Consider the following 49725-nt stretch of genomic DNA (forward strand, 5'->3'; position numbering starts at 1 on the left):
GAAATTATTGAGTTCGGTCCAGATAAACCAAATGATCCAAGTACTCCAGGTGAACCAGATGTACCAAGCAACCCAGACACACCAAATGATCCAGGTACCCCAGGTGAACCAGATGTACCAAGCAACCCAGACACACCAAATGATCCAAGTACTCCAGGTGAACCAGATGTACCAAGCAACCCAGACACACCAAATGATCCAAGTACTCCAGGTGAACCAGATGTACCAAGCAACCCAGATACACCAAATGATCCAGGTACTCCAGGTGAACCAAATGTACCAAGCAACCCAGACACACCAAATGATCCAGGTACTCCAAGTGAACCAGATGTACCAAGCAACCCAGACACACCAAATAATCCGGGTACTCCAGGTGAATCAGATGTACCAAGTAATCCAGATACACCAAACAACTCAGAAAATCATAAACAATCAGAATTACCTAATACAGGTAATGAATCATCACAAAACAGCACTTTATTTGGTAGTATTTTAGGATTGCTAGGAATAACATTCTTATCTAGAAGAAGAAAAAAAGAAGATAATTAAAATCTAATTTGATTCTATAATTAAAGGGTGGAAAGATATTTGTCTTTCTGCTCTTTTTTTAATCTATGGTTTGTTGTTTAAAGTATTAAATAATTTAATAATCTATTATTAAGTTCAATAATCTCTTAATATTACTATTCTTTTTAAGTTATCTATTATAAAAAGAATTATAATAAACTTAGCAGATTTAAATGGAATTTATTTATATATTTCTAAAATAAATAAGAAAAATCGAGATAATCACAATAAATGTGACTATCTCGATTTGTTTTTTAACTTATTACTTATTAAAAATTGAGTGATATAATTATTGATGTAAAATCATCAAATTGAAATTCCAGTATTAAGATATTTCTACACTCCAACATTTTTAACTTTACTCGTCTTTACTTACACCATCGTCACCGACAGTCATAATGATGTCATCGTCAGTCATTTTTTCTTCGAAGTCGTCTAGTAATTGACGTGCTTCTGCGATCGATTGTGTACTCATTAATTGATGACGTAGTTCACTTGCACTTCTAATGCCGCGTACATAAATTTTAAAGAATCTACGTAAGCTTTTGAATTGTCGTGATTCATCTTTACCATATTTTTCAAACAATGATAAATGTAATCTCAACAATCCTAATAATTCTTTGCTTGAATGTTCACGCGGTTCTTTTTCAAAAGCAAATGGATTATGGAAGATACCTCTACCAATCATCACACCATCAATACCAAATTTCGTTGCGAGTTCCATACCTGTTTGTCTATCAGGGATATCACCATTAATCGTCAATAAAGTGTTCGGTGCCACTTCATCACGCAACTGTTTAATGGCTTCAATCAGTTCCCAATGGGCATCAACTTTACTCATCTCTTTACGTGTACGAAGGTGAATCGATAAATTGGCAATATCTTGTTCGAAGACATGTCGTAACCAATCTTTCCATTCATCGATTTCATAATAACCTAGACGTGTTTTTACACTGACCGGTAGACCTCCCGCTTTAGCTGCTTGAATAATTTCAGCCGCTCTTTCAGGTCGTAAGATTAAACCTGAACCTTTACCTTTCTTAGCTACATTAGCTACAGGGCATCCCATATTTAAATCAATACCTTTAAAGCCCATCTCTGCCAATCCAACGCTCATTTCACGGAAGTGCTCGGGCTTATCTCCCCAAATATGCGCTACCATAGGCTGTTCGTCTTCACTAAAAGTTAAACGTCCACGAACGCTTTGAATGCCATCAGGGTGACAGAAACTTTCGGTATTTGTAAATTCAGTGAAAAAGACATCTGGTCTAGCTGCTTCACTGACAACGTGACGAAAGACGATATCTGTGACATCTTCCATTGGTGCCAAAATAAAAAATGGACGTGGTAATTCACTCCAAAAATTTTCTTTCATAGTATCTTTAAACCTCTTTTTTAGTAGTATCTCGAATTTTTATGCATGATGATATTACCACACAACGCGAACTTATACAAAAGGAAGTTACAGTGAGATTGGGGTTCTCCTCAACAATTCCATTTATAAAATGATTCATTGATTTGTTAGATAGGCATTTTCTAAAGAAATTTTGTTGAAAGATTATTTCTTTGTCATATTCTTTTTCATAGAAAGTATTAAGGGAATAGAACATTACTCATCAATATTTGATATATTTAACTTAACTAATTGTTAGATGATGACGATTACAAAAGGAGATGCCATATGGATGATAGAAAGAAACAAAATTTATCTTTATTAATGATTATTTTAGCCAGTGTATTTTTCATTGCAGGATTACTATCATACATTTTTAATATTACTAGTCCATTTGCTGATTTAACTAAAAATATAGGTATATTATTTTTCGGGTTATACTTCCTCATTAGAAAATGGAAATTCGCATACATCGTCATAGGATTTGCGATTATTGCAATTATTTTAAGTATAGTTAATATCATCATGAAATAGTGATTAGGTTATCCGATTGGTCATTTGAGATAGCTATTGATGTTTTGATGAACACGACAACATTGTAGGAAATCAATTGTAATGATGTTTTGTAAATGTTAGGCATATGAAGATTTACCCAGTTGTTAATATCATTTAAAATATATTAAAAAAATAATAGTATGCTGGTATAATATATTATGAGCAAGTTGGATAGATGGTGGCTAATCTCTTGAAAAAAGGGGTGATGCCTATGATGATAGAAGTTACTCCTGGAAAGGAGCATCATGACTGATTATGAAATGCTGATGGTTGTAATGACAATCATTGGCTTAGTATTGATTAGTCGCAGTAGTCATAAAAAATAACCATCTCTGACTTTGGTAAGATAGATGGTTATTTAATCAAATATCACATAAGCCACCGTCTTTTTAACGGGCTCAGGGGCAACGTGTTGAAGCACGTTGCCTTATTTATTTATATGATAGCATGAGCATAAAGACTTGTCTATGTAATAGAGGATTCTGAAGGTGAAAAGCACATATAACAAAGTTAACTGTAAGCGTATTTTATATTAGATGCGAGTAAGAAGTTTTGACGATATATCAAAAAATAAATTAAAAAAATCATAATATTTTGATATAATATATTATGAGCAAGTTGGATAGATGGTGGCTAATCTCTTAACAAAGGGGTGATGCCTATGATGATAGAAGTTACTCCTGGAAAGGAGAAGCATGTCTGATTACGAAATGTTGATGGTTGTAATGACAATCATTGGCTTAGTACTTATCAGTAAAGAAAATCATAAAAAATAACCATTTCCAACTTTTGACGGAGTAGTGAAATGGTTAAAAACGAAAAGTCACCGTCTTTTTAACGGGCTCGGAGGCAACGTGTTGCTGCACGTTGCCTTATTTATTTATATAATAGCATGAGCATAAAAACTTGTCTATGAACTACATTAGCAAAAACTGTAGTTCATCCTGGAAAGGAGCAGCGTGTCTGATTACGAAATGCTGATGGTTGTAATGACAATCATCGGCTTAGTACTAATTAGTAAAGAAAGTCATAAAAAATAATCATCTCTAACTTTGGTAAGGTAGATGGTTATTTAATCAAATACCACATAAGCCACCGTCTTTTTAACGGGCTCAAGGGCAACGTGTTACTGCACGTTGGCTTATTTATATTTTATTATAAGTAAAATAGCTGCGTATTTCAATAATATAAAAACTATGTCATAAAATAACAGTGTTTTCATATATAGTGTTTGTGGTAATTAATTTTGAATATACAGATAGATATTGAATGTATTTTGAGAAATGGATGAATTTAGTAGCATGATTGTTAGTAACCTAGATCATATATCTGATTAAGATATTAAAAAGGAGTGTATACTATGGATAAGAATAAAGTATATACGATTCCCCGATTCTGTCTTATGATTTTAAGTTTCGTTTTCTTTATGGTTATTTTGTCTTTTTCTTCTACAATAGGATTTAAAAATAACATCTTAATTTCATTACCATTTCTATCTCTAATGCTTATCTATACTATTAATTTCATTAACTATAGGAAAAATAATAAGTAAGCATTGATACTATTTCAATCATAATAGCAATGTACAAGAAGCACAGAACATTAACAATGCTATTCTGTGTTCCTTTAATATGTAGTAGCATAGCCTCATATTCATTGTTATCTTGAATAAAAGTTTGCTCACTTTAGCAATATCAATCTTCCATCATATTTCTGCGTATTAAAAAGACACGTAGCATAACAATATCTACCATTCATGTTTCACAATGACGTAGTATAGCGTAATTTACAATATCGCGAATATCAAAATTGTACATCCTTAAACAATCAACCACCTCCATAACTAAATAGTCATTACTCCATCACTTGCTCAATTGTCTTCTACTTCCTTAAACCGTTCTGTCATCACCTACCAAATATGTTTCCACCACGCTAATTTGCCTTCACCTCGTCGCTCCTTCTAATTCTCCAATTTTTTACACTTTACCTCTCTGCTCCTTCTAATTTGCCGAGCTTTTCCTTTTCTCTAATCATTTCCACTTTTTCTTCACTTCATAAATCCTTTGTTATTCTCAAAATCTTTTCCTAACGTGCCTAATACAAAATTGATTCTCTATTTTCTAGGACTGATAAATAAAAAATAAATAAGTTAAAACGAAAATTAATTTGAAGCCGAGACTCCTGAGGTAGGGACCCAACACAGAAAAACTGGATAACCAGTTTTTTCATGCAATGCAGGTTGGGCATAGCGAGGCTTAAAAAAATAATTATGTATCAGTCCAATTTGAGAGAGAACTACAAAATTCTTTGTCACTAGCAATATTTATTCTGTGTTTATTTCATTATTATTTGATATAATAATTTTAATAAACATTACGCTATTAAATTTATTAAATATTAAATATTTACGCAAAACGATATGGAGTCACGTAGCACAGTAGATAAATAGAAAAAACTTTTCCTTCATGAACTTCACATCGAGCAGTCAATAGGGGGAGAAGATAAAGTTATGATTTATGCTGGTATATTAGCAGGTGGTATTGGTTCTCGAATGGGCAATGTCCCACTACCTAAACAATTTTTGGATCTAGATGGTAAACCCATACTGATACATACCATTGAAAAATTCATGTTAGTGAGTGATTTCGATAAAATTTTCATCGCCACACCACAAAAATGGGTATCCCATACGAAAGATATACTACGCAAACATCACATTCATGATGACAGAATTGAAGTAGTACAAGGAGGCACTGACCGTAATGAAACAATTATGAACATCATTCATGAAATTGAACATAGACAACCAATTACTGACGATGATGTGATTATTACGCATGATGCTGTTAGACCATTTTTAACGCATAGAATCATTAAAGAAAATATCGACAGTGTCTTGAAATATGGTGCAGTGGATACCGTCATCTCTGCGACGGATACTATCGTGACATCAACTGATGGTGAATGTGTACATACGATACCTGTTCGCAATGACATGTACCAAGGGCAAACACCACAGTCATTTAATATTAAGTTATTAAGAAATAGCTATAGCGCATTGTCTGCAGAACAGAAAGACATATTGACTGATGCGTGTAAGATTCTTATAGTGGCTGATCAACAAGTGAGATTAGTACGTGGTGAATTATATAACATTAAAATAACAACACCCTATGACTTAAAGGTGGCTAATTCCATCTTAAAAGGCGGGATGTTAAATGATTAATCAAGTCTATCAACTTGTCGCACCTAGACAATTCGAAGTCACTTACAATAATGAAACGATTAATAGTGACAAAGTTGTTGTTAGACCTCTTTATTTATCCATATGTGCGGCAGATCAACGTTACTATACAGGTCAACGACATGAAGATGTATTACGTCAAAAATTGCCAATGTCTTTAATTCATGAAGCAGTCGGAGAGGTCGTTTACGATAGTAACAATGTCTATAAAACAGGGACTAAAGTGATGATGGTACCTAACACACCAGTTGAGACTGATCCGATTATTGCTGAAAATTACTTGCCTACTAGTCACTTTAGATCTAGCGGGTTTGATGGCTTTATGCAGGATTATGTTTTTATGGCACATGATCGAGTGGTCGAAGTTGACCCTAGTATCACTGATTTAAGTACAATGTCATACACTGAATTGGTGACTGTCAGTTGGCATGCCATTCAACGTTTTGAGCGTAAAGCACATACGAATAGAACGCGTCTTGCGATATGGGGAGATGGCAATTTAGGTTATATTACGGCAGTGTTACTGAAAAAACGTTATCCGGATGCCTCTATTGCTATCTTTGGTAAGACGGATTATAAGTTGAGTCACTTTTCATTCGTTGATGATATTTATCATATCCATGACATACCACAAGGAGTGACGTTTGATCATGCTTTCGAATGTGTAGGGGGTAAAGGTAGTCAGGCAGCACTCAAACAAATCATTGATTTCATCACACCTGAGGGTACAGTGAGTCTACTCGGTGTTAGTGAATATCCAATTGAAGTGAATACTAGATTAGTCTTAGAAAAAGGATTAACGCTATTTGGTAGTAGTAGAAGCGGTGCTCAAGATTTTAAAGAAGTGATGGCTTTTTACGCTAAGTATCCAGATGTTGTGGAAAAGCTAGCTTTATTAAAAGGTAATGAATGTGATATTAGAACAATTAGTGATGCTATCAATGCATTTGAAACAGATTTATCAATGTCATGGGGGAAAACAGTATTAAAATGGACAATGTAGTACTTAACAATGTAAATAATAGTGAAGAAAATGTATTTATAGATAATATTTATTGGGAACGCGTCCAAATGTATATGACTGGGCGTTTAGGATTCAATATGAGTATTCAAGGCACTTTTCAACTTCAAAATGTCAATAATGAAGAAGTGATACCGATCAAACACGTTCGTATGAAAGGTAATGAATTTACATGTCGCTTTAATGTTTCGGCAGTGGATAGTAGCTATTTAGTGTCAGGAACATATCAGCTGTTATATACAACTAAAGAAGGTCAGTATCATGCGAAAGTAAGTCAAAAGTTATTAAAAGTAAATCAACAATTATTAACGTTATTCCAACAAAATGACTTAAATCAATTTAATCCTGATGATAATTACGTATTGCAACTGTTGACTAAAGTATTTAGAAAAAATGGTAATTCAACAAAGCATTGTTATATTGTAACACCACAAATTGACCCATATAACAATGATATGATGCTTAAAGTGACTTATACCAATTACAAATCTAAAGGGCGTTCTAAAAAAAGCAAGTTCTCATTAAACAAAACGCGACGTAGATGGTGGTTGAAAACGCGAGAAGGTATATTTAATGCAATCTTCAATACGTCTAAATTCATCCATACTAAGAAGACACACACGGTATTATTTTCTTCAGAATCACGTGCCAATTTATCGGGGAATTTCAAATTTATCTATGATGAAATGATGAGACAACATATCGATGATAAATATAAAATTCATCAAATTTATAAAGCTAATATTACTGATAGATATAAATTTACTGACAAATTCAAATTACCCTACTTATACGGGAAAGCAGATATCATTTTTGTTGATGATTTCCATCCTACATTAAATAAAGTTAAATTTAGACCGTCACAAGACATTATTCAAGTATGGCATGCTGTAGGTGCATTTAAGACGGTAGGCTATAGTCGTGCTGGTAAACAGGGTGGTCTTTTCTTCGGTTCAAAAGCACATCGAAATTATACGAAAGTGTATGTTTCTTCAAAATCTGTCATACCCATGTATGCTGAAGCATTTGGCATGGATGAAAGCCAAGTGATTGCTACAGGTGTACCACGTACAGATATCTTATTTGATGAATCTTATGCACAACAAATTAGAGATAAGATGTCACAAGAATTACCAATCATCAATGGTAAAAAGGTCGTACTATTTGCCCCAACTTTTAGGGGTAATGGCCATAAGTCAGCACATTATCCATTTGACAATATTGATTTTGATCGTTTAGTAACATATTGTCGCAATCATAATGCTGTCGTGTTGTTTAAAATGCATCCTTTTGTCAAAGAACGTGTACCTATTCCAACTGAATACCAAGCTTACTTCCAAGATATTGCCGATTATAGAGAAGTGAATGATTTATTATTTATTACTGATATTTTAATTACTGACTATTCATCTTTAATATATGAATTTGCTTGTTTTAAACGTCCAATGTTATTTTATGCCTTTGATTTAGAAGACTATATCGCCACGCGTGATTTTTATGAACCTTATGTATCGTTTGTTCCAGGTAAAATTGTACGTCAGTTTGATGATGTTATGCAGTCGTTGGAAGATAACGATTTTGATATAGAAAAAGTTAAGACATTTTTAGATAAAAATTTTGATTATCAAGATGGTCTAGCGAGTCAACGTTTAGTTAATGATGTCTTTAATTCACATACGACATAAATGACTTGTGCCTCATTACAATAAATTCAATAAACTTAAAAATTAAAATAACTGAATTTTCAAATAAATGATCTATTTAATAATATCAATGATTAAAGTATTGTTATGGTGTCGTATTAAACTTCAACTATAACTATTTCAAGATGATTGGAACATACGACATGTTCACTGTGAACAAATTAGAAAGGTAATGGGAAATATGAGGAATAGAAAATTGTGGATATTTAATGCCACGAATGAATTTGCTGGTAATCCTAAATGGTTATTTATTTACATCAATCAATGTCGCAAAGATATCGATGCATATTGGATGTGTAATGATATCAATATCGTTAACAAAGTTAGAAAGCTAGGATTCAAAGCTGAAACGTATCATTCTAACAAAGCTGAAAAGTTAAAAAGCGAAGCGGGTGTATTTGTCGTACATCAAGTTAAAGAACACATACCAGTTAAATTTAAGAATGAAGTGGTTATTCTGAATTTATGGCATGGTGTGGGTATTAAACCAATTGAACGTTTTGTTGACTCTCCAGGTATTAGACAACGTATTTATAAGAAATATATCAAATATAATGAAATTTATCGTAATAATCAATTATGTTTAGTAACATCTCCGTTAATGGAACGTCACTTCTGTAAGATGTTCAATTTGAGCGAGGATCAAGTTGTACGTTCAGGTTATCCAGCCAATATGTTTGATAAACAGATGTTCAGTTCATTCGATCATGACATTCGCAAGCACAAAGGATTGAATGCAGATACTAAAATTGCACTATATGCACCTACATTCAGAGACTATGACATGACTAACTTTTTTGGTCAAGCCATACCGAATATGCCAGAATTACTGACAACATTAAAGAAAAACAACATATTATTAATTATTAAAATGCATTACTTAGTCAAAAAGGATCTTAATTATCTTGCTTATAAAAAATTGTATGGCAACCATCCTAATATTCTATTCTGGGATAATGATAAAGATATTTATGAAATTTTTGATCAAATAGATATTGGAATTGTAGATTATTCCTCTATTTATTACGATTTGTTAGCTTCTGGTGTACAACATTTTATTCGTTATATTTATGATTACGATAAATATACTGCCAATCGAACATTAGTACATGATTATCAAGAAATGACTTCTGGGACCATAGCATCAAATTTTGATGACTTACTAGCAACGTTAAACCATATAGAGTCATTGCCATTGGATGAACAGAAGAATGAGACGATTTTACAGCAGTTTTGGCAATATGATTTAGACACTGACAATGGTTTTGACAAAATTATCGACACAACATTAAACTATCAAATTAAGACATTAAAGTTACCTAAATTATACAGTTTTGATATTTTCGATACGATTATTCAACGTAAGACTTTAAAGCCTGAAGGAATTTTCTTTTATATTAAAGATAAATTAATCACATTGAAGGCAGATTTACCAGCTTATGTTATTCACAATTATCCACGAGTCAGAAGCCAAGCTGAAAGTTATATGAGAGATTATTATAAAAAATCTGAATTTGTGCGTGATGATAAGCGACTAGAAATAAAGTTTCAAGATATTATCGATAGGATTCAGTCGGTATATGATTTAACGAGTGAGCAAGCACAACTCCTATATGATTTGGAAATCGAAGCAGAATTGAATAACGTTGAGGCTAAAGAAGATAAACTAGCACGTCTTTATGAGTTATTAGATAACAATCAAGATGCCATTTTAATCAGTGATATGTACTTACCTAAAGACGTCATCATTCAAATGTTAACTAAAGTAGATCCTAAGTTGGCAGAATTACCACTTTATGTATCTAGCGATAATGGCAATCAGAAATCAACGAGCTTATTATATTTAGATGTTTTTGAAGATTTGAACTACGATTATGCAGAATGGATTCACTATGGAGATAATAAACATGCCGATGTTAAGGTTCCTAAAAAGTTACATATCAAACCGAAACATCATAAATTAACAAAATTCAATGCCTATGAGAATGCGATTCTAAAGCGTAACAAACAGTACGATACATTTTTACTTACAACGCAACTAGCGAGATTTCGTGAAAAGGATCATGACGACTTAAACTATTATGTCTATGGCTATATTAGTAGTTATTTTGTGCCATATGTAAGTTGGTCCATTAAAAAGGCACTTAAAGAAAATATTCAAACGTTATACTTTATTTCAAGAGATGGCGAACTACTTAAGAAAATTGCTGATGCGATTATTGCTGCCAAAGGTTATGACATTCAAACTAAATATATTTATGGGTCACGTAAAGCATGGCGTATTCCATCATTTATTGATCATATCGATCAAGAATTCTTTTCAGTATTTGGAAATTTAGCAGGCTTAACTAACATTGATAGTGCTATCAAAGCACTACATATTAGTGAACAAGAGTTTGAACAAGTATTTCCACAATTACAACATCTTAAAAAGGTTGGTAAATTAACTAAAAATGATAGAGAACTCATTAGAATAACTGCACAACATAATAAAGCGTATCACAAATTATTACTTGATAAAGCGCGCCAAGAAAGAGACATTGTCAATGATTACTTACGTCAAGAAATTGATTTCAACGAGAAGTTTGCCTTCGTAGAATACTGGGGTAGAGGCTATACACAAGATTGTCTGGATCGGCTGTTAAATAACATTAGTGAGCAACCTATCGACACCATTTTCTTCTATGCAAGAAGTATTTATCCAACGATGGGTACAGCAATTAGATATAATTACACAAGTAAGATGACATCACTTATTTTTATCGAGTCCATCTTTGCGAATATACCATATCAAAGTATTCCAGGGTATCGTAGAAATAATGATGTAGTGGAACCAATCATTCAACCTAAAAATTATGACAAAGCCTTATATCAAGCTATGAACGATATCTTACCAGAGTTTATTACGTCATTTTATAGTAAACATTATATCAATGAAGATGAACTAGAACGAAACTTTTATGACTTTGGGGTAGATTATTTTAGAACGCAACCTGAAGATGACCGTATCGTGAAGTACTTTGCACCTTTAAAAGATGCAGTAGTATTATTTGAACCAGAAGTAGAGTACGCGCCAGCAATCAGTTACAAGATGGCATCGCAGAAGTTATTAGGAAAAAAAGTCCAACTTAAAACTAAAAACAAACGTATGTCATTAAAACGTTCACCACAAGGCATTCAATTAGCTTATAAATTATATACGAAATATGTTAAAAAACGACAAGGCAAAATAGTTAAACGACTCCGTAAACATAAAGTGATTACAAAGGTCAAAAAATTAATAAAATATGTTAAATAGCAAATAATAACAAATGTGATTAGAGAATTTGACGGTCTCTAATCGCATTTTTGAGTTGTTTAAAGTTAGTAGTATTGTATTGAAATAGTATGGTTCATTATGGAGAGCCCCTTAAGTTTAAATGACAAACGATTAGTGGTGCTATTCCCCTTTAGATAACTTTTCCGGTGGCAAATTATATTGATTAAATATTTCTAACATACGCTCTAGGAAACTATCGACATATGTTTGTGGTGCAAGAATTTGTGCACGTGGTGCTTTTTGATAGGCGATATAGTATGCATCTAATTTAGTACAGGCAATATAAAATATTAACCAGTCATCTTTATTATCTACATACTTAGCTTCGTCATCGTTTAATTGTCGATCATCTAACACAGCGTATAATTGCTTCAATTCATTTGCTATATCTTTATGCACTCTCACAGTTACAATTTCATTGGCTTCTGATTTCGTTTTAGAAAAGTTTTCATTCATTTCAACATCAATGATGTCACGTACTTTAACATCGAAGAATTTATCACCAGTTTCATAAGTTAACCAATAATCGTAATTCATATACATTAAAGAATGTGGTGTCGCAAAAACATATTTACCAGTACGTTTATGTTTAAAGCCAACCATGACACCCTTTGCTAACGCTGTTTGAAGTGTCATTAACTCATGTCCTGGGAAATTACAATCATTTGGATTCTTTCTAACAGAGAAATGATTTAATACACTATTCAATGTATTTTTATCTTCAGGTTTACTATCATCAATAAGCGCTTTAAATAAAGCATGGACATTTTGATGAAGCTTAGGTGTTAAACTTTTAATACTAATTAACAAACCTAATATCGCATAGCTATCTTTACTAAATGAACTGTTTATTAACTTATAAGTAGCATTATCATTTTTACCCACTAGTTGAATTTTTGTACTACTATTACGCCATGGCGATTCTGGATCTTTAAAAAATTGGTTAATCACATCAACATCTCGTCGCAACGTACGCGTCGTCACATCAGAGCGTTTTATTAATTCAGAACGGTTTATTTCTTTCCCACTAATCATAGAAAAGAAAAAATATAACAGCCTTTTCTCTTTCTCCATAACATTCACCTCAATATATACATTACATTTTAAAACGGACATATTTTGTCTCTTAAAAATCTTATATTAAAAATATGCAAATCACAGTCACTGTTAAATTAAGTGTAAACGACAAGTAAGACTGTATTTGTCCGTATTATAAAAAAGTGATAGGAGAGAATATAATGACTGGAGAATTATGGAGTAAGTTTGAGGACTTTTGGGATAAAGAGAAAATAGAAGATAAAGCAAAGCTATATCAAGACTTTTATGATGGTTCGAAGAAAAAGGATCAAGGGTTTACTTGGGTGAGTAGTAAAGATCAATTAAATAAGGAATCGAATGCAGCAAAGTGGGGCATACCTAACCATGTTTTAGGAGATGTTGATAACACAGAAGTGATCATAGGTTTATTTAATCCTGGAACACATATGGATACAGATGCTTCAGAAAGTTGTAATACAGTAAGAGAGTATATACAAGGAGAAGTGAATAAAGAAAAAGAAAATGCGAATCAAACTGGCGTCGACTTCGAATCTAAAGAAATATACGAAGGGAATAGTAGAGATGAAGAGACATTAAAAAAATTTTATTATGACCATATCTTGTCTGAAGAGAATGTCATTGCCCAAGAACTGAAGAAATTATATAAAATGTATGAAAATAACGAAGAAGATGTGAGAATTTATTTAGAAACAGGAAATTCTAAATCATTTAAATTAATTGCCTATTATTTAGGACAATACTATGGGCATTTATTTGATAATAATGATGGATATCCAGGATATGTTAGAGCAATGAAACACTATATCCCAATTTTTGAAAAAATGAATGAAGCCAAAAGACAAGGGCATAAAAATATTGATGAAAATTTTGAAAAGGCAGTGAATGAGATTAAAGTAGCTAATATCGAATTAGTCCCATATAGAACTTCAACAACAGGAGATATTGGATTTAGTAAATCGTGGAAAAGTAGTCGACTTAGCGCACAGGTGATTTTAAATAAGCTTGAAAACAACCCTGATACTATTGTTATTTTAAGAAGTAGAGCAAAATGGGAATCGCTATTCATAGAATTATGTGGTTCCAAAGAAGAATATTTTGAAAAGATAGAACCAAAACTATTTGAACTTGGAACAAGCGGTGCGATTTCGATAAAAAATGTGACTCCTGTTGTTGATAAAAAAGCTAAATTGAATTATGAGGAGTTATCAAAACAACATCAGGATAGAGTTGACGAAGCGATTGATAAGATTAAAAAATTAATTAGTTTAGAAAGTTTTGAAAATGACTTAGATGATATGCTTAAAGAGCACCATAAATAGCATCACTTAAATCATTATATTAAACGCCATTGACTGCAGTCGATGGCGTTTTAACATGCTCTTTTCTAACATATAAATAATTAATTAGACTTTTCATTTTTAAATGAGAGGTAATATAAGCTGAATTCTAAATCTTTTTGTAAATGATTTTCTAATAATTGTTTCGCTTTATCTACTTTTCGTTCATATAAAGCTTCAACAATTTCTACATGTTCTTCTATGAGTCCAGACCGACGTTTGTTAATCACTGTTTTACTAAATAGATAAATAAAACTTTTCAATTTTTGATAACTTTCTAATATAAATGGGTTATTGGAAGCATTGATAATTTTTTGGTGGAAATTATCGTTCATTTCTAGGATAGCTTCTTCACTTTCGACATTTATATCTATGTTGGTATAACTTTTTAGTTCTAATAAATCATCTTCAGTATATATAATACCTGCTTTTTCAAGTGCATAAGTTTCTAATAAAATGCGCATTTCAAATAAATTTCTATATTCTTCAGTTGTCGGAATAAATATATAAGAGTCTTTAATGAAATATTCAAGCTCTAACTGTTTAATTACCTCTCTTACAGGTGTTCTACTAACATCATATTTTTTTGCTAATTTTGTTTCAGTTATTTTTTCTGATGATTTCAATTCTCCGGAAATAATATCATTCCGTACTTTTTGGTAAAGTGTTAAATCCTCGTTACTATGCATATTTTCACCTCATATCATTATTTTACTACAAACAAATCAACTAAAAAATGTATACATTTTAACAATTTTAGTATACAATATTAGAAAACGCTTACACAGGAGGTTGCAAATATGAATATTGGATTTATTGGATTAGGAATTATGGGTAAACCGATGGTTAAAAATTTATTGAAATCTAATAATTTAGTTTTGGTAAATGATGTTAATAAAGAAGCTGAACAAGAGATGGTAAATGCAGGTGCAAAAGCAGTTACCTTAGAAAATATGGCAAAGCAAGCCGACCATTTAATTTTATCTTTACCTAATGGAGCAATAGTTAAATCCGTTTTATATAGTGGAGAAAACGCAATAATGCAACAAGAAACAATTAATATTAAAAGTGTTATTGATACAAGCTCTTTAACACCGAATGAATCTTTAGAAATTGCTAAAGTACTTGAAGAAAAATCTATTAACTATATTGATGCGCCTGTGAGTGGCGGAGAACCATTAGCAATTTCTGGTGAATTATCAATCATGGTTGGATGTAAGGAAGAAGACTTAAAAGTTATTAAAAAGGTTTGTGAACCTATTGCGAAATCAGTTATAAGGGTTGGTGATGTTGGTGCAGGGAGTGTTGTGAAATTAGCTAATCAAATTATTGTTAATACAAATATTGCAGCACTATCAGAAGCAGTTGTACTTGCTAAAACATTTAATATTGAGCTATCTGAAATGTTTGAAGCAATTAAAGGAGGTTTAGCAGGATCTGCTGTTATGGAGGCGAAATTTCCTAAAATGATAGCTGAAGATTATGAAGCCGGGGGAACATTAAACATTAATTTGAAAGATATGAAAAATATTACATCCACAGCTGACACAGTTGGATTAACATTACCAATATCTAATCAAGTGAAAGAAATTTATAAATCAGAAGTTGCACAAGGAAATGGTTTAAATGACCATTCAGGTATTATTAAATATTTCGAAAGAATAAATAATATGTAGGTGAAAAAATGTTAAATGAACAATTAATCAATGAAAAAAAGCAGGATAAAATAAATAAAAATTTAAAAAATCTTAATTATAAGGTTATTGTTTTGGATGATGATCCAACTGGTACACAAACAGTTAAAGATTTACCAGTCTACACAGATTGGACAGAAGAATTATTAATGGATGGTTTTGAACAATCCAATAATATGTTTTATATTTTGACGAATTCTCGGGCTCTAAATGAACAAGAAACTACCATTTTACATCAAGAAATAAGTGAAAAAATTGAAAAGGTAGCAAAAAAATTAAATACTCGATATTTGATTATAAGTAGGGGCGATTCAACTCTTAGAGGACACTTTTATTTAGAGCCTAAAGTGTTAAATGATGCTTCAAATACTGGGTTTGACGCTATATTTTATTTACCGGAATTTTTTGAAGGTGAACGATACACATATAATGGTGTCCATTATTTAAAAGAAGGAGAAAATTATATTCCTGTATCACAAAGTGAATTTTCAAAAGATACTACGTTCGGTTTTAAATCTGAAACAATGGCAGATTTTATTAGTGAAAAAAGTAATGGTGTCTTAGATTCTAACGATGTTTATCACATTTCATTACAGAATATCAGACAAAGAGAACATGATGAAATCTTTAAAATCTTTGATGACTTAAATAATTTGGATGCTGTAGTTGTAGATGCACTCAACGATGAAGATATGGATTATTTCGTAGCCTGCTTAACAGAATATTTAGCTACAAAAGACAAAAAATTTATCTTTAGAACAGCAGCATCTTTTGTTAAAGCGATATGTGAAACACCAGGAGAAATTATTAATTTAAAACAATATAAACAGAGTAATCATGGGGGAGTCATTATTGTTGGATCACATGTTAAGAAGTCTACTGATCAACTTAAGCATTTATTAAATAATACTAATATCAAATCACTTGAATTTGATGTTAAACAAGTTACTAAAGATACATTGGGAGACTATATCAATGAAAAAGCAAACGAAGTTGAGAATATAATTTTAAGTGGTAAAGATGTAGTTATCTATACATCCCGAGATGTAATAAAAACAGAAGATTTGAATAATAATTTGAGCATATCTACAAATATTTCAAATAGTCTAGTAGCAATTATAAGTAAACTAAAGATACAGCCTAATTTTATTATTGCTAAAGGTGGAATTACATCAAGTGATGTGGCAACAAAGGGATTAAATATTAAAAAAGCACAAGTAATAGGTCAAATTACAAAAGGGGTTCCAGTTTGGTTGACTGGTGAGGAAGCGAAATATAAAAAAATGCCGTATGTAATTTTCCCAGGGAATGTTGGAGAAGTTGATACTTTATCAGAAGTATATCAATTGAATAGTTAATAAACAGGGGTGATGAGGAATGTTTGAAACAATTTGGCCTCTTATAGCTGTAGTTATAGGAGTTTTAATTTTACTTGCTTTAATTATGTGGTTTAAGTTAAATACATTTATTTCATTAATTATTACTTCAATGATTACTGGAATGATGTTAGGTATTCCAATTGATAAAATCGTTGAAACGATTCAAAAAGGTATGGGAGATACCTTAGGAAGTATTGCAATCATTTTTGGACTAGGGTCCATTTTAGGTAAATTGCTGTCAGAAGGTGGCGGTGCTACTAGAATTGCAGATAAGTTAATTAATACATTTGGTGCTAAATATGTAGCATGGGCTATGATTATTGCATCATTTATTATTGGTATTTCATTATTTTTAGAAGTTGCATTTGTGTTATTAGTACCACTTGTTTTCACATTAGCAAAAAGAATGAATATTTCAAATCTTAAAGTAGGTTTACCAATGGCTGCAGCTATAGCAGTCACACATGGTTTTTTACCTCCTCATCCGGGGCCAGTTGCTATATCACAAGCTCTGAATGCTAATATTGGTCACGTATTAATGTATGGAGTTATTATTGGTTTACCATTAGCTATAATTGTAGGAATATTGTTTCCGAAAATTTCATATAAACTTACTCCGTCAGCTTTTTCTAAAGAAGGAAATCAAGAAAGTATAGCTGAAGTACATAATATTGAAGAAAAAAGTTTACCAGGCTTTTCAATTAGTTTATTAACGGCTCTGAGTCCAGTTATTTTGATGTTATTTGCAACAATCGTACAATTAATAACTGGACATGAAAATGGTAAAGCTTCTGGTATCGAAGGCTTTATTTATTTTATAGGTTCATCAACAACAGCAATGGTTATGGCTGTATTAATTGCGATTTATACTATGGGAATCAGAAGAAATCAATCGATGAATACAATAATGGAAACTGTAACAGAAGCAATTACTCCAATTGCTATGCTATTACTTATCATCGGTGGTGGCGGTGTATTTAAGCAAGTACTTATAAATGGTGGAGTAGGAGATACCATTTCTAAGCTATTTCATGGATCAGATATGTCGCCAATCTTTTTAGCATGGCTGGCTGCTGCATTATTAAGACTAGCATTAGGGTCAACGACGGTATCTGCTTTATCATCAGTAGGTATTGTATTACCGCTTATACAATCTGTTGATGTTAATATATCTCTTGTAGTTTTAGCTATAGGTGCTGGTAGTATTTTTTGTTCGCATGTTAATGATGCAGGATTTTGGATGTTTAAAGAGTATTTTGGCTTAACAATAAAAGAAACATTCTTAACTTGGACATTATTAGAATCTGTCTTATCGGTATTAGGTTTAGGCTTTATCTTATTAGTTAATGTAATAATTTGATAAAGATAATTTTAGTGAACTAGTTGCATAATTTTAAAACATAAAGTAAATAAAGTGTTATTTAGCCATCTACTAGCACGTTAGTAGGTGGTGTTTTGTATTATGGAAAAGTTGAATTCTTTAGATAATGCAACTAATTTTAAAAATAATAAGAATATTGCATATATATTTTTAATTTATATAGAAAGTTGATTGAAAATAAATTAAAATTGTTTTGTAAGATAAAATTGAATATGAGGAGAACAACTGGATGAATTGTTTAAATTGTGGGGGACATGTAGATAGTACAGATAAATTTTGTCAACATTGTGGTCATAATTTAATAAATGACAAAAATAATGGTGATAATATAACAACTGAGAAAATTGAGGAACATCATTGTCCAAATTGTCATGTCGTCGTTGCATCGAATGATAAATTTTGTAATAACTGTGGATATCATCTAACACATGCTTTTAATGATAAAAACTTTAATCATAGTGATGAACAAGTTGAAAGTCATATAGCAGATAATACAAATTTGGCTCAAGAAGCTAAAAATTTATTCCATCACACTACGAAATCAATCGGTAAACTCGCTGGGAATGAAGAAGCGCTAAAGCTTAACTTGAGAGATATGTTTTCAGAAGTGTTTAAAAGGCATTCCAAAGATGAAGCGGATGACATTTTTATAGCTGGAACAAGGAGTACCACGCCGCATATTAATAACGTGTCTAAAGAATGGGGCAAGCCTTGGGTATTTTCACGCGTCTTTGTTGCCTTAGCAATCACTTTTATTGGTTTATGGGTGTTATTTAATACGTTTGGTAATCTTAATGCACTGCCTGGCATGATATTTATAGGAGCGTTAGTTGTACCAATTTCAGGGTTGATATTCTTTTTTGAATCAAATGCCTTTCGAAATATTAGTTTCTTCGAAGTGTTAAAAATGTTCTTTATTGGTGGTGTATTTTCATTATTAACTACGATTATTTTATATCAATTTGTGTCGTTTAGTTATGAATATCAGATTTTTGGTATTATGACGGTGGCAGATGCCTTTCTTGTAGGTTTAATTGAAGAGGTTGGAAAAGCTATCATTGTTATTATTTTTATTAACTATTTACATACGAATAAAATTTTGAATGGTTTACTTATTGGTGCTGCGATTGGAGCTGGATTTGCAGTATTTGAAACAGCTGGATACATAATGAATGCAGAATCAGTAGATGTGCAATTAATGAATGAAACGATTGTGTTAAGAGCTTGGTCAGCCTTAGGTGGTCATATTGTCTGGGCAGCTATGGTTGGTGCAGCAGCTGTGATTGCCAAAGGAACATATCAATTCAAATGGGAAAACATTATAGATAAACGTTTTTTATTCTTCTTTTTCTTTGCCGTAGTGTTACACGGTATATGGGACACAGATTTTACTATACTAGGAAGCTTGTATTTAAAAATAATTATTTTAATAGTTATCGCGTGGGTTATTATTTTTATATTAATGAGAGCAGGATTGACTCAAGTAAATAAATTACAGCAACAATATATAGAAGAGAGAGAGGAGCTATAAATATGAAGTATTGTCCTAATTGTGGTCATGAAATAGAAGGGCATCAAACATTTTGTAATAACTGTGGTCATAAATTGACTGCTAGTGAGCAGAATCAAACTCAAAGTAATACCAATGAAAGCCGTCAAAGTAGACCGACGCCGGTTCAAAGACCGAATCCGCAAAGATATCAAAGTCCATATTATCCTCCACAAAAAGATGGTATGTCGACATTTTTAAAAGTAATATTGATTATCATTTCACTAGTTGTCTTAGCTTTACTGTTATTTGGTGCGTATTATGCATATAAGACATTTATCGCTAATAATAACGAACCAGTAACGTCTCAAGATCAAAATAATGGTTCAAATCATAGTCATCCTACTGGGAGCTCTTCATCACATCATACCAATACAGCAAGAGGTCCTGAAATTAGTATATACAGCGATTCATTTGATAAAGAATTTATGAAATCTTCATCTAAGGATGGATATGATGGTGTATATGAAGGTATGACTAGAGCCGAAGTTGAAAATAAATATGGTCGACCAAGTGGTGATGTTTATGTATCTGGAGATAGATATGATAAGTATGGAGACTTAGGCGTATTATATAGAGATGGTCAAGTTAGAGACGTTGTTGTTGCACCAACTAACGTTTCAGAAAATGACTACGTAGATCATTATGGTGAACCAGATGATAGACGTCATAACTTATTAATTTATGATGCTTATAAACATAATGACTTTAGTGTAGTAGTAAATATTGATGATGATGGTATGGTTACATCTATTGAAAATATTGACCAGCTACCAGAAGACTAAAATAATTTAAAGACGACACCTTGTTATTATTTTCGATAGCAGGGTGTTGTTGTTTCTACAACAATTATAAGATGAGTAACACGTAGTCAGAACAAAATGTTTCTTTTTCAAGTGCACATTTGACACAAGCTAGCGTAATCGCACAAAATAAGGTAAAATTTAACACTTCATATTCATGCGTGTAAAATATTTTAAGTGATTGAAGGAGACATCAATGAAAAAGTTTAAAACGAATAAGTTAAGTGAGCAATTTTCCAATTTATTATTATTAGCAGTTAACATTTGTATCGGTGCGATAGCTGTTACTTTAGTCATATTTTTATTTACCGAAGTCTTTGGTTTCTTTGAAAATTTATTCCTCAAAAATAGTGACTTAAAATATAATCAAATTATTGAAGATTTACTTGTATCATTCATGTATATCGAATTTATCTTACTAATTGTTCAATATTTCAAACGCAACTATCATTTCTCTTTATAATATTTTATATATCTAGGAATTACGGCAATTGTTAGAATTATTATTGTCGAACATAGCGATGCTGTAAACACAATATTATTATTAGTAGGTATCTTTATTTTAACAATTTCGTTATATTGTCTGAAGAAATTCACTATAGACTAGAAGCGCTGAATAGATGCATATCGGTTCACGAGGTCACACTAGCAAACATAACAAGATTAAAGTTGTGAAAGTCATAAGTGAGGTAATGGGTTTATGAATAAAATAAAAATACTTACCCTAACAAGCTTCGTAATGTATATAATACTTATTATATATACACTTGTGCTTAATAAACGTTTACCCCAAAATGTTCCTATACATTATGATGTTACAGGTAGTGCTGATAATTACAGTCATAAATTGATATTATTGGTAATTACTGTGTTAATGCTTATTATATGGCTTATCTTATATTTAAGCACACGATTTTATGAAAATATGGTTGAATTTATGCAATATGATTATTCAAAGAATGAAATATATAGAACTAAATTAGTGTTATGTATTTTAAATTTAGAAATTAGTGTTTATATTATGGTGCAAGGTGTTAATCAACTCACAGAAATGGTTTATCAATATTATATCAATCAATTTATTATCAATAGTTTAAGTATAGTAATTGTTGTTATGACATTAATAATCGTTTGTATTAAAGAAATTAAGCATCGAAAAAAATGATGATGCTAACTTGAATAAAAACGCGACTATAGTGTATGCCCCAAATCTAATGGGAGAAAGTTACTTTTCTATATTAGATTTGAGGCATTAATTATTTTACTGTTTACAGCTAGTTGTCATGTACGATTTCCATTCTTAGCTTACTTGTGCTTACTAGCATGTTAAATGTAACTACAATAAATGATGGTCTTTTAATAATGTTTCAATATATGTGCCTTTGATTTTTTTCAAGAATCCTGATAATGCAAGTTTTTGAATAGGATTATGTTCTGTAATCTCCTGTAAGTCTTGACGATCATTAAGTTGGTAAACGGCATCCATTAAGACACGAATATCAAATGGTGTACCTACCACTTCTGGAACGCCACGATCAATATTTAGTAATTGATAGACAGCTTCCATGGCCGTACGTACAGAGTATTCAGTAGTAAAGACCGTATCGCGTTCAGTTTCCGCAAAATTACCTATAAATGCTAAATTACAAGATTGATGAGGAACAACTATCTTATTGGATACCATTTAGTAAAAGCACACCTTAACAGCACGTCATTATTGACTTTGACATCGTATATAAATTTGTCGGTTCAACGAAAAATTATTAATTAAATGATTCATTTATTAAAATAAAATGATATTATATTTGTTGTGGTCTTAAGATATGTATTTTATGTGACATTTTTCACAAAATTGAATTGACGGATGATTGTAGGCGTGTTACATTTATTTTGTGAAATAAATCACAATCAAATGATGTTTATTATTTAATTTAATATATTTTATTAAAGAGAGAAGGAGTCATTTATGTTATTACTTAGCGTCAACCCGTTTGACAATATTGGGTTATCAGCACTAGTTGCAGCAGTGCCGATTATTTTATTCTTATTATGTTTAACTATTTTTAAAATGAAAGGTATCTATGCAGCGTTAACAACATTAGTTGTAACATTACTTGTTGCTTTACCAGTATTTAAATTAGCTATACCAGTATCAGCTGGCGCAATTACTGAAGGTGTTGTAGCAGGTATATTCCCTATAGGTTATATCGTCTTGATGGCAGTTTGGTTATATAAAGTTTCTATTAAGACTGGTCAATTTAATATCATTCAAGATAGTATTGCCAGCATTTCACAAGACCAACGTATTCAATTACTATTGATAGGTTTTTGTTTTAACGCATTTTTAGAAGGTGCAGCAGGATTTGGTGTACCAATTGCTATTTGTGCAGTATTACTTATTCAATTAGGTTTTGAACCATTAAAAGCTGCCATGCTATGTTTAATTGCTAATGGCGCAGCAGGTGCGTTTGGTGCTATTGGTTTACCAGTTAGTATTATTGATACGTTCAACTTGGGTGGCGGTGTCAATGCATTGAGTGTATCAACATTCTCAGCATTAACATTACCAATTTTAAATTTCATCATTCCATTCGTCTTAGTATATATTATAGATGGTTTTAAAGGTATTAAAGAAATCTTACCAATTATTTTAACGGTAAGTACAACTTATGCTGGTTTACAATTATTGTTAACTGTATTCCAAGGACCAGAATTAGCAGATATTATTCCTCCATTAGCTACAATGGTTGTTTTAGCAGTTGTATGTCGTAGATATAAACCAAAACATATTTTCAGATTACAAGATAATCAAAAAGACATTCAAAAACGTACAATTAAAGAAATTATTTATGCGTGGAGTCCATTTGTTATTTTAACTGTTATCGTATTATTCTGGAGTGCACCATTTTTCAAAAAATTATTCATGCCTGGTGGTGCTTTAGAAAAATTAGTATTAACAATACCATTGCCACAAACTGTTAGTGCCTTGTCACCAAAAGGTATTGTCTTACGACTTGATATTATCGGTGCGACAGGTACAGCAATTTTACTAACTGTGATCTTAACGATGATTATTACGAAGATAAATCTTAAAGCAGCAGGTGCATTATTTGTAGAAGCATTTAAAGAATTATGGATTCCAATCATTACTATTTCTGTTATTTTAGCAATTGCGAAAGTGATGACATATGGTGGTATGACTGTAGCAATGGGTCAAGGTATCGCGAAAGCCGGTTCAATATTCCCATTGTTCTCACCAGTACTTGGTTGGATTGGCGTATTTATGACAGGATCAGTAACAAACAACAATACATTGTTTGCACCAATTCAAACAACAGTAGCACAACAAATTTCAACAAGCGCACCATTATTAGTTGCAGCGAATACTGCCGGTGGTGTAGCAGCAAAACTAATTTCACCACAATCGATTGCAATTGCAACAGCAGCAGTTAAAAAAGTCGGTGAAGAATCAGCACTACTTAAAATGACACTTAAATACAGTATCGGCTTTGCTATCTTCATCTGTATTTGGACATACATCCTAACATTGATATTCTAGAATATAATATTTAGGAAAGTTAAGTTGTGAACACTATATAATAGAAGGTATGCGTTTGTAGTGAAACGTATGACTGTACAAATTAAAGAGACATCCCTTGTACCGTGAATGAAAATGGTACAAGGGATGTTTTTGTTAATAATCGTATAAAATTTATAGTTGAGAAAGTATTTAAATATTAAATGATTACTGAAAATAAATGTTTAATTACAGATTTATTACAGATAATTAGTTTGAAACTTCATCTCTTTTTTTCATTGTTTTGAAATACCATATAAAAATTGTGACATATATAACTATTGATATAGTGGCAAAAATTATTAAGCTTATATCCATAGTATTCCAAGCTTTACCAATTAGTATTCCAAGCATTTTTTCTACAGGATCAGAATCAACGGAAGAAAATAATTGGTTTTTAGATAATCCATCTGGAAACTCTCCAATTTTTTTAGAAGTTTCTGTTAAAAATTTAGATATTAGAGTTGCTGCCCATAGAAATAAAGGTAAAAGTATAGTTCCAATTATTGTCATTCTTATGACTTTTCCTTTAGTTATTAAAAGTAATGCAGGGGCTAAGATAGTTAACAAAATACCACCTAAAGGCAGGACTTTGTTACCAGGTAAAATCATGGCAATTAGCAATAAAATTGGAGCTAAAATATTTATTACTGCCCATAATTCTGCACTAGAAGCAAGTATAGGCCAATCAATACCAATGTATAATTTTCGACCTTTCAATCTAGTTTCCATTATGTTACTAATTTTTTTTGATAGAGGCTCGATTGCTGGTCCAAACCAACCACCAATAAAAGTAAATAATTCTAATACTACACCAGTAGTAAATGCTAAGGTAAGGATTTCTTTAATAGGTTGTTGTCCTAGTAATCCAATAAAAGTTCCAAGATAAATACCTATTGCGAATTTACTACCCCAAAAACCAATTTTTTCATTTAAAGTTTCAGCGTTGAAATCGAATTTATCTATAATTGGGATAAATTTATCGATTAATTTATCTAATATTAATACAAAAGGCGCAATTAAAAGAGAAGGGTGAGCAGTTGTAGTAACATTATCTTTATTATAATTCAAAATATAATTTATAGATGGTTTTAAAACATCAGAATTTTTTAAAGTTAATGAGTAAATGCCAATTACAAAAATGGATGTTAATACAATATTGTTACTATAATATTGCATTAAAAGTCCTAAAACTGAAATATTCCATATATTAAACAAATCTACATTTAAAGTTTTTGTTTTGTTTAAAAATAAAAGTGCTAAATTTGTCACAGAACAAATAAATGCAAAATATAGTGTGTATAAAGACCCCCAAGTTATAACAGCCAATGGAGCCCAACCTAAATCAGTGATACTTAAATCTACTCCAGAAGATTTAACAAATGAATTTAAAGCTGGACCTAAAGTATTAGTGAGTAAAGAAATAGCTGCAGTCATACCGGTTAATGCAATAGCCATTCTTATACCACTCTCAAGAGATTTAGAGACACTAACTCCAAATATTAAACATAGAAGTGTAATAACTACAAACATTATTCCAGGACCGCCTAGACCAATAAACCATTCAAAAACACTATTAATTAAATTTATCATATATACAACTCCTTTTTGCAATCGGTTACAAAAACGAGTTGTATATAGCTTAAATTAAAAATATTATTAATACAATACCAATTGACTAAAAATTAAAAAAATTTTACGATATATGTAATCGGTTACAAAATGAGTTGAAAGACTATAAAATATTTTTGGAAAGCTGGATTAGTTGTATAGATGCTAAGAACAAAATAAATTTATTGAAAAGGAACTATATAACTATAAAAATAGGAAGGATGCTATCAAAATGGAAAATGAGATATTAACTTTTGGAAGTATAAATCAAGATATTTTTATTAAAACGAGTGATTACCCTAATCAAGGTGACACAGTTTGGGTTAAAGATATAGAGTATCAACCTGGTGGTAAAGGTGCGAACCAAGCCATTGCGCTAGCTAGATTAGGATGTAATGTAAAATTTATTGGTGCTGTTGGTGATGATACTAGCGGAAATAATATGATTTCCAACTTGAAATTCAGTGGTGTAGATACAAAGTATGTATCTAAAGTATCTGAAGTTAGAACGGGTAATTTTATAGTTATATTAGACAAAAGTGCTGAAAATACAATGTTAGGAACACTTGGAGCTAATAAATATATAGATAAACAGCAGTTAGAAAAAGCATTTGAAGAAGTAAAATCAAGATATTTTTTATTACAATTAGAAACTAACAGTTCAGCAATTGAATATTCTTTAAAGCTTGCTAGAGAAAAAAATATGATAGTAATTTTAGACCCGGCTCCTGTTGATGGCTATAAAGAAAAATATTTGAAATACGTAGATATTATAACTCCAAATCAACAAGAGGCAGAAAAAATAAGTGGAATTAAAGTTAATGACAAAGAGAGTGCTATACAGGCTGCACACATCATCTATAAAAAAGGAGTAGGTAATGTAATCGTGAAATTAGGTAAACAAGGGTCTATATTTTATGATGGTAATAAAAGTACCTTTATACCAGCTTATAAAGTAAATGCTGTAAACACAGTAGGTGCTGGAGATGTTTTTGTCGCTGCATTAACCTCATATTTATCTTTGCATAATAATGAATGTATGGAGGAAGCAATTAAATATGCAACAGCTGCTTCTGCTATAAAAGTTAGTGGAAGAAAGACACAGAGCGCAATACCCACTGATGAAGAAGTTTTAAAATTTATAAAAAATTATACCTTGTAAATTTTAAATAGGTATGATAACTTAGAGTCAAATGTGAGTAATCGTTTACCCAATGAGTAAACGATTACTCAAAGGAGGTAAACTTATGAATAAAAAAAATGAATTTTTTCCTTCAATGATGTGTGCCAACTTTGCTAACTTGAAAAAAGAAATAAAAACCTTAGATGATGCTAATGTTGATGGTTTTCATGTTGATATTATGGATGGTCAGTATGTGCCAAATTTCGGTATGGGGCTTCAAGATTTAAAAACTATACGTAAAGAAACAGATAATTTAGTAGATGTTCATTTAATGATTAATGATCCATCAAATTATATTGATTTTTTTGCTAATGAAGGTGTAGATATCATTTATTTTCATCCTGATACTGATAAACAACCTGCAAGAACTGTACAAAAAATTCAACAAAACAATATTCAAGCTGGAATTGCAATTAATCCAGATATTTCAATTGAAACTATTAAACCTTTGTTGAATTTAGTAGACAAAGTTCTGGTAATGACTGTTAATCCAGGTTTTTCAGGACAAAAATATTTAGAATTTGTAAATGAAAAAATTGGTATATTAACTTCGGATGAATATTTAAAGCATTATAACTTTGAAGTATTCGTTGATGGTGCTATTTCTCCTAGTGAGATCGAATATTTAAGAACAATGGGTGTAAAAGGATTTGTTTTGGGAACTTCAACGCTATTTAACAAGGAAGATTCTTATAAAACAATAATTGAAAAATTAAAAAAAGGAGAAAATTAATTATGAAAATAGGTATTGGTAATGATCATGTAGGCATTGAATTGAAACCAATAATAAAAAGTTATTTAGAAGAATTAGGCTATGAAGTTATTGATTTTGGTGCTCATAGTAATGAAAGAACTGATTATCCTGAATATGGGAAAACAGTGGGAGAAGCAGTTATAAATAATAAAGTAGATTTAGGTATTTTGATTTGTGGAACAGGCGTGGGTATTTCAATTGCAGCAAATAAAGTTAAAGGAATAAGAGCAGTGGTGTGTAGTGATCCATATACAGCTAAACTATCTAGAGAGCATAATAATACTAACGTATTGGCATTTGGTTCAAGGGTTATCGGTAGTGAATTGGCAAAAATGATTGTGAGAGAATGGTTAGAAGCTGAATTTGAAGGTGGAAGACATCAAAATCGTATTAATTCTATAGCTGATATTGAACAAGAATATATTTGTTAAATCTATAATATGGGGTTTTCCCCATATTATATTTAAAGAAAAGGGTGATTAATATGGACTATAAAGTAGTAGCTGAATTAATTTTAAATGAAATAGGTGGTTCAGAGAATATTAACTCTGTTACACATTGTGCGACTAGGTTAAGATTTAGGTTAAAAGATGAAAGCAAAGTGAATGAACAAAATTTAAATGATTCTAATGAAGTGATACAAGCTTTTAGTAAGGGTGGCCAATATCAAGTTATTATTGGTACAGAAGTTTCAAAAGTATATAAAGAGTTAGTTAATTTAAGTAACGTAGAAAATTCGAATGAAGAAAGCAATGAAGAAAAAGGAAAATTAATATCACGATTTTTCAACACCATTTCGGGGATATTCACACCACTCTTACCGGCATTAGCGGGTGCTGGTATATTAAGAGGTTTATTATTGTTAATTAACCAACTTGGATGGTTAAGTGAAAAATCGGGAACTTATGTAATCTTGTCGGCAGCATCAATGTCTGTCTTTTATTTTTTACCTATTATGTTAGCGTTTACATCAGCGCAGAGATTTAAAGTCAATCCATATATTGCAGCAGTCATTGGTGCATCATTAATTCATCCAGATTTGATCAATTTATTAGGTAAAGATGGAAATGTTGCTACTACCTCTTTCTTAGGTATACCTATCATTTTAATGAATTACTCATCGACTGTTATACCAGCAATTTTAGCAATATGGGTATATTCCTACCTTGAAAAGTTTTTGGAAAAATACATATGGAAAAGTGTACAAATTATTTTTGTGCCTCTAATTTCATTAGTTGTAATTGTTCCAGTAACTGTTGGATTGTTTGGTCCTTTTGGTGTTTATGTTGGTGAAGGAATAGCAAATGGAATAAATTGGTTGAGTGAATCAAATGGATGGATAACGGGACTCGTAGTTGGTGGTATTTGGAACGTATTTGTTGTATTTGGCTTACAATGGGCAGTTAATCCAATAATGATTAGTAATATAAGTACATTAGGATTTGATAAGATAGTACCATTAACTGCAGCGGCTAACTTTGGTATTGCGGGCGCAACTTTTGCAGTGTTGTTAAAATCTAAAAATAAAAAAATGAAATCATTTAGTTTATCTGCATTATTATCAATATTTTTTGCAGGTATTACTGAACCGGCTATTTATGGTGTGGCAATGAAATTGAAAAAACCGTTTATAGGAGCTCTAATTGGAGGAGCAATAGGAGGTGCATATTTAGGCGGAATGGGAGTTAAGTCATATGCATTTGTATTTGGTGGTCTTACTACTTTACCAGCATTTGTAGGATCAACTTTTATACATTATATTATAGGATTAACAATATGCTTTATAACAGGAGCTTTGGCTACTTATATATTAGGGTTTGAAGATGTTAGTTTAAATACAAGAAAAACTGAGAACAGTAAAGAAAAAAATGAAAGACAAGTTGAAAAATCAGAAAATATTTTTAGTCCTATTAATGGCAAGATAAAGCAATTAAATGAAATAAAAGACGGCGTATTTTCAGAAGGAATATTAGGAGAAGGGATTGCAATATTACCAACAGATGGAAAAGTATTTGCTCCCGCTAATGGAGAACTTACAACATTGTTTCCAACCAAGCATGCATACGGATTGACTTTAGACAATGGTGCTGAAATACTTGTACATATTGGAATCAATACAGTAGAATTAAATGGAGAATACTTTAATACTTTCGTTAAACAAGGTCAATATGTTAAACAAGGAGATTTATTAGCAGAGTTCAATTTAGAAAAAATAAAAGAAAAATTTGATATTGTTACGCCAATATTATTGACCAATAAAGGTGATTATAAATTATACTTGGAAAATAAAAATGGAGAAGTATCAAATAACGATATAATATTTAAAGTTGAAATAGCAAAAGATTAATGTAGGATTGCATGTCTAAGGAGTAATACGGTGGCTAAGAAAAATTTGTCTATTAAAGAAATTGCTGAAATCAGTGGAGTGTCAGTAGCAACTGTTTCAAGAGTAATTAATCAAAATGGTAGATTTTCAAAAGAAACAGAGGAAAAAGTTTTAAATGTTATCAAAGAAAATAATTATAAAACAAATTTAATTGCTAAAAGCTTAAGAGTTCGTCAAACTAATACAATAGGTATAATTGTTCCAGATATTAAAAATGAATTTTTTGCTACAATTGTTTCTGAAATAGAAGAATATTTTTTTGAAAAGGAAAATTTTACAGTTTTTATCTGTAATACCAATAGTGATAAAGAAAAAGAACTGGATTATTTAGCAAGTTTGGATGCTAAAGGTGTTGATGGATTAATATATATATCAGGTTATGATGACACATTATACACTTCAGTGAGAAGAGATATACCAATTGTTTGTATTGATAGAAAACCTAAAAAATCTAAAGATATTGTAATTGTTGAATCTGACAATTTTGATGGTGGTTTTAAAGCTACGAATTTTCTTTTGGAAGGTGGATGTAAAAATATAGTAGTAGTTAAAGGTGAACAAGAAATTTCTACAAGTGTAGATAGATTTAATGGCTATGTAGAAGCATTAAAAATGAAGAATGTTGAATTAGATGAGAAATTAATAATAAATCTTAAAAAAACTCATTTTTCAGAATCACGAAAAGCTATTCAGCATCTAATTAATAGTAATATCTCATTTGATGGAATCTTTGCTTTGAATGATTGGTTAGCTCTAGGAGCATTATATGCATTAAAAGATAATAATATAAATGTACCTAAAGATGTTAAAATTATTGGTTTTGATAACGTGTCTATTGGTAAATATAGCTATCCAAGTATTACTACAGTTAATCAGGATAAAAGAAAAATGGGATATGTTGCTGCTGAAAAATTAGTTAAATTGATGCGAAAATCTTTAAAAGACAATCATATTATTTTACCTGTGAGCATTATTAATAGAGAAACTACTTAAAATGACACTTAAATACAGTATCGGCTTTGCAATATTTATCTGTATTTGGACATACATCCTAACATTGATATTCTAAAATATAATATTTAGGAAAGTTAAGTTGTGAACACTATATAATAGAAGGTATGCGTTTGTAGTGAATCGTATGACTGTACAAATTAAAGAGACATCCCTTGTACCGTGAATGAAAATGGTACAAGGGATGTTTTTGTTATATGTAAAGAAAGAGAAATTATTATAAATTGGCGAAGCTAAGAATGTTGTGAGTGAATAGATGATTAAAAGATAGTTTAATCACTATTAACTTTACATTTATACTGAGAATCACTATTTAAGCTTGAACTTAAAACGATTGTTGGTATTTAAAAAAATAAAGGCTCATTGTCAAATTCGATTGATGTATAAATTTTGAATCGAATTTATTATTGAGCCAAATAAAAAAGCGAATTCCAGTTGCATGATGTATCGACGTAACAGTCATCATAACGGAATTCGCTTTTTATTATGCAATTATTGTTAAATATTAGTAACCTGAACCAATTTCATCGCCATGTTCGTCAAATTTCGTAACATAGCCATCATCGGCATCGACAAAGTATGAACCAGCTAAGTCGCCATCTTTATCTAAAAATGAGAATCCCCATCTACCATTATGTTTTTCAGGTTCTTTAAATGTATATTTATCTGTATCTAACTTGTGACCTTCATAAGATTCAACTTTATCAATGACATTTGAACGTGTCACTTCATCTGAGGAACTTGAACTGTCGCTATCACTGTCTTTATCAGAATCTGAGTCTGATGAAGACTTAGATTTCTTACTATCTTTAGCGTCAACATATTTATCAATAGCATCAGAATCGAATTTTAATGTGACATCAGAAACTTCGCCATCTTCTTTGTTTGTCGTATCGACATCAACAGAATCTGATTTGAAGATTTGATTATCTATTTTACCTTCTGCATGAACGGTTACTTCTTCATCTGGTGAATATGGTCCAAATGTTTTAGAAGTGTCAGTACCTTCATTTTTACCATTAACATAAATAGTGACATCATTTAATTCTGAGTCATTTTCAGTTGTGACGTTAAATTTCTTTTGTTTAAAGGACTCTGTCGCCATTGTTGTATCATTGCTCATATTAATTAATACGGCGCCATCAAAGTCTTTATTATTAATTTTTTTAGTTGCTTTAAGACGATAATCACCAGTAGGGAATGTACCTAAAGTTGTTGTATCATCTTTTTTAACATTCACGTCATGCTTTTGACCATTAAATGTATATGTTAACTTACCATCATTATCAGGTGAAAGACTTACCTTATAACTAGGAATATCAAATCTATATTTATCGAATAAGAAGAATTTCTTACCATCCTTTGTGATTGACATGACTGTGCTGTCGTTAGCATAGATGGTCGCTTGTTTGGCTTTGCCATCTTTAATATCACTGGTTTTGGATTGAATACTATTAGCAACTTTTGTTAAATTCCCCTTTGTTTTAACATAAGCTAAAAATGCCTTCGCTTCATCTTCATTTAATTTCTTACCATCAGAAGTGACTTGATTCGCTAATCCTTTAGCATCATTTTTGTCGATAGCATGTGCAATATTAGCAGCGTCATTCTTCGGTGACAGCTGTTTATTTAAAATTAAGAATGCTGCAACAAGTAAGATCACTAATACTACAATGATGATAATAAAAATAAGTGGTTTCTTACTTTTTTTCTTGTGCTGTGGTGGTGGCCCGTAAGCACGTTTAGGTTGCTGACTATGAGGTTGTCTTGGTTGTTGTGCAGCAGTACTACGGTTTGTGTGCTGAGATGCTTGTTGTGTTGTTTGATTAGTAGCATGGTTTGTTGTTTGTGATGAAGCAGAACCATGTATCGGTTGCGATGAATCACCCGTAGTAGTTTGTTGTGAAACATGACGTTGTGATGATTCACTATGATTGCTATTGTTAACAACTTGATCGTTATGCGTTGGTTGTGAAGATGTCGGTTGCGATGTTTGTTTAGCCGTATCGTTATGATCGGCTTGTTGTGGTTTGACACTTTGAACAGGTGTACCACAATGTGTACAAACTTTGACACCTTCTTTTAACGGCTGTCCACAATTTTTACAAAATTTCATATTACAAACCACTATCCTCACTGAAATTATTTAAAATATCACTTAAATCTTCAAGGCTCTCGCTATTACTATCCCAACTACTACTGCCCGAACCATGCATCATATCTTGAGCACTGTCAGAGATACTATGGATCATAGTAGTTACTAATGATTCACCGAGAACACGTACAAAGACAAAGATAATAATTAAATAAATGACTATAGCATAAAAACTTGAAAATTTGACTTGATCGCGTCCACTATACTTAGCAACTAAATACATACCTGAAATGATGAAAAGTAAAATAGTGATTAGCATAATAGCAATAGCGAAAGTATACGTGCCGATAACAAAAGCAAATAGGCCAATAATAAAGATTGCAATTGTAATGCTATTAATTAGTACATAATCTGATAATACTTGTTGGAAAGTTAATCTGCCTCTCACCATTAACTTACTTATAACATATGTTGCGCCAATATTAACCGCAATGAATGCAAAAGCAATTAATATGATACGCATAATGAGAGTGCCACTGATAAAGCCACTGAGAGTGCCACTAAGAAAGCTACGTGAAAATATAGCTAAAGCTAAGGCTATAACGATAAATCCAATGACAATTAATGATGCTAATAATTTATAGCTAAATACTTTGCGGTTGTTAATGAGGTGATCAGGTGATATGAATGCTCCACTAAAAAAGCCTTTACTTTCTTGTGCCACATCTTTGACTTGATTACCCAATTGACTTGGCTGTTGTTGCTGACCGTTAGGTTGCTGTTGATTATATTGCTGTGATTGTTGACCATATGGAGCTTGTTGTTGTCCATACTGTTGACCGTTATGTTGTTGATTAAATGCTTGGTCATTTGATTGAGTGTGTTGTTGATTTGTTGATTGATGATGTGATGTGTCTGTTGATGTTGCGTTGTGTTCAGATGTTGCTGTTTGTTGAGGTGTTTGTGTGTGTTGCTCTGTTGAATGATGGTGTTGTGACTGTTCGTTAGTGGATGATGTTGTAGTTGTCTGTGGTGTTAATTTTGTACCACATTCCCCGCAGAATGCATCATCTGGGCTTACAGGTTGACCACAATTGGGACATTTCATAGGTAAATCCTCCTAAAACAATATTTATTATTTTTAAAATTATAACTTTAAGTTTATATTGTTCAATTCAAAATATCAAGAAGCTTTTAAAGTTATTATCAATTATTACAACGATAATTTATAAAAGTTCACATAAATAAAAAGTATAATAAGTAGTTATAATTAAAAAGTATCAGTGATTTTATGAGAAAGTTATATATAGAATGATAGTAATTGCAATATTTATCGCTTTGTAAAATATAATGATAATTTATAAATGCTTATATAAATTTAAATATTTTTATATAAATCTATTTGATTAGGGTATAGAATAGAAGAAACGTATAACAATACCATTGGAGGTTTACATATGGATAAAAAAGCTGAAAAAATTCTGACGTGGATAGGTGTTGGCTTTCAAGCATTGGGAGCAATTGTAGGTGCATTGTTGTTAGCACTTGTTATCATAGGATTAACTGAGGATGCTGCCTTATCAGCAGACGAATCATTAGGTCTAGTAATTGTGTTTATCATTGGTATAGGTTCATGGGTAATGTTAATAGCTGGAATTATTGCAGGTATTAAAATTAACAAAAGTCCTAAAGGTGCAGGAGTTACTTTGGTCGTCATTGGTGCACTAAGTTTCTTCTTTAATTTTATTAGTGGTGTACTATGGCTTATTGCGGGTATTTTACTCTTAACAAGAACTCCTAATCCTGAAGTTGGTCAATACAATGCTAATCAAACAACAGATACAACCAACGAACAATCTGCATATTATGACCATTCAAATCAAGAAACTCAGCAACGTCATCATGTTGATGACTTAATATCTGAACATCAAAATAAAGATCAAGATCCATATAAATATTAAAAGTTTTTAAAGTGGCTATTTAATAAAGGTAAACTCTAAGCGGAATAACTTGTCGGGTTTACCTTTTTAATTGAATAGAGGCAATGGAAAGCTGCATTCAAGGTTATAAAATGATTTTAGTGTAATTATTCATCAAAAAGTCATAAGTCATACAGTTACATTTAGAATAAAATTTATATTTTGGGGTAAAATTATTGTGTGAACATATTTTATCTAGGGAGTGTTTTTTATGACAAACAATAAAGTGGCAGTAGTTACAGGTGGCGCACAAGGTATTGGATTCAAAATATCCGAGCGCTTATTCAATGATGGCTTTAATGTTGCGATAGTTGACTATAATGAACAAGGTGCACAACAAGCAGCACAACAATTATCTAGCGATGGTTCAAGAGCTATTGCTATTAAAGCAGACGTAGCTAATCGTGATGATGTGTTTAATGCAGTTAGACAAACTGTCGAACATTTTGGGGATTTCCACGTTATCGTTAACAATGCAGGCCTAGGACCAATGACACCAATCGATTCAATCACACCAGAACAATTTGAGAAAGTATACGGCGTCAATGTTGCTGGTGTATTATGGGGAATTCAAGCAGCACACGAACAATTCAAACAATTGAACCATGGTGGTAAAATTATTAATGCAACATCTCAAGCAGGTGTAGAAGGTAATGCAGGATTATCATTATATAGTAGTACTAAATTTGCGGTACGTGGTTTAACACAAGTTGCAGCAAGAGACTTAGCACATGAAGGTATTACAGTTAATGCTTTTGCGCCAGGTATCGTTAATACACCAATGATGGAAAGTATTGCTAAATCTACTGCTGAGGAAGCAGGTCAACCTGAAGAGTGGGGTTGGCAACAATTCTCTAGTCAAATTGCTTTAGGTAGATTATCCGAACCGGAAGATGTCTCTAATGTAGTAGGATTCTTAGCAGGTAAAGATTCTGATTACATTACAGGTCAAACAATCATCGTTGATGGTGGTATGAGATTCCATTAATTTAAGTTAACAGTAAACAGCTGATGCTACATGATGTAGGTCAGTTGTTTTTTATTATTCGTTGCTGGTTGATATGTTAACAAGAAAAAGTCGAATATCTACAAAAACAGAAATGAGTGAAAATGAATGGTGACACTTTATACAATTGGACATGTTAATTATGATTTAACAACGTTTGCGAAGATGCTAAAATTTGCCAATATTACAATGATTGAAGATGTTAGAGCATTTCCTAAAAGTCCTAAACATCCCCAATATAACCAACAAGAAATGGAACAATGGTTATTGCAACATGGTATGAACTATCGACATAACGACTTATTAGGTGGCAGACGACCTATATCACAACATGTAGGACAGAATTTGAATGCAGGGTGGTCAAATCAATCATTTCATAATTATGCTGATTATACGTTAACAGCAGAGTTTAAAGAAGGTATCGAACAATTATTGTTAGATGCACAAACATATAATGTAGCAATGTTATGTGCTGAACGGCATCCTTCAAGATGTCATCGTTTGATTATTAGCAATTGGTTAGTAGCACAAGGTTATAACGTTGTGCATATTGTGTTAAATCATCATGATCAAATTGAATTGATACCACATCAATTAGGTCAATGGGGTGCTATGCCCATTATTGAAGACGATAATGAAGTCGTTTATCCACAAGATATATCAAACTAAAGGAGTGAGTTCTAAGCACATCATATGTTTAGGACTCACTTTTTTATTTTAGAAAATTCGTGACAATACAACAGCATTTGATGATTTAAGATATGTCATATTAATAATAGGGCACTGTGACGTTTGTCTGAAGTCACTATCCTAGATGTCTAAAGTTAGAACGATTGTTTTTAGATTTGAAATAATTTTTGATGATATTTCAATAAAAGTCAGCGATATCAATACTTTACAATAGGACATGATATTTTAAGATAGTTAATTGTTCAAATAATGGTCGAATTTTAAAAAATTTTTATCAATTTCTCTTTATATCTAAAAAAGGATGTACTATAATGTTTGTGAAATAATTCACAAAGTTAAAGGAGAGGTTGATATGGGAACTGTATCAGAAAAAGAACGACGAGGGACTGAAGAACAAGTAGCAAATATGATTAATACTTTGGCTGCCAAAGGTCAAGCAGCTTTAAAAGCATTATCTAAAAAATCACAACAAGACATTGACCATATTGTACATCAAATGAGTCTAGCAGCTGTAGATCAACACATGATATTAGCAAAAATGGCGCATGAAGAAACTGGACGTGGTGTATATGAAGATAAAGCAATTAAAAATTTATATGCTTCAGAATATATTTGGAATTCTATTAAAAATAATAAAACGGTCGGTGTTATAGGAGAAGACGAGCAGAAAGGTTTAACGTATGTTGCTGAGCCAGTTGGTGTTATCTGTGGTGTTACACCAACTACTAATCCAACATCAACAACAATATTTAAAGCAATGATAGCCATCAAAACAGCTAATCCAATCATTTTTGCGTTTCACCCAAGTGCACAACAATCATCTAAACGAGCTGCTCAAGTTGTTCTAGATGCAGCAATTGCAGCAGGCGCGCCACAAGATTGCATTCAATGGATTGAAGAGCCTTCTATCGAAGCAACAAAACAATTGATGAACCATAAAGATATTGCTTTAGTATTAGCAACTGGTGGTTCTGGCATGGTGAAATCAGCATATTCAACAGGGAAACCTGCGTTAGGTGTTGGACCAGGGAATGTACCAACTTATATTGAAAAAACGGCATACATTAAACGTGCGGTTAATGATATTATTGGCTCTAAAACATTTGATAACGGCATGATATGTGCATCTGAACAAGTGATGGTTGTTGATAAAGAAGTTTATACCGACGTAGTGAATGAATTTACATCACATGGTACATACTTTGTTAAACAAGAAGAATTGAAACAACTTGAAGATGCTGTCATGAATGACCATAAGACAGCTGTTAAGCCTGACATCGTTGGTAAATCAGCAGTAGCCATTGCGGAACTTGCAGGCATTAAAGTACCAACGGATACTAAGTTATTAATTGCAGAACTTGCAGGTGTTGGCGCAAATTATCCTTTATCTCGTGAGAAACTGTCTCCAGTATTGGCGATGGTTAAAGCGCAATCACATGATGATGCTTTTCACATATGTGAACAAACATTACATTTTGGAGGTTTAGGACATACTGCAGTCATACACACAGAAAATAGTGACTTACAACAAGCCTTTGGTTTAACAATGAAAGCATGTCGTGTACTGGTTAATACACCATCAGCTGTTGGAGGTATTGGAGATATGTATAATGAATTAATTCCATCATTAACATTAGGTTGTGGTTCTTATGGTCATAATTCAGTGTCACACAATGTGAGTGCAGTAGATTTATTAAATATTAAAACAATTGCTAAACGTCGTAATAATATGCAATGGTTTAAATTACCATCAAAAGTATATTTTGAAGAACATGCTATTATGTATTTAACAGAAATGGATCATATTGATAAAGTCATGATTGTTTGTGATCCTGGTATGGTTGAATTTGGTTATGCTGAAAAGGTGGAAAAGGTGTTAAGACGTCGAGCACACCAACCGCAAATAAAAGTGTTTAGCGATGTAGAACCTAATCCATCAACGAATACAGTTTATAAAGGCTTAGAAATGTTTGTTGATTTCCAACCAGATGTCGTTATTGCATTAGGTGGAGGATCAGCAATGGATGCTGCTAAAGCGATGTGGATGTTCTTTGAGCATCCAGAAACGTCATTCTTTGGCGCTAAACAAAAATTCTTAGATATTCGTAAACGAACTTATAAAATTGGCAAACCTGAGCATGCTAAATTGATTTGTATACCGACAACATCAGGCACAGGTTCAGAAGTCACACCATTTGCAGTTATTACAGATAGTGAGACACATGTGAAGTATCCTTTAGCTGACTATGCATTGACACCAGATATTGCGATTGTTGATCCACAATTTGTCATGACTGTACCTAAAAGTGTGACTGCAGATACTGGTATGGATGTATTAACACATGCGATTGAATCATATGTATCTGTATTGGCGTCTGATTATACAAGAGGATTAAGCTTACAAGCGATTAAGTTAACATTCGATTACTTGAAAACATCCGTAGAGCAAGGTGATAAAGTATCACGTGAAAAAATGCATAATGCATCAACAATGGCAGGCATGGCATTTGCTAATGCATTTTTAGGAATATCACATTCTATTGCTCATAAAATTGGTGGGGAATATGGCATACCTCATGGTAGAACCAATGCCATTTTATTACCACATGTGATTCGTTATAATGCTAAAGATCCACAAAAACATGCCTTATTCCCTAAATATGATTTCTTTAGAGCAGATACGGATTACGCAGATATTGCCAGATTTTTAGGTTTAGAAGGACAAACAACTGAAGAGTTAGTTGAAGCTTTAGCTACTGCAGTGTATCGCTTAGGTTGCTCAGTAGGTATTGATATGAATTTAAAAGCACAAGGTGTGACAGAAGAAGTGTTAGCATCAACAATTGATCGCATGGCAGAATTAGCATTCGAAGATCAATGTACTACTGCTAATCCAAAAGAACCGTTAATAAGTGAGTTGAAAGGTATTATCCAAACAGCATATGATTATGAACAATAATCAATGATTGCTATTAACTAGGCTCGATTATTTCACAATATAATTTATTTAAAAATATCTCGAGATGATCATAAATAATGATGGTCTCGAGATTTTTTTATAATATAATGATGCTAAGACAGAAAATATTTTATATGTCATACGATGTGATTGTTAGTAACTGTCTTGATAATGAAACGTTGATAAATCATTGATAAATCAAAATTTTACAAACCAGACAGTTACTGTCAAATGCTTAATTTTAAGTGGAAAATGCTCTTTGTCCCAGCCTCTGTTCTTTGAATTGTTACTATAGTCAGGCCTAGACACAAGTATTAATCCCTCGTCTTATTTGTCTGGGGAAGTGTTTTAACAAAAGTAAATAAGACGATGGTTTGTATAACTACAAGAATCATCAAGCCAATACGAATTGGCCAAATAGGAACGACTAGTATAGAAAAGCCGATAACAATATATAGACTTAATAAAATTTTAAATTTCTGAGGTAGTGTATATCCTCGATGCAAGTAGAAATTTTCAACGTATTCTTTATATATTTTTTGTCGAACCAACCAGTTATAAAAACGCTCTGAACTTCTAGCAAAGCAGAAAACGGCTACAAGTAGAAATGGCGTTGTCGGTAGTAATGGTAAAACGGCACCAGCAATACCTAATCCAGTGAAGATGATACCAATAATTAATAGAATGATACGCACAGGTGAAACCTCCAAACTGTTAATACAATGCTTAAGGCAATTATCACTAACTTATTTTATTATCTTAATGATAATAATTCTCAAATGCATTTTACTATATTATGTATTTTAGCAATAAGTTTAGCAACACTTTTTATAAATTAACTATTTAATAGCAGAAGTAATGATAGCAGGAATATCAATACTGAAAAATGATTGAGCTAATGATTTTTAAATATGTAAACGCTTACTATATAATAATTATTGTAACATCATTACTTTAAGTCATACGTTTACTACATACAAAGGAGAGATAATAATGACAGTGAACATTCAAGATTATATTGCTCAGAATTACGGTTTGTTTATCAACGGAGAATTTGTTAAAGGTAGTAGTAATGATACAATCGCAGTGACGAATCCAGCTACTGGAGAAACACTTTCACATATCACAAAGGCGACAAATGAAGATGTCGATATAGCAGTTAAAGCGGCACAAGATGCCTTTGAATCATGGAGTTTAACTTCTAAAACTGAACGTGCACAATTATTACGTCAAATTGGTGATCAATTAATGGCACACAAAGACCACTTGGCAATGGTTGAATCATTAAATAATGGTAAACCAATTCGTGAAACAACATCAATTGATATCCCATTTGCAGCAAGACATTTCCACTATTTTGCGAGTGTTATTGAAACTGAAGAAGGTACGGTGAATGATATCGATAAAGATACGATGAGTATTGTACGTCATGAACCTATCGGTGTCGTAGGTGCAGTTGTGGCATGGAATTTCCCTATGTTGCTAGCAGCATGGAAGATTGCGCCTGCTATTGCAGCTGGTAATACGATTGTCATTCAACCTTCATCATCAACACCATTAAGTTTATTAGAAGCAGCTAAAATTTTCCAAGATATATTACCTAAAGGGGTTATTAATATCTTAACAGGTAAAGGATCAGAGTCAGGTAATGCTATTTTCAACCATGAAGGTGTAGATAAACTATCTTTCACAGGCTCAACAGATGTAGGTTATCAAGTTGCTGAAGCGGCTGCTAAACATCTTGTTCCAGCGACACTTGAGCTTGGTGGTAAGAGTGCGAATATTATTTTAGATGATGCCAATCTAGATTTAGCTGTTGAAGGCATTCAATTAGGTATTTTGTTCAATCAAGGTGAAGTATGTAGTGCGGGATCACGTCTACTTGTTCACGAAAAAATTTATGATCAATTAATACCTCGATTAGAAGAAGCCTTTGCAAATATAAAAGTGGGCGATCCATTAGATGAATCAACGCAAATGGGTAGTCAAACTGGACAAGATCAATTAGAAAAAATACAATCTTATGTTGATTATGCGAAGAAATCTGGTGCTGATATTCTAACTGGCGGACATCGTTTAACAACTAATGGTTTAGACAAAGGTTATTTCTTTGAACCGACGCTCATTGCAGTAGATAGTAACGAACATAAATTAGCACAAGAAGAAATTTTTGGTCCAGTATTAACAGTCATTAAAGTGACCGACGATCAACAAGCCATAGATATTGCCAATGATTCAGAGTATGGTTTAGCAGGTGGTGTCTTCTCACAAGATATTACACGCGCATTAAACATTGCGAAAGCTGTGAGAACAGGACGTATATGGATTAATACGTATAATCAAGTTCCAGAAGGTGCACCATTTGGCGGTTACAAGAAATCTGGTATTGGTCGCGAGACATATAAAGCAGCATTAAGTAATTATCAACAAGTTAAAAATATCTATATTGATACAAGCAATGCATTAAAAGGTTTGTATTAAGTCAATTAAGCATATGTTTAAATTAATGACGAAAGCCTCACTTCATCAACTGGAGTGAGGCTTTTATTGGTTCTCTATTTTTCAGGACTGATAAATAAAAAGTGAATAATTTAAAAAATAATTATGCATCAGTCCAATTTGAGAGAGCCCTTTTATTATGATGATTTATGTGGGATCATTTAAATCATTTTCATCAATTTCTTTAATACTATCGATTGGGACAGTAACATCGTGTGGTTTTAATATATGAAGTTGTTGCTCGTCGTTATCTCTAGCAACTTCTTCAATGTTATATTTTTTACCAGCCATTGTTTCAATTGCTATTTTACCGTTTTTGTCTAAACTACTTATAACATCTTGTTTATCCATATAATCCCTCCAGTTTATATCCTTGTTATCTTAATACCCTATTCATCATTTTCTATGCTTTGTCATTTTAAAATAAAATTTAACATAATGTATTCTCAGCATTTATCAGAAAATTATAAATTATCACTTTATATCCTTGTATTATGATAGGAATTATAGTAATATTTTTTCAAACATTCATTTAGGAGGTCTTTTTAATGACATTATTTTTATTAGAAGCGAATCACCTTAACTTTGCCACAACGAAACAAGAGCTTGAACAAAAGGTCGCATCATTAGCTACTGATTCAATTCCTACTTTAATTGAAGTTCAGGCTACTGAAAATTTATCACATGGTTATTTCATTGTAGAGGCGAATAGTGAAGACGAAGCGACACAATTTTTAACTGAGGCTGATATTAGTATTAATTTAGTGAAACAAGTACGTCTAGTAGGTAAAGAATTAGATGAAGTTAAAAATGGCGACGCACATATTGATTATCTTGTGACTTGGAACATTCCTGAAGGTATTACAATGGATCAATATTTAGCACGTAAAAAGAAAAATTCTGTTCATTATGAAGAAGTACCTGAAGTTGAATTTAAACGTACTTATGTTTGTGAAGACATGTCTAAATGTATTTGTTTATATAATGCACCTGATGAAGAAGCAGTACGTCGTGCACGTAAAGCAGTTGATACACCTATTGATGGTATTGAAAAGATTTAATCAGAACTATCTAATAAGGGGCAACAAGTTGCGATTATAGAGACTGAGACAAAATGTATTTTACACTTAAATTTAAGCATTGGACAGTAACTGTCTGCTTTTCAAAATGTTGATAAATCACCATTTTGAAAACCTAGTCAGTCTTGCCGGAGTGGAAGGGACCCGTCATCAAAAATCCATGTGTGGATTTTACATTAATGTGCAAGACGGGCATCTACGAAATAAATTTTATATAAAATTTATTTCTGTCCCACTCCCTGTTATATTACATTAATTCCGAGTAAAAAGATAACAATAATAGGAGTGGTGCAATGATTAATATTCATCAACTTCAACATTGCTTCGGTTCCCATCGAGTTATAGATGATTTTAATCTAACAATTAATGAAGGTGAAATCGTCACATTTATTGGTAAAAGTGGTTGTGGTAAGTCCACATTACTGAATATTATTGGTGGTTTTATAACACCGACATCTGGTGATGTAATGATAGATAATAAGTTGAAACAAAGTCCGTCACCTGATTGTTTAATGATCTTTCAACAACATAACCTACTACCGTGGAAGAATATTATCGATAATGTACGACTCGGCTTAACAAGTAAGGTTAGTGATGACTACATTGATGGGCACTTAGCTTCAGTTGAATTACATGGGAAAGGACATCAATTTCCTGAGCAATTATCTGGTGGCATGAAGCAGCGTGTTGCGATATGTCGAGCACAAGTTCATCAACCGAAAGTGATTTTGATGGATGAGCCATTAGGAGCACTTGATGCCTTTACACGTTATAAGTTACAAGATCAGTTAATACAGTTAAAAAAACAAACTACTGCTACGATGATCTTAGTGACACATGATATTGATGAAGCATTATATTTATCAGATCGTATTGTTTTATTAGGAGAAGGTTGTCGCATTATTAATCAATACACCATTAGTGACACACAACCTAGAAATCGTAACGACAGTCATTTATTAAAGATAAGAAATGATATTATGGAAGAATTTGCCTTAATTCATCATGCTGTTGAACCAGAATATTACTTATAGGGAGGCTTCATTATGAGGAGATTAATAATGGCATCACTGATATGTCTCCTGGTATTAACAAGTTGTAGTCGAGTACAGCATTCTAAACCTATGGCTAAGTATAATAAAGATCATGCTCAAACAATTAAAATCGGTTATTTGCCTATTACGCATGCTGCTAATTTAATGATGACGAAACAAATTGAACAACAATCACCAAACAGTAAGTATCATTTAGAATTAGTAAAATTCAATAACTGGCCAGATTTAATGGATGCCTTGAATAGCGGTCGTATTGATGGAGCCTCTACACTAATAGAATTGGCAATGAAAGCTAAACAAAAAGGTGCGAATATTAAAGCAGTTGCCTTAGGACATCATGAAGGTAACGTTATTATGGGACAAAAAAATAAAGATGTCAGTGATTTTCATAATAATACATCCTACTCTTTTGCCATTCCCCATCGTTATTCAACCCACTATTTACTATTAGAAGAAATGCGCAAACAGTTGAAATTAAAAAAACATACCTTTGATTATCATGAAATGTCTCCAGCAGAAATGCCAGCAGCTTTAAGTGAACAAAGAATATCTGGTTATTCGGTAGCCGAACCATTTGGAGCTATAGGCACTGCTTTAGGAAAGGGACAAGTATTGAAACATGGTGATGAAGTGCTGCCTGATGCGTATTGTTGCGTCTTAGTGTTAAGAGGAGAAATATTGCAACAACGTCATTTAGCACAAGCATTCACCACAGATTATAAACAAGCAGGCTTTAAAATGAATGATAAGCAGCAAAGTGTTGATATCATGACAAAATATTTTAAACAAAAGCCTAAAATATTAAAACAATCGGCAGCGTGGACATCATATGGTGATTTATCCATCAGAGCATCTGGCTATAACAAAATTGCAAAGTTAGTCAATGAACATCACTTATTTAATACCCCTGATTATGATGACTTTGTAGCACCGTCATTTTATAAGGAGGCACGAAAGTAATGATCCATAATAAAGTTGTACGTCTATCCTTACCTATTGTCACTATGATTATATTTTTGTTGTTATGGCAAAGTGTTATTTGGATTGGCCACTATGAGGCCATTTTACTTCCAGGCCCAGTATTGGTTGGACAAAGTATTTGGCATTTTATAACGAGTGGTATTATTTTTAAACATTTAGCTATTAGTTTGTGGCGGTTTGTCGTTGGCTTTGGTATGGCAATTATTGTCGCAGTACCTGTAGGATTTGTAATCGGACGTAGCGCCGTTTTATATCAAGGCATAGAGCCGTTATTACAATTAATACGCCCAATATCCCCAATCGCTTGGTCACCATTTGTTGTTTTATGGTTTGGTATAGGAAGTTTACCTGCTATGGCGATTATATTTATCGCTGCATTTTTCCCTATTGTCTTTAATACGATTAAAGGTATTAAAGAAGTAGAACCACAATATTTAAAAATAGCAGCTAATTTAAATTTGCAAGGGTGGTCATTGTATCGCCATATTTTATTTCCTGGGTCATTTAAACAAATGATGGCTGGTATACATATGGCAGTTGGGACAAGTTGGATATTCTTAGTTTCAGGAGAAATGATTGGTGCACAGTCTGGACTTGGCTTTTTAATCGTTGATTCACGCAATATGTTGAATTTAGAAGATGTTTTATCAGCAATATTTTTTATTGGCTTGTTTGGCTTTTTAGTTGATCGTCTGATTAGTTATTTAGAACAAACGATACTCGCTAGATTTGGAGAATAAAGGAGCGGTTATAATGACTTTAAATACATTGATTACAGAACAACTTGCACCTCACGTCATTGATATTGATGAGGGGACATATTATGCTCAACCATTTATACAACAATTATTTGCACAAGGTTATTTTAAAGAACAAGATATAGTGGGGAATGCTGAAGTCATAGAACAAGTATCTGAAACATGCTTAACGACAGGTTTTTGCTTATGGTGTCAGTTAGCATTTTCAACCTACTTACAATATGCGCCACAAACAACATTATTTAAAACATTGCAGCAACAATTATTGTCTGGTGAAATTTTAGGTGCGACAGGTTTATCAAATCCTATGAAATCATTTAATGACTTAGAACAATTCAACTTAGAACATCATTATGTCAATGGCCAACTTGTCGTTAGTGGTGTCATGCCTGCAGTGAGTAATATTCAACAGGACCATTACTTTGGTGCGATATCAAAAGCTAAAGATACAGATGAACTTGTGATGTTTATTGTACGTGCGAATCAAGAGCATATTACATTAGTCGAAAAGTCTAACTTCTTAGGTGTTAATGGTTCTGCTACCTATCAAATTAACTTAGATCATGTCACTATTCCAAAGGATCAAATTGTAACGAAAGATGCTAAAACATTTGCTAGTGCTATTCGTCCACAATTTGTGGCATTACAAATACCGATAGCATTAGGGTCAATTCGTAGCTCTCTTGATTTGATACATCAATTTGCCCATACTCAAAATGGTATTAATCAATACTTAGAATATGATATTGATTTTTATGAGGAAAAACATCGACGCCTCAAGGATTCATTTTATGATGTCATTAAGGCTGGACAGTTAGATGAACAGTTCAGTGAGTTAATTCATTTAAAGAAAGAAGCGGGTTACTTGTTGTTAGATGTTAATCAAGCTTCTATGGTTAATGGGGGAGCAAGAGCTTATTCACCACGTGCCCCTCAAGCACGCAAATTAAAAGAAGGCTTTTTCTTTGCAGCATTGACACCGACATTAAGACATTTAGGAAAATTACAAGAAGAAATTGCAGCAAGTACGACATAATCATTGCTCAAAGGGTTCTAGGACATATGTTGTTTTAGAACCTTTTATCTTGAGTTTTAAATCAAAAATTTAAAAATATAGATACGTAATTTATTTTTTTGAAATTAAAAGTGTTTTGTTTGAAAATAAATAAACTAAGAGTATAATTAAAAATGTGAATAATTAATGAACTTCTTAAGACTTTGAAGAAGGTGAATACTATAGAAAAGCATTCTAAAGAACAACAATTCTCGAATCTTGTACGTACTTACCGCAAACAATTTATTGGTAAAGGACCTAATAGTATTAAAGTGTCTTTCAAAGATAATTGGGCAATTGCTCATATGACAGGCGTCTTAAGTAAGGTAGAAGCATTCTATTTAAACGACGAGAGAAATGAGTCGATGTTACATTATACTCGCACTGAAAAGATAAAACAGATGTATAAAGACATAGATGTTCATGAAATGGAACAACTTGTAGGTGCCAAATTTGTAAAACTATTTACAGATATTGATTTAGCTGATGATGAGGTTATTTCAGTATTTGTTTTCGATAAATCAATAGAATAATTAAATCAGTATATAAGTGATGCTGGTGTAAAGTACTCGGTGCTGTTTGCTATCTTCGCTTTGAATTTGTTCATAATTCAAGGGGGTGGTATGTCAAACTGTGCCGAGTTTTTTGTATGTGTTTTAACCTTGCAGTCGCGCGTATCCAATACTAAAGGTAGTACTAAATTAAATTACTAGGAGAGATATATATGAAAATCGTAGCGTTATTCCCAGAAGCAGTAGAAGGACAAGACAATCAATTACTAAATACTAAAAAAGCATTAGGTTTAAAACCATTTTTAGAACAATTAGGACATGAATTAATTATATTAGCTGACAATGAGTCAGATTTAGATAAACATTTAGCAGATATGGACATTGTCATTAGTGCGCCATTTTATCCTGCTTATATGACAAGAGAACGAATTGAAAAAGCGCCAAACCTTAAATTAGCGATTACAGCTGGTGTAGGTTCTGACCATGTTGATTTACAAGCAGCAAGTGAACATAATGTTGGTGTCGTAGAAGTAACAGGTAGTAATACAGTTAGTGTAGCTGAACATGCAGTTATGGACTTACTCATTTTACTAAGAAATTATGAAGAAGGTCATCGTCAATCTGTTGAAGGTGAATGGAATTTATCAAAAGTTGGTAACAATGCACATGAATTACAACATAAAACAATTGGTATTTTCGGCTTTGGTCGTATCGGACAATTAGTTGCTGAAAGATTAAAACCATTTAATGTGACATTACAACATTATGATCCAATCAATCAAAAAGATCATGAACTATCAAAATTTGTATCATTCGATGAATTGATTGCAACAAGTGATGCTATTACCATTCATGCACCACTAACACCAGAAACGGATAATTTATTCGATAAAGACGTATTAAGTCGTATGAAAGATCATAGTTATCTCGTTAACACTGCACGTGGTAAAATTGTCAATTGCGATGCATTAGTAGAAGCTTTAGAATCAAATCACTTACAAGGTTATGCAGGCGACGTGTGGTATCCACAACCAGCACCAGCTGATCATCCTTGGAGAACAATGCCAAGAAATGGTATGACAGTACATTATTCAGGTATGACATTAGAAGCACAAAAACGTATCGAAGATGGTGTCAAAGATATTCTAACGCGTTTCTTTAATCATGAAGCATTCCAAGAAAAAGATATTATCGTTGGTAGCGGTAGAATTACAAGTAAAAGTTATACAGCTAAATAAAACATATAGAAGTATTTAATTAAAACTGAGACGGCCGTCTCAGTTTTTTATTATGGTTCTCTATTTTTTTTAAAGACTGATAAATAAAAAATGAATAATTTTAAAAAAATTAATTTGAAGCCGAGACTCCTGAGGGACCGGGCCCCAACATAGAAAAATTCTATAAATAGAATTTTTACTGTAACGTGCAAGTTGAGCATTGGGGCCCCAGCAAAGAAAAATTCTGTCAACAGAATTTTTACTATAATGTGCAAGCTGGGGTGCGAGGCTTGAAAATTTAATTATGTATCAGTC

41 protein-coding genes and 4 pseudogenes are annotated in these 49725 nt (G+C 32.1%); 36 read left to right on the plus strand and 9 right to left on the minus strand.

Features of this window, described 5'->3' with window-relative positions:
- Nucleotides 1-549, plus strand: a 549-nt coding sequence (locus CD113_RS01225) for an LPXTG cell wall anchor domain-containing protein (protein WP_142380892.1), incomplete at its 5' end; no start/stop codon positions are given.
- A 376-nt stretch (nucleotides 550-925) separates the two neighbouring features.
- On the opposite strand, the gene CD113_RS01230 is transcribed toward CD113_RS01225, so the two are convergent.
- Nucleotides 926-1942: a tRNA dihydrouridine synthase gene (locus CD113_RS01230; protein WP_002464146.1), complete on the minus strand. Its 1017-nt coding sequence runs from the start codon at nucleotides 1940-1942 to the stop codon at nucleotides 926-928.
- A gap of 306 nt (nucleotides 1943-2248) precedes the next feature.
- On the opposite strand from CD113_RS01230, the gene CD113_RS01235 reads away from it, so the two are divergent.
- The 8 genes from CD113_RS01235 to CD113_RS01270 all read left to right on the plus strand — a co-directional run bounded on the left by CD113_RS01235 (nucleotide 2249) and on the right by CD113_RS01270 (nucleotide 11781).
- Entirely contained in the window at nucleotides 2249-2494 is a 246-nt protein-coding gene (locus CD113_RS01235; RefSeq protein WP_002464155.1) for a hypothetical protein, read from the plus strand.
- Nucleotides 2495-2760: 266 nt separating this feature from the next.
- Complete coding sequence (locus CD113_RS01240) at nucleotides 2761-2841, plus strand: hypothetical protein (RefSeq protein ID WP_088177481.1); 81 nt, start codon at nucleotides 2761-2763, stop codon at nucleotides 2839-2841.
- A gap of 369 nt (nucleotides 2842-3210) precedes the next feature.
- Nucleotides 3211-3291 carry a hypothetical protein gene (locus CD113_RS01245; RefSeq protein WP_088177482.1) on the plus strand — a complete coding sequence of 27 codons (81 nt, stop codon included), beginning with the start codon at nucleotides 3211-3213 and terminating at the stop codon, nucleotides 3289-3291.
- Between the two features lie 165 nt (nucleotides 3292-3456).
- Nucleotides 3457-3555, plus strand: a complete 99-nt coding sequence (locus CD113_RS01250; protein WP_103262321.1) for a hypothetical protein — start codon at nucleotides 3457-3459, stop codon at nucleotides 3553-3555.
- Nucleotides 3556-5024: 1469 nt separating this feature from the next.
- Nucleotides 5025-5741 carry a D-ribitol-5-phosphate cytidylyltransferase gene (locus CD113_RS01255; RefSeq protein WP_002464435.1) on the plus strand — a complete coding sequence of 239 codons (717 nt, stop codon included), beginning with the start codon at nucleotides 5025-5027 and terminating at the stop codon, nucleotides 5739-5741.
- Entirely contained in the window at nucleotides 5734-6762 is a 1029-nt protein-coding gene (locus CD113_RS01260) for a zinc-binding dehydrogenase (protein ID WP_002464434.1), read from the plus strand. The genes CD113_RS01255 and CD113_RS01260 overlap by 8 nt, the downstream gene beginning before the upstream one ends.
- The gene (locus CD113_RS01265) at nucleotides 6750-8465 is read left to right on the plus strand and encodes a CDP-glycerol glycerophosphotransferase family protein (protein ID WP_002464433.1); all 1716 of its coding nucleotides are present in this window, start codon (nucleotides 6750-6752) and stop codon (nucleotides 8463-8465) included. Before CD113_RS01260 ends, CD113_RS01265 begins: the two co-directional genes overlap by 13 nt.
- A 199-nt stretch (nucleotides 8466-8664) precedes the next feature.
- Complete coding sequence (locus CD113_RS01270; protein ID WP_040802153.1) at nucleotides 8665-11781, plus strand: CDP-glycerol glycerophosphotransferase family protein; 3117 nt, start codon at nucleotides 8665-8667, stop codon at nucleotides 11779-11781.
- Nucleotides 11782-11922: 141 nt separating this feature from the next.
- Here CD113_RS01270 and CD113_RS01275 read toward each other — a convergent pair whose 3' ends face one another.
- Nucleotides 11923-12876, minus strand: coding sequence for a hypothetical protein (locus CD113_RS01275; RefSeq protein WP_040802151.1), 954 nt, complete (start codon nucleotides 12874-12876; stop codon nucleotides 11923-11925).
- Between the two features lie 164 nt (nucleotides 12877-13040).
- Here CD113_RS01275 and CD113_RS01280 point away from each other — a divergent pair, with 164 nt between their 5' ends.
- Entirely contained in the window at nucleotides 13041-14180 is a 1140-nt protein-coding gene (locus CD113_RS01280) for a hypothetical protein (protein ID WP_002464430.1), read from the plus strand.
- An 80-nt stretch (nucleotides 14181-14260) separates the two neighbouring features.
- Here the strand turns inward: CD113_RS01280 and CD113_RS01285 are convergent, their stop codons facing one another.
- Nucleotides 14261-14887: a GntR family transcriptional regulator gene (locus tag CD113_RS01285; RefSeq protein WP_002464429.1), complete on the minus strand. Its 627-nt coding sequence runs from the start codon at nucleotides 14885-14887 to the stop codon at nucleotides 14261-14263.
- 102 nt (nucleotides 14888-14989) lie between these two features.
- Between CD113_RS01285 and CD113_RS12975 the strand changes: the two are divergent.
- The 7 genes and pseudogenes from CD113_RS12975 to CD113_RS01320 form a co-directional block, all read left to right on the plus strand.
- A pseudogene (locus CD113_RS12975) lies at nucleotides 14990-15874 on the plus strand (NAD(P)-binding domain-containing protein); the annotation flags it as partial.
- Nucleotides 15875-15882: 8 nt separating this feature from the next.
- Nucleotides 15883-17250 carry a four-carbon acid sugar kinase family protein gene (locus CD113_RS01295; protein WP_002464427.1) on the plus strand — a complete coding sequence of 456 codons (1368 nt, stop codon included), beginning with the start codon at nucleotides 15883-15885 and terminating at the stop codon, nucleotides 17248-17250.
- 19 nt (nucleotides 17251-17269) lie between these two features.
- Entirely contained in the window at nucleotides 17270-18631 is a 1362-nt protein-coding gene (locus tag CD113_RS01300) for a gluconate:H+ symporter (protein ID WP_002464426.1), read from the plus strand.
- 250 nt (nucleotides 18632-18881) lie between these two features.
- Nucleotides 18882-20183 (plus strand): PrsW family glutamic-type intramembrane protease, encoded by a 1302-nt coding sequence (locus tag CD113_RS01305; RefSeq protein WP_002464425.1) that lies wholly within the window; start codon nucleotides 18882-18884, stop codon nucleotides 20181-20183.
- A gap of 2 nt (nucleotides 20184-20185) precedes the next feature.
- Nucleotides 20186-20986, plus strand: coding sequence for a zinc-ribbon domain-containing protein (locus CD113_RS01310; protein ID WP_002464424.1), 801 nt, complete (start codon nucleotides 20186-20188; stop codon nucleotides 20984-20986).
- Nucleotides 20987-21200: 214 nt separating this feature from the next.
- Nucleotides 21201-21611: pseudogene (locus tag CD113_RS12980) on the plus strand (phosphate-starvation-inducible protein PsiE).
- 93 nt (nucleotides 21612-21704) lie between these two features.
- On the plus strand, nucleotides 21705-22169 hold the full coding sequence (locus CD113_RS01320; RefSeq protein WP_002464422.1) for a DUF1648 domain-containing protein: 465 nt from the start codon (nucleotides 21705-21707) through the stop codon (nucleotides 22167-22169).
- Between the two features lie 171 nt (nucleotides 22170-22340).
- On the opposite strand, the pseudogene CD113_RS01325 reads toward CD113_RS01320, so the two are convergent.
- Nucleotides 22341-22673 (minus strand): annotated as a pseudogene (locus tag CD113_RS01325) (oleate hydratase); the annotation flags it as partial.
- A gap of 297 nt (nucleotides 22674-22970) precedes the next feature.
- Between CD113_RS01325 and CD113_RS01330 the strand changes: the two are divergent.
- Nucleotides 22971-24563: an L-lactate permease gene (locus CD113_RS01330; RefSeq protein ID WP_002464420.1), complete on the plus strand. Its 1593-nt coding sequence runs from the start codon at nucleotides 22971-22973 to the stop codon at nucleotides 24561-24563.
- 228 nt (nucleotides 24564-24791) lie between these two features.
- On the opposite strand, the gene CD113_RS01335 is transcribed toward CD113_RS01330, so the two are convergent.
- Nucleotides 24792-26174 carry a PTS transporter subunit IIC gene (locus CD113_RS01335; RefSeq protein WP_002464419.1) on the minus strand — a complete coding sequence of 461 codons (1383 nt, stop codon included), beginning with the start codon at nucleotides 26172-26174 and terminating at the stop codon, nucleotides 24792-24794.
- A 250-nt stretch (nucleotides 26175-26424) separates the two neighbouring features.
- On the opposite strand from CD113_RS01335, the gene CD113_RS01340 reads away from it, so the two are divergent.
- From CD113_RS01340 to CD113_RS13010, 6 genes and pseudogenes are all read left to right on the plus strand, one after another.
- Nucleotides 26425-27354: a ribokinase gene (locus tag CD113_RS01340; protein WP_002464418.1), complete on the plus strand. Its 930-nt coding sequence runs from the start codon at nucleotides 26425-26427 to the stop codon at nucleotides 27352-27354.
- A gap of 85 nt (nucleotides 27355-27439) precedes the next feature.
- Entirely contained in the window at nucleotides 27440-28108 is a 669-nt protein-coding gene (locus CD113_RS01345; protein WP_002464417.1) for a ribulose-phosphate 3-epimerase, read from the plus strand.
- 2 nt (nucleotides 28109-28110) lie between these two features.
- Nucleotides 28111-28560 (plus strand): ribose 5-phosphate isomerase B, encoded by a 450-nt coding sequence (gene rpiB / locus CD113_RS01350; protein ID WP_002464416.1) that lies wholly within the window; start codon nucleotides 28111-28113, stop codon nucleotides 28558-28560.
- A gap of 53 nt (nucleotides 28561-28613) precedes the next feature.
- Nucleotides 28614-30476: a beta-glucoside-specific PTS transporter subunit IIABC gene (locus CD113_RS01355; RefSeq protein WP_002464415.1), complete on the plus strand. Its 1863-nt coding sequence runs from the start codon at nucleotides 28614-28616 to the stop codon at nucleotides 30474-30476.
- A 30-nt stretch (nucleotides 30477-30506) separates the two neighbouring features.
- Nucleotides 30507-31508 carry a LacI family DNA-binding transcriptional regulator gene (locus CD113_RS01360; RefSeq protein WP_002464414.1) on the plus strand — a complete coding sequence of 334 codons (1002 nt, stop codon included), beginning with the start codon at nucleotides 30507-30509 and terminating at the stop codon, nucleotides 31506-31508.
- A pseudogene (locus CD113_RS13010) lies at nucleotides 31501-31584 on the plus strand (hypothetical protein); the annotation flags it as partial. The gene CD113_RS01360 and the pseudogene CD113_RS13010, both read left to right, overlap by 8 nt.
- 447 nt (nucleotides 31585-32031) lie before the next feature.
- Here CD113_RS13010 and CD113_RS12830 read toward each other — a convergent pair.
- Nucleotides 32032-33642, minus strand: a complete 1611-nt coding sequence (locus tag CD113_RS12830; protein WP_002464413.1) for a TcaA second domain-containing protein — start codon at nucleotides 33640-33642, stop codon at nucleotides 32032-32034.
- Nucleotide 33643: 1 nt separating this feature from the next.
- Nucleotides 33644-34729, minus strand: a complete 1086-nt coding sequence (locus tag CD113_RS01370; protein WP_002464412.1) for a zinc ribbon domain-containing protein — start codon at nucleotides 34727-34729, stop codon at nucleotides 33644-33646.
- Between the two features lie 349 nt (nucleotides 34730-35078).
- On the opposite strand from CD113_RS01370, the gene CD113_RS01375 reads away from it, so the two are divergent.
- The 4 genes from CD113_RS01375 (at nucleotide 35079) to adhE (ending at nucleotide 40255) form a co-directional block, all read left to right on the plus strand.
- Complete coding sequence (locus tag CD113_RS01375) at nucleotides 35079-35582, plus strand: DUF4064 domain-containing protein (RefSeq protein WP_002464411.1); 504 nt, start codon at nucleotides 35079-35081, stop codon at nucleotides 35580-35582.
- Nucleotides 35583-35811: 229 nt separating this feature from the next.
- Nucleotides 35812-36588 (plus strand): (S)-acetoin forming diacetyl reductase, encoded by a 777-nt coding sequence (locus tag CD113_RS01380; RefSeq protein WP_002464410.1) that lies wholly within the window; start codon nucleotides 35812-35814, stop codon nucleotides 36586-36588.
- A 126-nt stretch (nucleotides 36589-36714) separates the two neighbouring features.
- Nucleotides 36715-37275, plus strand: a complete 561-nt coding sequence (locus CD113_RS01385) for a DUF488 domain-containing protein (RefSeq protein ID WP_002464409.1) — start codon at nucleotides 36715-36717, stop codon at nucleotides 37273-37275.
- A gap of 373 nt (nucleotides 37276-37648) precedes the next feature.
- A complete protein-coding gene (gene adhE, locus CD113_RS01390; RefSeq protein WP_002464408.1) occupies nucleotides 37649-40255 on the plus strand; it encodes a bifunctional acetaldehyde-CoA/alcohol dehydrogenase in 2607 nt (868 codons plus the stop codon).
- Between the two features lie 314 nt (nucleotides 40256-40569).
- Here the strand turns inward: adhE and CD113_RS01395 are convergent, their stop codons facing one another.
- Entirely contained in the window at nucleotides 40570-40950 is a 381-nt protein-coding gene (locus CD113_RS01395) for a YbaN family protein (protein ID WP_002464407.1), read from the minus strand.
- Nucleotides 40951-41248: 298 nt separating this feature from the next.
- Between CD113_RS01395 and CD113_RS01400 the strand changes: the two genes are divergently transcribed.
- A complete protein-coding gene (locus CD113_RS01400) occupies nucleotides 41249-42736 on the plus strand; it encodes an aldehyde dehydrogenase family protein (RefSeq protein ID WP_002464406.1) in 1488 nt (495 codons plus the stop codon).
- Nucleotides 42737-42901: 165 nt separating this feature from the next.
- Here CD113_RS01400 and CD113_RS01405 read toward each other — a convergent pair whose 3' ends face one another.
- Complete coding sequence (locus tag CD113_RS01405; protein ID WP_002464405.1) at nucleotides 42902-43105, minus strand: hypothetical protein; 204 nt, start codon at nucleotides 43103-43105, stop codon at nucleotides 42902-42904.
- A 197-nt stretch (nucleotides 43106-43302) separates the two neighbouring features.
- Here CD113_RS01405 and CD113_RS01410 point away from each other — a divergent pair, with 197 nt between their 5' ends.
- From CD113_RS01410 to CD113_RS01440, 7 genes are all read left to right on the plus strand, one after another.
- Complete coding sequence (locus CD113_RS01410; RefSeq protein ID WP_002464404.1) at nucleotides 43303-43815, plus strand: DUF4242 domain-containing protein; 513 nt, start codon at nucleotides 43303-43305, stop codon at nucleotides 43813-43815.
- Between the two features lie 311 nt (nucleotides 43816-44126).
- The gene (locus tag CD113_RS01415; RefSeq protein ID WP_002462489.1) at nucleotides 44127-44867 is read left to right on the plus strand and encodes an ABC transporter ATP-binding protein; all 741 of its coding nucleotides are present in this window, start codon (nucleotides 44127-44129) and stop codon (nucleotides 44865-44867) included.
- 12 nt (nucleotides 44868-44879) lie between these two features.
- On the plus strand, nucleotides 44880-45848 hold the full coding sequence (locus tag CD113_RS01420; RefSeq protein WP_040801333.1) for an ABC transporter substrate-binding protein: 969 nt from the start codon (nucleotides 44880-44882) through the stop codon (nucleotides 45846-45848).
- Nucleotides 45848-46609, plus strand: coding sequence for an ABC transporter permease (locus tag CD113_RS01425; RefSeq protein ID WP_002462487.1), 762 nt, complete (start codon nucleotides 45848-45850; stop codon nucleotides 46607-46609). The genes CD113_RS01420 and CD113_RS01425 overlap by 1 nt, the downstream gene beginning before the upstream one ends.
- A 10-nt stretch (nucleotides 46610-46619) precedes the next feature.
- Nucleotides 46620-47663, plus strand: coding sequence for an acyl-CoA dehydrogenase family protein (locus CD113_RS01430; RefSeq protein ID WP_231910052.1), 1044 nt, complete (start codon nucleotides 46620-46622; stop codon nucleotides 47661-47663).
- A 191-nt stretch (nucleotides 47664-47854) separates the two neighbouring features.
- The gene (locus CD113_RS01435) at nucleotides 47855-48214 is read left to right on the plus strand and encodes a DUF2294 domain-containing protein (RefSeq protein ID WP_002462485.1); all 360 of its coding nucleotides are present in this window, start codon (nucleotides 47855-47857) and stop codon (nucleotides 48212-48214) included.
- A gap of 191 nt (nucleotides 48215-48405) precedes the next feature.
- Nucleotides 48406-49431 carry an NAD-dependent formate dehydrogenase gene (locus tag CD113_RS01440; protein WP_002462484.1) on the plus strand — a complete coding sequence of 342 codons (1026 nt, stop codon included), beginning with the start codon at nucleotides 48406-48408 and terminating at the stop codon, nucleotides 49429-49431.
- Nucleotides 49432-49725: the final 294 nt, after the last annotated feature.

The sequence above is a fragment of the Staphylococcus simiae genome, assembly GCF_002902085.1.
GTDB classification, from domain to species: Bacteria; Bacillota; Bacilli; order Staphylococcales; family Staphylococcaceae; genus Staphylococcus; species Staphylococcus simiae.

Bases quoted from the DNA above. Each gene is read 5' to 3' on its own strand.
- CD113_RS01270 (WP_040802153.1), top strand. From the start codon at position 8,665: ATGAGGAATAGAAAATTGTGGATATTTAATGCCACGAATGAATTTGCT.
- CD113_RS01355 (WP_002464415.1), top strand. From the start codon at position 28,614: ATGGACTATAAAGTAGTAGCTGAATTAATTTTAAATGAAATAGGTGGT.
- CD113_RS01280 (WP_002464430.1), top strand. From the start codon at position 13,041: ATGACTGGAGAATTATGGAGTAAGTTTGAGGACTTTTGGGATAAAGAG.
- CD113_RS01295 (WP_002464427.1), top strand. From the start codon at position 15,883: ATGTTAAATGAACAATTAATCAATGAAAAAAAGCAGGATAAAATAAAT.
- CD113_RS12830 (WP_002464413.1), bottom strand. From the start codon at position 33,642: ATGAAATTTTGTAAAAATTGTGGACAGCCGTTAAAAGAAGGTGTCAAA.
- CD113_RS01335 (WP_002464419.1), bottom strand. From the start codon at position 26,174: ATGATAAATTTAATTAATAGTGTTTTTGAATGGTTTATTGGTCTAGGC.
- CD113_RS01300 (WP_002464426.1), top strand. From the start codon at position 17,270: ATGTTTGAAACAATTTGGCCTCTTATAGCTGTAGTTATAGGAGTTTTA.
- CD113_RS01420 (WP_040801333.1), top strand. From the start codon at position 44,880: ATGAGGAGATTAATAATGGCATCACTGATATGTCTCCTGGTATTAACA.
- CD113_RS01245 (WP_088177482.1), top strand. From the start codon at position 3,211: ATGTCTGATTACGAAATGTTGATGGTTGTAATGACAATCATTGGCTTA.
- CD113_RS01385 (WP_002464409.1), top strand. From the start codon at position 36,715: ATGGTGACACTTTATACAATTGGACATGTTAATTATGATTTAACAACG.
- CD113_RS01405 (WP_002464405.1), bottom strand. From the start codon at position 43,105: ATGGATAAACAAGATGTTATAAGTAGTTTAGACAAAAACGGTAAAATA.
- CD113_RS01255 (WP_002464435.1), top strand. From the start codon at position 5,025: ATGATTTATGCTGGTATATTAGCAGGTGGTATTGGTTCTCGAATGGGC.
- adhE (WP_002464408.1), top strand. From the start codon at position 37,649: ATGGGAACTGTATCAGAAAAAGAACGACGAGGGACTGAAGAACAAGTA.
- CD113_RS01370 (WP_002464412.1), bottom strand. From the start codon at position 34,729: ATGAAATGTCCCAATTGTGGTCAACCTGTAAGCCCAGATGATGCATTC.
- CD113_RS01345 (WP_002464417.1), top strand. From the start codon at position 27,440: ATGAATAAAAAAAATGAATTTTTTCCTTCAATGATGTGTGCCAACTTT.
- CD113_RS01265 (WP_002464433.1), top strand. From the start codon at position 6,750: ATGGACAATGTAGTACTTAACAATGTAAATAATAGTGAAGAAAATGTA.
- CD113_RS01330 (WP_002464420.1), top strand. From the start codon at position 22,971: ATGTTATTACTTAGCGTCAACCCGTTTGACAATATTGGGTTATCAGCA.
- CD113_RS01320 (WP_002464422.1), top strand. From the start codon at position 21,705: ATGAATAAAATAAAAATACTTACCCTAACAAGCTTCGTAATGTATATA.
- CD113_RS01305 (WP_002464425.1), top strand. From the start codon at position 18,882: ATGAATTGTTTAAATTGTGGGGGACATGTAGATAGTACAGATAAATTT.
- CD113_RS01235 (WP_002464155.1), top strand. From the start codon at position 2,249: ATGGATGATAGAAAGAAACAAAATTTATCTTTATTAATGATTATTTTA.
- CD113_RS01285 (WP_002464429.1), bottom strand. From the start codon at position 14,887: ATGCATAGTAACGAGGATTTAACACTTTACCAAAAAGTACGGAATGAT.
- CD113_RS01415 (WP_002462489.1), top strand. From the start codon at position 44,127: ATGATTAATATTCATCAACTTCAACATTGCTTCGGTTCCCATCGAGTT.
- CD113_RS01240 (WP_088177481.1), top strand. From the start codon at position 2,761: ATGACTGATTATGAAATGCTGATGGTTGTAATGACAATCATTGGCTTA.
- CD113_RS01275 (WP_040802151.1), bottom strand. From the start codon at position 12,876: ATGGAGAAAGAGAAAAGGCTGTTATATTTTTTCTTTTCTATGATTAGT.
- CD113_RS01375 (WP_002464411.1), top strand. From the start codon at position 35,079: ATGGATAAAAAAGCTGAAAAAATTCTGACGTGGATAGGTGTTGGCTTT.
- CD113_RS01340 (WP_002464418.1), top strand. From the start codon at position 26,425: ATGGAAAATGAGATATTAACTTTTGGAAGTATAAATCAAGATATTTTT.
- CD113_RS01425 (WP_002462487.1), top strand. From the start codon at position 45,848: ATGATCCATAATAAAGTTGTACGTCTATCCTTACCTATTGTCACTATG.
- CD113_RS01440 (WP_002462484.1), top strand. From the start codon at position 48,406: ATGAAAATCGTAGCGTTATTCCCAGAAGCAGTAGAAGGACAAGACAAT.
- CD113_RS01380 (WP_002464410.1), top strand. From the start codon at position 35,812: ATGACAAACAATAAAGTGGCAGTAGTTACAGGTGGCGCACAAGGTATT.
- CD113_RS01310 (WP_002464424.1), top strand. From the start codon at position 20,186: ATGAAGTATTGTCCTAATTGTGGTCATGAAATAGAAGGGCATCAAACA.
- rpiB (WP_002464416.1), top strand. From the start codon at position 28,111: ATGAAAATAGGTATTGGTAATGATCATGTAGGCATTGAATTGAAACCA.
- CD113_RS01410 (WP_002464404.1), top strand. From the start codon at position 43,303: ATGACATTATTTTTATTAGAAGCGAATCACCTTAACTTTGCCACAACG.
- CD113_RS01260 (WP_002464434.1), top strand. From the start codon at position 5,734: ATGATTAATCAAGTCTATCAACTTGTCGCACCTAGACAATTCGAAGTC.
- CD113_RS01230 (WP_002464146.1), bottom strand. From the start codon at position 1,942: ATGAAAGAAAATTTTTGGAGTGAATTACCACGTCCATTTTTTATTTTG.
- CD113_RS01400 (WP_002464406.1), top strand. From the start codon at position 41,249: ATGACAGTGAACATTCAAGATTATATTGCTCAGAATTACGGTTTGTTT.